The sequence below is a fragment of the Prochlorococcus marinus str. MIT 1013 genome, assembly GCF_027359395.1.
Lineage (GTDB): Bacteria > Cyanobacteriota > Cyanobacteriia > PCC-6307 > Cyanobiaceae > Prochlorococcus_B > Prochlorococcus_B marinus_E.
The window spans coordinates 546,461-596,564 of sequence record NZ_CP114778.1; the positions used below are offsets into that span (position 1 = coordinate 546,461).

Annotated in this window: 83 protein-coding genes (1 of these 83 only partly in view); 51 read left to right on the forward strand and 32 right to left on the reverse strand. The window is 33.7% G+C overall.

Annotation, left to right across the window (positions count from 1 at the left end):
• Positions 1-2: 2 nt before the first annotated feature.
• Positions 3-359, forward strand: a complete 357-nt coding sequence (locus O5633_RS03570) for a DUF2834 domain-containing protein (RefSeq protein WP_269610712.1) — start codon at positions 3-5, stop codon at positions 357-359.
• Positions 360-395: 36 nt separating this feature from the next.
• Here the strand turns inward: O5633_RS03570 and psb28 are convergent, their stop codons facing one another.
• Entirely contained in the window at positions 396-752 is a 357-nt protein-coding gene (gene psb28 / locus O5633_RS03575) for a photosystem II reaction center protein Psb28 (protein ID WP_269610714.1), read from the reverse strand.
• 220 nt (positions 753-972) lie between these two features.
• Between psb28 and O5633_RS03580 the strand changes: the two genes are divergently transcribed.
• The 3 genes from O5633_RS03580 (at position 973) to O5633_RS03590 (ending at position 2,327) form a co-directional block, all read left to right on the forward strand.
• On the forward strand, positions 973-1,674 hold the full coding sequence (locus O5633_RS03580) for an esterase/lipase family protein (RefSeq protein ID WP_269610715.1): 702 nt from the start codon (positions 973-975) through the stop codon (positions 1,672-1,674).
• A 152-nt stretch (positions 1,675-1,826) separates the two neighbouring features.
• Positions 1,827-2,015 carry a hypothetical protein gene (locus tag O5633_RS03585; protein ID WP_269610716.1) on the forward strand — a complete coding sequence of 63 codons (189 nt, stop codon included), beginning with the start codon at positions 1,827-1,829 and terminating at the stop codon, positions 2,013-2,015.
• A 135-nt stretch (positions 2,016-2,150) separates the two neighbouring features.
• Entirely contained in the window at positions 2,151-2,327 is a 177-nt protein-coding gene (locus O5633_RS03590) for a hypothetical protein (protein ID WP_269610717.1), read from the forward strand.
• Positions 2,328-2,579: 252 nt separating this feature from the next.
• Here O5633_RS03590 and O5633_RS03595 read toward each other — a convergent pair whose 3' ends face one another.
• From O5633_RS03595 to O5633_RS03625, 7 genes are all read right to left on the reverse strand, one after another.
• Positions 2,580-4,157 carry a GMC oxidoreductase gene (locus O5633_RS03595; protein ID WP_269610719.1) on the reverse strand — a complete coding sequence of 526 codons (1,578 nt, stop codon included), beginning with the start codon at positions 4,155-4,157 and terminating at the stop codon, positions 2,580-2,582.
• A 42-nt stretch (positions 4,158-4,199) separates the two neighbouring features.
• Positions 4,200-4,793 carry a cytochrome c oxidase subunit 3 gene (locus O5633_RS03600; protein WP_269610720.1) on the reverse strand — a complete coding sequence of 198 codons (594 nt, stop codon included), beginning with the start codon at positions 4,791-4,793 and terminating at the stop codon, positions 4,200-4,202.
• Entirely contained in the window at positions 4,794-6,485 is a 1,692-nt protein-coding gene (locus O5633_RS03605) for a cytochrome c oxidase subunit I (RefSeq protein ID WP_269610721.1), read from the reverse strand. It abuts the gene before it with no gap.
• A 9-nt stretch (positions 6,486-6,494) separates the two neighbouring features.
• Positions 6,495-7,427 carry a cytochrome c oxidase subunit II gene (locus tag O5633_RS03610; protein ID WP_269610722.1) on the reverse strand — a complete coding sequence of 311 codons (933 nt, stop codon included), beginning with the start codon at positions 7,425-7,427 and terminating at the stop codon, positions 6,495-6,497.
• Between the two features lie 2 nt (positions 7,428-7,429).
• Positions 7,430-8,080 (reverse strand): DUF2231 domain-containing protein, encoded by a 651-nt coding sequence (locus tag O5633_RS03615; RefSeq protein WP_269610723.1) that lies wholly within the window; start codon positions 8,078-8,080, stop codon positions 7,430-7,432.
• Positions 8,080-8,574 (reverse strand): DUF2231 domain-containing protein, encoded by a 495-nt coding sequence (locus O5633_RS03620; protein ID WP_269610724.1) that lies wholly within the window; start codon positions 8,572-8,574, stop codon positions 8,080-8,082. Before O5633_RS03620 ends, O5633_RS03615 begins: the two co-directional genes overlap by 1 nt.
• A 136-nt stretch (positions 8,575-8,710) precedes the next feature.
• Positions 8,711-8,944: a hypothetical protein gene (locus O5633_RS03625; protein ID WP_269610725.1), complete on the reverse strand. Its 234-nt coding sequence runs from the start codon at positions 8,942-8,944 to the stop codon at positions 8,711-8,713.
• Positions 8,945-9,106: 162 nt separating this feature from the next.
• On the opposite strand from O5633_RS03625, the gene O5633_RS03630 reads away from it, so the two are divergent.
• Positions 9,107-9,304, forward strand: coding sequence for a hypothetical protein (locus tag O5633_RS03630; protein ID WP_269610726.1), 198 nt, complete (start codon positions 9,107-9,109; stop codon positions 9,302-9,304).
• Positions 9,305-9,792: 488 nt separating this feature from the next.
• Positions 9,793-9,921 carry a hypothetical protein gene (locus O5633_RS03635; RefSeq protein ID WP_269610727.1) on the forward strand — a complete coding sequence of 43 codons (129 nt, stop codon included), beginning with the start codon at positions 9,793-9,795 and terminating at the stop codon, positions 9,919-9,921.
• A 21-nt stretch (positions 9,922-9,942) separates the two neighbouring features.
• Here O5633_RS03635 and O5633_RS03640 read toward each other — a convergent pair whose 3' ends face one another.
• The gene (locus tag O5633_RS03640; protein WP_269610728.1) at positions 9,943-10,173 is read right to left on the reverse strand and encodes a hypothetical protein; all 231 of its coding nucleotides are present in this window, start codon (positions 10,171-10,173) and stop codon (positions 9,943-9,945) included.
• Between the two features lie 207 nt (positions 10,174-10,380).
• On the opposite strand from O5633_RS03640, the gene O5633_RS03645 reads away from it, so the two are divergent.
• The 6 genes from O5633_RS03645 (at position 10,381) to O5633_RS03670 (ending at position 16,199) form a co-directional block, all read left to right on the forward strand.
• Positions 10,381-10,524: a hypothetical protein gene (locus O5633_RS03645; RefSeq protein WP_269610729.1), complete on the forward strand. Its 144-nt coding sequence runs from the start codon at positions 10,381-10,383 to the stop codon at positions 10,522-10,524.
• Between the two features lie 17 nt (positions 10,525-10,541).
• A complete protein-coding gene (locus O5633_RS03650) occupies positions 10,542-10,835 on the forward strand; it encodes a hypothetical protein (RefSeq protein WP_269610730.1) in 294 nt (97 codons plus the stop codon).
• A 183-nt stretch (positions 10,836-11,018) separates the two neighbouring features.
• Complete coding sequence (locus O5633_RS03655; RefSeq protein ID WP_269610731.1) at positions 11,019-12,038, forward strand: FecCD family ABC transporter permease; 1,020 nt, start codon at positions 11,019-11,021, stop codon at positions 12,036-12,038.
• A 5-nt stretch (positions 12,039-12,043) separates the two neighbouring features.
• Entirely contained in the window at positions 12,044-12,820 is a 777-nt protein-coding gene (locus O5633_RS03660; protein WP_269610733.1) for an ABC transporter ATP-binding protein, read from the forward strand.
• Positions 12,821-13,020: 200 nt separating this feature from the next.
• Positions 13,021-15,261 carry a TonB-dependent hemoglobin/transferrin/lactoferrin family receptor gene (locus O5633_RS03665; protein ID WP_269610734.1) on the forward strand — a complete coding sequence of 747 codons (2,241 nt, stop codon included), beginning with the start codon at positions 13,021-13,023 and terminating at the stop codon, positions 15,259-15,261.
• A 50-nt stretch (positions 15,262-15,311) separates the two neighbouring features.
• Complete coding sequence (locus O5633_RS03670) at positions 15,312-16,199, forward strand: ABC transporter substrate-binding protein (RefSeq protein WP_269610736.1); 888 nt, start codon at positions 15,312-15,314, stop codon at positions 16,197-16,199.
• 4 nt (positions 16,200-16,203) lie between these two features.
• On the opposite strand, the gene O5633_RS03675 is transcribed toward O5633_RS03670, so the two are convergent.
• Positions 16,204-16,827, reverse strand: a complete 624-nt coding sequence (locus O5633_RS03675; RefSeq protein WP_269610737.1) for an energy transducer TonB — start codon at positions 16,825-16,827, stop codon at positions 16,204-16,206.
• A gap of 176 nt (positions 16,828-17,003) precedes the next feature.
• Here O5633_RS03675 and O5633_RS03680 point away from each other — a divergent pair, with 176 nt between their 5' ends.
• Together O5633_RS03680 and O5633_RS11690 are read left to right on the forward strand one after the other, a co-directional pair.
• Positions 17,004-17,582, forward strand: a complete 579-nt coding sequence (locus O5633_RS03680) for a MotA/TolQ/ExbB proton channel family protein (RefSeq protein ID WP_269610738.1) — start codon at positions 17,004-17,006, stop codon at positions 17,580-17,582.
• Positions 17,583-17,584: 2 nt separating this feature from the next.
• Positions 17,585-17,758: an ExbD/TolR family protein gene (locus tag O5633_RS11690; protein ID WP_420063623.1), complete on the forward strand. Its 174-nt coding sequence runs from the start codon at positions 17,585-17,587 to the stop codon at positions 17,756-17,758.
• Between the two features lie 1,267 nt (positions 17,759-19,025).
• Here O5633_RS11690 and O5633_RS03685 read toward each other — a convergent pair.
• Positions 19,026-19,640, reverse strand: a complete 615-nt coding sequence (locus tag O5633_RS03685) for an NAD-dependent DNA ligase (protein ID WP_269610739.1) — start codon at positions 19,638-19,640, stop codon at positions 19,026-19,028.
• 391 nt (positions 19,641-20,031) lie between these two features.
• Here O5633_RS03685 and O5633_RS03690 point away from each other — a divergent pair, with 391 nt between their 5' ends.
• Entirely contained in the window at positions 20,032-20,328 is a 297-nt protein-coding gene (locus tag O5633_RS03690; RefSeq protein ID WP_269610740.1) for a hypothetical protein, read from the forward strand.
• 219 nt (positions 20,329-20,547) lie between these two features.
• Here O5633_RS03690 and O5633_RS03695 read toward each other — a convergent pair whose 3' ends face one another.
• Complete coding sequence (locus O5633_RS03695; protein ID WP_269610741.1) at positions 20,548-20,724, reverse strand: hypothetical protein; 177 nt, start codon at positions 20,722-20,724, stop codon at positions 20,548-20,550.
• Between the two features lie 466 nt (positions 20,725-21,190).
• Here O5633_RS03695 and O5633_RS03700 point away from each other — a divergent pair, with 466 nt between their 5' ends.
• The 4 genes from O5633_RS03700 (at position 21,191) to thiD (ending at position 23,066) form a co-directional block, all read left to right on the forward strand.
• Complete coding sequence (locus tag O5633_RS03700) at positions 21,191-21,379, forward strand: hypothetical protein (protein ID WP_269610742.1); 189 nt, start codon at positions 21,191-21,193, stop codon at positions 21,377-21,379.
• Positions 21,380-21,547, forward strand: a complete 168-nt coding sequence (locus O5633_RS03705; RefSeq protein ID WP_269610743.1) for a hypothetical protein — start codon at positions 21,380-21,382, stop codon at positions 21,545-21,547.
• Between the two features lie 77 nt (positions 21,548-21,624).
• Positions 21,625-22,251, forward strand: coding sequence for a TenA family protein (locus tag O5633_RS03710; RefSeq protein WP_269610745.1), 627 nt, complete (start codon positions 21,625-21,627; stop codon positions 22,249-22,251).
• 32 nt (positions 22,252-22,283) lie between these two features.
• Positions 22,284-23,066, forward strand: coding sequence for a bifunctional hydroxymethylpyrimidine kinase/phosphomethylpyrimidine kinase (thiD, locus tag O5633_RS03715; RefSeq protein ID WP_269610746.1), 783 nt, complete (start codon positions 22,284-22,286; stop codon positions 23,064-23,066).
• A 116-nt stretch (positions 23,067-23,182) separates the two neighbouring features.
• Here thiD and O5633_RS03720 read toward each other — a convergent pair whose 3' ends face one another.
• Positions 23,183-24,199 carry an SDR family oxidoreductase gene (locus tag O5633_RS03720; RefSeq protein ID WP_269610747.1) on the reverse strand — a complete coding sequence of 339 codons (1,017 nt, stop codon included), beginning with the start codon at positions 24,197-24,199 and terminating at the stop codon, positions 23,183-23,185.
• A gap of 791 nt (positions 24,200-24,990) precedes the next feature.
• On the opposite strand from O5633_RS03720, the gene O5633_RS03725 reads away from it, so the two are divergent.
• The 4 genes from O5633_RS03725 to O5633_RS03740 all read left to right on the forward strand — a co-directional run bounded on the left by O5633_RS03725 (position 24,991) and on the right by O5633_RS03740 (position 26,371).
• Positions 24,991-25,155 (forward strand): hypothetical protein, encoded by a 165-nt coding sequence (locus tag O5633_RS03725; RefSeq protein WP_269610748.1) that lies wholly within the window; start codon positions 24,991-24,993, stop codon positions 25,153-25,155.
• A 121-nt stretch (positions 25,156-25,276) separates the two neighbouring features.
• Positions 25,277-25,471 carry a hypothetical protein gene (locus O5633_RS03730; RefSeq protein WP_269610749.1) on the forward strand — a complete coding sequence of 65 codons (195 nt, stop codon included), beginning with the start codon at positions 25,277-25,279 and terminating at the stop codon, positions 25,469-25,471.
• A 63-nt stretch (positions 25,472-25,534) separates the two neighbouring features.
• Positions 25,535-25,807 (forward strand): cytochrome oxidase, encoded by a 273-nt coding sequence (locus O5633_RS03735; protein ID WP_269610751.1) that lies wholly within the window; start codon positions 25,535-25,537, stop codon positions 25,805-25,807.
• 105 nt (positions 25,808-25,912) lie between these two features.
• A complete protein-coding gene (locus O5633_RS03740) occupies positions 25,913-26,371 on the forward strand; it encodes a hypothetical protein (protein WP_269610752.1) in 459 nt (152 codons plus the stop codon).
• A gap of 59 nt (positions 26,372-26,430) precedes the next feature.
• Here the strand turns inward: O5633_RS03740 and O5633_RS03745 are convergent, their stop codons facing one another.
• Complete coding sequence (locus O5633_RS03745; RefSeq protein WP_269610753.1) at positions 26,431-26,622, reverse strand: hypothetical protein; 192 nt, start codon at positions 26,620-26,622, stop codon at positions 26,431-26,433.
• A 59-nt stretch (positions 26,623-26,681) separates the two neighbouring features.
• Between O5633_RS03745 and O5633_RS03750 the strand changes: the two genes are divergently transcribed.
• Complete coding sequence (locus O5633_RS03750; protein WP_269610754.1) at positions 26,682-26,867, forward strand: hypothetical protein; 186 nt, start codon at positions 26,682-26,684, stop codon at positions 26,865-26,867.
• Positions 26,868-26,876: 9 nt separating this feature from the next.
• Here O5633_RS03750 and O5633_RS11695 read toward each other — a convergent pair whose 3' ends face one another.
• Positions 26,877-27,008, reverse strand: coding sequence for a helix-turn-helix domain-containing protein (locus tag O5633_RS11695; protein ID WP_420063632.1), 132 nt, complete (start codon positions 27,006-27,008; stop codon positions 26,877-26,879).
• A gap of 91 nt (positions 27,009-27,099) precedes the next feature.
• Between O5633_RS11695 and O5633_RS03755 the strand changes: the two genes are divergently transcribed.
• From O5633_RS03755 to O5633_RS03790, 8 genes are all read left to right on the forward strand, one after another.
• Positions 27,100-27,927 (forward strand): prepilin-type N-terminal cleavage/methylation domain-containing protein, encoded by an 828-nt coding sequence (locus O5633_RS03755; RefSeq protein ID WP_269610755.1) that lies wholly within the window; start codon positions 27,100-27,102, stop codon positions 27,925-27,927.
• Between the two features lie 125 nt (positions 27,928-28,052).
• Positions 28,053-28,715, forward strand: coding sequence for a GIY-YIG nuclease family protein (locus O5633_RS03760; protein WP_269610756.1), 663 nt, complete (start codon positions 28,053-28,055; stop codon positions 28,713-28,715).
• A gap of 3 nt (positions 28,716-28,718) precedes the next feature.
• Positions 28,719-28,901 carry a hypothetical protein gene (locus O5633_RS03765; protein WP_269610757.1) on the forward strand — a complete coding sequence of 61 codons (183 nt, stop codon included), beginning with the start codon at positions 28,719-28,721 and terminating at the stop codon, positions 28,899-28,901.
• A 259-nt stretch (positions 28,902-29,160) separates the two neighbouring features.
• Entirely contained in the window at positions 29,161-29,433 is a 273-nt protein-coding gene (locus O5633_RS03770; protein WP_269610759.1) for a hypothetical protein, read from the forward strand.
• Between the two features lie 205 nt (positions 29,434-29,638).
• The gene (locus O5633_RS03775) at positions 29,639-29,944 is read left to right on the forward strand and encodes a hypothetical protein (protein WP_269610761.1); all 306 of its coding nucleotides are present in this window, start codon (positions 29,639-29,641) and stop codon (positions 29,942-29,944) included.
• A 9-nt stretch (positions 29,945-29,953) separates the two neighbouring features.
• Positions 29,954-30,196, forward strand: a complete 243-nt coding sequence (locus O5633_RS03780) for a hypothetical protein (RefSeq protein ID WP_269610763.1) — start codon at positions 29,954-29,956, stop codon at positions 30,194-30,196.
• A 467-nt stretch (positions 30,197-30,663) separates the two neighbouring features.
• Positions 30,664-30,966, forward strand: a complete 303-nt coding sequence (locus O5633_RS03785; RefSeq protein ID WP_269610764.1) for a prepilin-type N-terminal cleavage/methylation domain-containing protein — start codon at positions 30,664-30,666, stop codon at positions 30,964-30,966.
• A gap of 15 nt (positions 30,967-30,981) precedes the next feature.
• The gene (locus O5633_RS03790; RefSeq protein ID WP_269610765.1) at positions 30,982-31,641 is read left to right on the forward strand and encodes a hypothetical protein; all 660 of its coding nucleotides are present in this window, start codon (positions 30,982-30,984) and stop codon (positions 31,639-31,641) included.
• 132 nt (positions 31,642-31,773) lie between these two features.
• On the opposite strand, the gene O5633_RS03795 is transcribed toward O5633_RS03790, so the two are convergent.
• A complete protein-coding gene (locus O5633_RS03795) occupies positions 31,774-31,995 on the reverse strand; it encodes a hypothetical protein (protein ID WP_269610766.1) in 222 nt (73 codons plus the stop codon).
• Positions 31,996-32,124: 129 nt separating this feature from the next.
• Between O5633_RS03795 and O5633_RS03800 the strand changes: the two genes are divergently transcribed.
• Entirely contained in the window at positions 32,125-32,433 is a 309-nt protein-coding gene (locus O5633_RS03800; protein WP_269610767.1) for a hypothetical protein, read from the forward strand.
• Positions 32,434-32,524: 91 nt separating this feature from the next.
• On the opposite strand, the gene O5633_RS03805 is transcribed toward O5633_RS03800, so the two are convergent.
• Positions 32,525-32,752 carry a M28 family peptidase gene (locus O5633_RS03805; protein WP_269610768.1) on the reverse strand — a complete coding sequence of 76 codons (228 nt, stop codon included), beginning with the start codon at positions 32,750-32,752 and terminating at the stop codon, positions 32,525-32,527.
• 55 nt (positions 32,753-32,807) lie between these two features.
• On the opposite strand from O5633_RS03805, the gene O5633_RS03810 reads away from it, so the two are divergent.
• Positions 32,808-33,239, forward strand: coding sequence for a cupin domain-containing protein (locus tag O5633_RS03810; RefSeq protein WP_269610769.1), 432 nt, complete (start codon positions 32,808-32,810; stop codon positions 33,237-33,239).
• A gap of 427 nt (positions 33,240-33,666) precedes the next feature.
• Here O5633_RS03810 and O5633_RS03815 read toward each other — a convergent pair whose 3' ends face one another.
• From O5633_RS03815 to O5633_RS03825, 3 genes are all read right to left on the reverse strand, one after another.
• Positions 33,667-33,876, reverse strand: a complete 210-nt coding sequence (locus O5633_RS03815; protein WP_269610770.1) for a hypothetical protein — start codon at positions 33,874-33,876, stop codon at positions 33,667-33,669.
• A gap of 26 nt (positions 33,877-33,902) precedes the next feature.
• Positions 33,903-34,073 (reverse strand): hypothetical protein, encoded by a 171-nt coding sequence (locus tag O5633_RS03820; protein ID WP_269610771.1) that lies wholly within the window; start codon positions 34,071-34,073, stop codon positions 33,903-33,905.
• 791 nt (positions 34,074-34,864) lie between these two features.
• Positions 34,865-35,101: a hypothetical protein gene (locus O5633_RS03825; protein ID WP_269610772.1), complete on the reverse strand. Its 237-nt coding sequence runs from the start codon at positions 35,099-35,101 to the stop codon at positions 34,865-34,867.
• A 262-nt stretch (positions 35,102-35,363) separates the two neighbouring features.
• Here O5633_RS03825 and O5633_RS03830 point away from each other — a divergent pair, with 262 nt between their 5' ends.
• From O5633_RS03830 to O5633_RS03845, 4 genes are all read left to right on the forward strand, one after another.
• Positions 35,364-35,489, forward strand: coding sequence for a hypothetical protein (locus O5633_RS03830; RefSeq protein WP_269610773.1), 126 nt, complete (start codon positions 35,364-35,366; stop codon positions 35,487-35,489).
• A 262-nt stretch (positions 35,490-35,751) separates the two neighbouring features.
• On the forward strand, positions 35,752-36,090 hold the full coding sequence (locus O5633_RS03835) for a hypothetical protein (protein WP_269610774.1): 339 nt from the start codon (positions 35,752-35,754) through the stop codon (positions 36,088-36,090).
• Positions 36,091-36,293: 203 nt separating this feature from the next.
• Positions 36,294-36,542: a DUF2997 domain-containing protein gene (locus tag O5633_RS03840; RefSeq protein WP_269610775.1), complete on the forward strand. Its 249-nt coding sequence runs from the start codon at positions 36,294-36,296 to the stop codon at positions 36,540-36,542.
• 45 nt (positions 36,543-36,587) lie between these two features.
• Positions 36,588-36,734 carry a hypothetical protein gene (locus O5633_RS03845; RefSeq protein WP_269610776.1) on the forward strand — a complete coding sequence of 49 codons (147 nt, stop codon included), beginning with the start codon at positions 36,588-36,590 and terminating at the stop codon, positions 36,732-36,734.
• Between the two features lie 120 nt (positions 36,735-36,854).
• Here O5633_RS03845 and O5633_RS03850 read toward each other — a convergent pair whose 3' ends face one another.
• Positions 36,855-37,145, reverse strand: coding sequence for a hypothetical protein (locus tag O5633_RS03850; RefSeq protein ID WP_269610777.1), 291 nt, complete (start codon positions 37,143-37,145; stop codon positions 36,855-36,857).
• Between the two features lie 37 nt (positions 37,146-37,182).
• Here O5633_RS03850 and O5633_RS03855 point away from each other — a divergent pair, with 37 nt between their 5' ends.
• A complete protein-coding gene (locus O5633_RS03855; protein WP_269610779.1) occupies positions 37,183-37,368 on the forward strand; it encodes a hypothetical protein in 186 nt (61 codons plus the stop codon).
• 255 nt (positions 37,369-37,623) lie between these two features.
• A complete protein-coding gene (locus O5633_RS03860; protein ID WP_269610780.1) occupies positions 37,624-38,997 on the forward strand; it encodes a hypothetical protein in 1,374 nt (457 codons plus the stop codon).
• A 417-nt stretch (positions 38,998-39,414) separates the two neighbouring features.
• On the opposite strand, the gene O5633_RS03865 is transcribed toward O5633_RS03860, so the two are convergent.
• Positions 39,415-39,696, reverse strand: a complete 282-nt coding sequence (locus O5633_RS03865; RefSeq protein WP_420063624.1) for a hypothetical protein — start codon at positions 39,694-39,696, stop codon at positions 39,415-39,417.
• Between the two features lie 254 nt (positions 39,697-39,950).
• Between O5633_RS03865 and O5633_RS03870 the strand changes: the two genes are divergently transcribed.
• Complete coding sequence (locus O5633_RS03870) at positions 39,951-40,361, forward strand: thiol-disulfide oxidoreductase DCC family protein (protein WP_420063633.1); 411 nt, start codon at positions 39,951-39,953, stop codon at positions 40,359-40,361.
• 100 nt (positions 40,362-40,461) lie between these two features.
• On the opposite strand, the gene O5633_RS03875 is transcribed toward O5633_RS03870, so the two are convergent.
• The 4 genes from O5633_RS03875 to O5633_RS03890 are packed head-to-tail and all read right to left on the reverse strand — an operon-like array spanning position 40,462 to position 40,977.
• On the reverse strand, positions 40,462-40,587 hold the full coding sequence (locus tag O5633_RS03875) for a high light inducible protein (protein WP_269610783.1): 126 nt from the start codon (positions 40,585-40,587) through the stop codon (positions 40,462-40,464).
• Positions 40,587-40,730 carry a high light inducible protein gene (locus O5633_RS03880; RefSeq protein WP_269610784.1) on the reverse strand — a complete coding sequence of 48 codons (144 nt, stop codon included), beginning with the start codon at positions 40,728-40,730 and terminating at the stop codon, positions 40,587-40,589. Before O5633_RS03880 ends, O5633_RS03875 begins: the two co-directional genes overlap by 1 nt.
• Complete coding sequence (locus O5633_RS03885) at positions 40,730-40,849, reverse strand: high light inducible protein (RefSeq protein WP_011294968.1); 120 nt, start codon at positions 40,847-40,849, stop codon at positions 40,730-40,732. Before O5633_RS03885 ends, O5633_RS03880 begins: the two co-directional genes overlap by 1 nt.
• Positions 40,850-40,869: 20 nt before the next feature.
• On the reverse strand, positions 40,870-40,977 hold the full coding sequence (locus O5633_RS03890) for a high light inducible protein (protein ID WP_011125327.1): 108 nt from the start codon (positions 40,975-40,977) through the stop codon (positions 40,870-40,872).
• A gap of 262 nt (positions 40,978-41,239) precedes the next feature.
• Here O5633_RS03890 and O5633_RS03895 point away from each other — a divergent pair, with 262 nt between their 5' ends.
• The 4 genes from O5633_RS03895 (at position 41,240) to O5633_RS03910 (ending at position 43,174) form a co-directional block, all read left to right on the forward strand.
• The gene (locus tag O5633_RS03895) at positions 41,240-41,530 is read left to right on the forward strand and encodes a hypothetical protein (protein WP_269610785.1); all 291 of its coding nucleotides are present in this window, start codon (positions 41,240-41,242) and stop codon (positions 41,528-41,530) included.
• A gap of 660 nt (positions 41,531-42,190) precedes the next feature.
• Complete coding sequence (locus tag O5633_RS03900) at positions 42,191-42,388, forward strand: hypothetical protein (protein WP_269610786.1); 198 nt, start codon at positions 42,191-42,193, stop codon at positions 42,386-42,388.
• Between the two features lie 20 nt (positions 42,389-42,408).
• Complete coding sequence (locus O5633_RS03905; protein WP_269610788.1) at positions 42,409-42,939, forward strand: PAP/fibrillin family protein; 531 nt, start codon at positions 42,409-42,411, stop codon at positions 42,937-42,939.
• Positions 42,940-43,033: 94 nt separating this feature from the next.
• The gene (locus O5633_RS03910; RefSeq protein ID WP_269610789.1) at positions 43,034-43,174 is read left to right on the forward strand and encodes a hypothetical protein; all 141 of its coding nucleotides are present in this window, start codon (positions 43,034-43,036) and stop codon (positions 43,172-43,174) included.
• A gap of 959 nt (positions 43,175-44,133) precedes the next feature.
• Here O5633_RS03910 and O5633_RS03915 read toward each other — a convergent pair.
• Both O5633_RS03915 and O5633_RS03920 read right to left on the reverse strand, forming a co-directional pair.
• Entirely contained in the window at positions 44,134-44,340 is a 207-nt protein-coding gene (locus O5633_RS03915) for a hypothetical protein (RefSeq protein WP_269610790.1), read from the reverse strand.
• 246 nt (positions 44,341-44,586) lie between these two features.
• Complete coding sequence (locus tag O5633_RS03920) at positions 44,587-44,745, reverse strand: hypothetical protein (protein WP_269610791.1); 159 nt, start codon at positions 44,743-44,745, stop codon at positions 44,587-44,589.
• Between the two features lie 661 nt (positions 44,746-45,406).
• Between O5633_RS03920 and O5633_RS03925 the strand changes: the two genes are divergently transcribed.
• Positions 45,407-45,556, forward strand: coding sequence for a hypothetical protein (locus O5633_RS03925; protein WP_269610792.1), 150 nt, complete (start codon positions 45,407-45,409; stop codon positions 45,554-45,556).
• Between the two features lie 198 nt (positions 45,557-45,754).
• Here the strand turns inward: O5633_RS03925 and O5633_RS03930 are convergent, their stop codons facing one another.
• Positions 45,755-45,916 carry a hypothetical protein gene (locus O5633_RS03930; protein ID WP_269610793.1) on the reverse strand — a complete coding sequence of 54 codons (162 nt, stop codon included), beginning with the start codon at positions 45,914-45,916 and terminating at the stop codon, positions 45,755-45,757.
• 266 nt (positions 45,917-46,182) lie between these two features.
• Here O5633_RS03930 and O5633_RS03935 point away from each other — a divergent pair, with 266 nt between their 5' ends.
• Both O5633_RS03935 and O5633_RS03940 read left to right on the forward strand, forming a co-directional pair.
• The gene (locus tag O5633_RS03935) at positions 46,183-46,380 is read left to right on the forward strand and encodes a hypothetical protein (RefSeq protein ID WP_269610794.1); all 198 of its coding nucleotides are present in this window, start codon (positions 46,183-46,185) and stop codon (positions 46,378-46,380) included.
• Positions 46,381-46,946: 566 nt separating this feature from the next.
• The gene (locus O5633_RS03940; RefSeq protein WP_269610796.1) at positions 46,947-47,174 is read left to right on the forward strand and encodes a hypothetical protein; all 228 of its coding nucleotides are present in this window, start codon (positions 46,947-46,949) and stop codon (positions 47,172-47,174) included.
• Positions 47,175-47,393: 219 nt separating this feature from the next.
• Here the strand turns inward: O5633_RS03940 and O5633_RS03945 are convergent, their stop codons facing one another.
• Together O5633_RS03945 and O5633_RS03950 are read right to left on the reverse strand one after the other, a co-directional pair.
• Positions 47,394-47,528: a hypothetical protein gene (locus O5633_RS03945; protein ID WP_269610797.1), complete on the reverse strand. Its 135-nt coding sequence runs from the start codon at positions 47,526-47,528 to the stop codon at positions 47,394-47,396.
• A gap of 20 nt (positions 47,529-47,548) precedes the next feature.
• Positions 47,549-47,701, reverse strand: a complete 153-nt coding sequence (locus O5633_RS03950; protein ID WP_269610798.1) for a hypothetical protein — start codon at positions 47,699-47,701, stop codon at positions 47,549-47,551.
• A gap of 257 nt (positions 47,702-47,958) precedes the next feature.
• On the opposite strand from O5633_RS03950, the gene O5633_RS03955 reads away from it, so the two are divergent.
• Positions 47,959-48,126 carry a hypothetical protein gene (locus O5633_RS03955; protein ID WP_269610799.1) on the forward strand — a complete coding sequence of 56 codons (168 nt, stop codon included), beginning with the start codon at positions 47,959-47,961 and terminating at the stop codon, positions 48,124-48,126.
• A 404-nt stretch (positions 48,127-48,530) separates the two neighbouring features.
• Here O5633_RS03955 and psbZ read toward each other — a convergent pair whose 3' ends face one another.
• Positions 48,531-48,743 (reverse strand): photosystem II reaction center protein PsbZ, encoded by a 213-nt coding sequence (gene psbZ, locus O5633_RS03960; protein WP_269610800.1) that lies wholly within the window; start codon positions 48,741-48,743, stop codon positions 48,531-48,533.
• A 775-nt stretch (positions 48,744-49,518) separates the two neighbouring features.
• Between psbZ and O5633_RS03965 the strand changes: the two genes are divergently transcribed.
• Both O5633_RS03965 and O5633_RS03970 read left to right on the forward strand, forming a co-directional pair.
• Positions 49,519-49,683 carry a hypothetical protein gene (locus O5633_RS03965; protein ID WP_269610801.1) on the forward strand — a complete coding sequence of 55 codons (165 nt, stop codon included), beginning with the start codon at positions 49,519-49,521 and terminating at the stop codon, positions 49,681-49,683.
• Between the two features lie 344 nt (positions 49,684-50,027).
• Positions 50,028-50,104: the beginning of a metal ABC transporter substrate-binding protein gene (locus O5633_RS03970; RefSeq protein WP_269610802.1), read on the forward strand. Its footprint extends 838 nt past the window's final position; the window shows 77 of its 915 coding nt (coding positions 1-77); its start codon is at positions 50,028-50,030; the stop codon falls past the right edge of the window.

Sequence of the window (50,104 nt, forward strand, 5' to 3'; positions counted from 1 at the left end):
CAATGTGGTCTAACATTCGCCTTTCTATTTATGGCGTAACTGCACTAGCTGGATTGATTTGGCCTTTTTATTTCATAGCGAAATTTGTCAGTCAGGTTCAAAGTGGTTCTGTCGGAAGCTCAATCATCGAAATAGCTAATACTTTTATTGATGGAGCTTGGGCAACACCAACATCTGGTTTTGTTTCTGCTGATACAGCAGTTTTATTAATTGGAATATTTTCTTTCTATGCTGCCGAGGGTAAAAGACTGCAAATGAAATTGTGGGGTATTTACTTCCCTCTTACTTTTTTCATTTCATTAGCTTTCTCATTTGGTGCTTTCATGTTTATGAGAGAAAGAACAATCAATGGCGATTAGAAAACTAAAGATAAAGATTATTGTCTTTGGCTTTAATTACTTTTCATTATTCGCTTCATAAGCAAGACCATTTTGTTTGGCATATCGATTTGCGAAACGCATGAATCTATTAAAATCTCTTTGTGATCTCCAACAGTAAATAGCTTCTATAGCAGTATATTTCCCGTTTTTTTTTGAAACAGCGATATTTATTTCTCTAGTAGTTATTCTCCCTTCTTCGTCAATTAAATACATTCCTTCTATTTCCTTGAAATCATCTGACATTAATGCGTCAGGACTATTAAATCTGAAAAAAGCTTGTCCTGTTTCTCCATCATTGCTTTTTGTAAGCCTTATTTCTGGAATAACTTTTTCGTCGACACCGTTAAAAAATTGTATCGCAACATCCTTCATCCACTTTTCTTGATTTATTTTTTACTTTAAATGCTTTTTTAGAGAGAACTTTAGAGAATGTCATTGAATACATCGATATGTAGTCGCTATTACTATCAGAGAATCTTCTAAAATAATTAAATTAGTAAGTTTATTAAAATTAAGCATTTCAAAAATTTCAATAAGTTAATGATTACAATGGTTTCTCAGAGTAAATTCGTTTGACCTTTTGTACTAAATCATGAATAAATATTTTGATCAGCCAATTGTTATACTTGGTGGTTTCTTGATTGACGGTAGTGCCTATAAGGAAATGACAGAATATATTAAAAGTAGAATAAATAACAAAGTAGTAATAGTTCCAGTAAATAAAATTGAGTGGCTTAGTACTAATTGGTCATTTGGTTGGAAGAATATTCTTGATAAAGTTGAAAAAATAGTGACAGAATTATCGAAAGAATCGTCTACGAATAAAGTCACTTTGATAGGTCATAGCTCTGGCGGGATGATCCTCAGATTGTATTTATCAGATCTTTTATTTAGTCGGAAGATCTACAATGGGAAGGATTATGCCAATTGCTTAATTACACTAGGAAGTCCTAATCAAGCAAAAAGGGCCACCTATCTACGTAATTTTGTAAGTTCTAAATTGCCAGGTAGTTTCTATAGCGCAGACGTTAGTTATATATCTGTTGCTGGTGAATTAGACTTGAACGGACCTATTGCGACAAAGACATCAGTGAACTTAAGCAAGTCATCTTATAGGGCCTTGAATGGAAATGGAGATGTTATTGGAGATGGACTAGTCCCTAGAGATTCAGCATTACTAATTGGCTCAAAACAGGTAGTGATGAAAGAAACAGCACATGGAAAAGCTTTTGGTAAGGATTGGTATGGCTCTAAAAATAAAGTTGAAGAATGGTTGAATAAATCATCGGAATGAAATGGTAATAATTCTAAGTAATATAAATGGTTTTCTCTTTGTAAAAATTGACTTAAGATAAATACTAGAAGATCATATATACACTAGATGTGTAGCAATTAAGCAAACAAAGAGATAAAAGAAAAACTATATTTGTAATTTGTATTTTTGAGATGGAATTAGATCCAATTACTAAATGGTTGGTAAGGATTTCTTCATCAATCCTTATTTTTTTAGGATTAATACTTGTTATTGCGATACCACTTCTTGCCTTGAAGGCTAGCTCTGCAATTTCGTTAATACAAGAGACAATTCAGAGTGATTTAAAAGATATTCTTACTGGATTAATAGAGAAGCTTTAAAATTTTAGATAAACAAAAGAAACAATAGATACATATCTATCTTTAATATTACACTGTCAATACTTAAGAGAATAAGCTTATTCTTTGAACTTTGATATTGTTTTTTGTAGTTTGTTAATAGGTATTATTAATTTAATGAGAAATAGAAAGAATATAGAAGATTTAATTACCTCTTCTCTGACAGAGCTTTTAACAAGATCATTAACCCTTGAAAGGAAAGACCAAATCGCAATTTCTCAAGAATTTAAAGAATGGATTCATGGAGTAACCAAAGAGGAAGATATTTGGGTTATAAATCATCCAATCAAATAATATGTAAAATTTAAATTTAATAATTTTATTTGCTGTTTATTTGTTTGTTCTCGTTTAATTTTGTATTTGTTTTCTCATTATTTCCAATAAGTAAATACATCATTGATTCCCACATGATTTATAAAAAAATTTCAAGGACTATATCTTATATTTCGATTTTAAATAAATTATTAGCTACAATTAAGTCAGTAAAATTTTACTATCAGAGCATAAATATAAACTTTTAATTCTTTTTTTTAGACTCGTAAAGAACTACGATCCACCCCAGCAAGTAATCTGAGGATTAATTCCTGTAGTTAATTTATCTGCCATACGCAGTGCTAAAGCAATAATAGTTAGGCCATGACCAACACTGGGACAGCTTGGGAAAATACTTGAATCAACAATATATAAATTTTCCAGATCATGACATTTTCCATTCAAGTCTACAACTGAGGAATGTGGTGATGTACCCATTCGACATGTTCCACATGCATACCCCACAACACTTAGAGGAGCTGAACCTCTTGGATGAGTAGGAGTTCTGGTCACTACGGTTGTTCTCGAATCGCGTTCCATTTTATTTAAAGTATCTAACCATCTATAAACAAGTCGATCATGTGCCTCAAGATTATTATGTATATAGTTAATTCGGATTTTATTGTCGTCAACCCAAACTCTATTTTCTGGGTCAGGTAATACTTCCGTCATTGCCCACCAAGTAATTGACCTAGAAGCTAGTCGTTTAAGTCCAAAATCTGGTATTAATTTTGTTATTAATGATAGGACAGGTGGGGATTCAGCAAATAACGTATCTTTCAGAACTCCACCCCCAGACTGGATATGGCCTAGAGGATAACTTACATTCATATCTCCCCAATAATAGTCATTCACACCAAATGATCTATTAAACAGTCCATTATTTTGTATATTAGCTCTTTGCAAAATACAAGTGAGCTGAAGATTCATCAGATTCCGGCCTACTTGACCTGAGCTATTACTTAACCCATTGGGATGCTTTGCTGTTTTAGAATTCAACATTATCACCGGAGTATTAATGGCACCAGCTGCTAATACAACAATATCGGATGAGAATAACCAAATATCGTCATCTAATTTGACCTCTACACCTTTTATTGCTTTACCACTTGGATTGACATGTAGTTTTAGGACATTGGCATTGGTTTTTACATCTAGTCGGTTCTTATCAGAAGAATATAAACCAAATAATTGAGCATCTCCTCTAGGGAAAAAAGAACAATTTTCAAAATTATCATTGTCTTCATTTATTGAGTCAGGCCAGCTTATTGGCAAGTCATAAGGTTGGCATCCATTTCTTATAAGTGACTCTCTAATTAACTCTAAAAATTTTTCTAATTTTCTTGGAGCATTGTTATATTTACTTTTTCGCGGAGGGTCTGTAGGGTCTATACCTCCTTGCCCATGAACATTAAACAGATTCTCGGCATGTTCGTAATATGGTTCAAGCTCCTCATAACTAAACGGCCAAGAGGGAGATATTCCCTCCTGCAGAGGCAATGAAAGAAAATCTTTTTCTCTCATTCGTTGCAAAACTGCACCCCAGATTTTTGTATTACCACCAAGTGCATAGGCTGTTTGAGGAGCGAAAGGATCTCCATCTGGACCAAACCACTTTTCTCCTAAAGGGTGATATTTTGTTTTCCTGAATAAATCAGTACCTTTTATATTTTGATCTTCAAGAGGTAATTGACCTCCACGTTCAAGTAGTAGTACCCATTTACCTTGTCTACTCAACTCACTTGCAAGAGTAGAACCGCCTGCTCCACTTCCAACTATTATGCAGTCATAATGATGATCATCTATAAACATTATTTTCTATCTTTATTTAGAATTTCCATAATTAATTAAATACTATTGCCACACATAAATTAAGACGAATAAGATAATCCATATCACATCTACAAAGTGCCAAAAAAGACTTACTGATTCAACACCCATTTCACCACTGTCATAATTACCTGGTATAAATGAACGTATTAACATTAAACCCATTAGTAGTATTCCAGTTATTACATGTAATCCATGGAAACCAGTAAGTAAATAAAATAAGCTCCCAAACACTCCACTGCTTAAGCTGAAGCTTAATTCAGACCATTCAAAATATTGACCATATACAAAATAAGATCCCATCAGCATAGTAACTAGCCAAACAATTCGGAATCCCCAATAATTCTTTTTATGTAAATACCTCTCAGCAAAATAAATAACGAAACTAGAACTTACTAAAATAATTGTATTTATTAAAGGCTCCCTTACAGCTATCCCACTAACACCATCAGGATACCAAGTAGGTGCAGTGAGTTTTAAAACTGCATATCCTACAAAAAAAGCAAAGAAAATAATACTTTCAGAACATAGGAAAATAATAAAACCCGTTAAATTATGTCCATCATGTTTAACATGACCGGGAGTATGAAGTAATACTTCTGATTTAGTGGTAGTCATTTAACTATCATTCAAAGCTTTCGAAATATAAAACTCCTCATCAACAACAAATGGTTTATTCAATCCATAATTATATGGCTCATTGAGTACTGTTGGGATGTCATCCTCAAAGTTTTCATGTGGAGGTGGTGATGGTAATAACCATTCAAGGCCAATTGCATTCCAGGGATTTGGAGGTGCCTTTTTGCCTCTAGACCATGAACTAACCATATTTAAAATAAAAGGTATAGACGCGACTCCTAGCATAAATGCTCCAATACTCGCTATTACATTCCAAATAGCAAACTCTGGATCATAAGAAGCGACTCTTCTTGGCATACCTAATAAGCCAGCCCAGTGCAAAGGCAACCAATTAAGAGTTGCCCCAATAAATGTCAATGTAAAATGGACCTTTCCTAATCCTTCATAAAACATGCGACCGGTGAATTTTGGAAACCAGTGATAAATTCCTGCAAAAATACCAAAAGCAATTGTGTTAAAAATGATGTAATGAAAATGGGCAACCACAAAGTATGTATTGCCCACATGAATATCAATAGGTACTGTGGCAAGCATCACACCAGTAATACCTCCAAAAATAAAATTAAAAAGTCCTCCTAAGCAAAACAACATAGGTGTATTTAATCTTAAATTGCCTCCCCAAAGAGTTGCTATCCATGCAAAAACCTTAACTCCAGTGGGCACAGCAATTAACATTGTTGTAAACATAAAAAGGTTTCTCATCCACATTGGCGTACCTGTATAAAACATATGATGAACCCAAACGACTAGAGATAAAATAGTGATACCAAAGGAAGCCACGGCTACAAATTTATAGCCAAATAATGGTTTACGAGAATAAGTAGGAAATAATTCAGAAAAGATGCCAAATACTGGCAAAACCATCACATAGACGGCGGGATGTGAATAGAACCAAAAAAAGTGTTGAAATAAAACGGGATCGCCTCCAGTTTCTGGATTAAAAAAGCTTGTTCCGAAATTCAGATCAAAGAAGAGCATTATTGCTCCACCTGTAAGTGCTGGGAGCCCAAGAAGCTGAAGAATTTGCGCAGCTAAAACAGTCCAAATAAAAATAGGCATTTTAAAAAAGCCCATACCTGGAGCACGCATTGTAATTATCGTAGTTACGAAATTAATCGCACCCATGATTGATGAAACACCTGATAGACCAATAGCTACTATCCACAACATTTGGCCATTTAGAAAATGGCCAAGTGGGTTTTGAATACTTACAGGTGGATATGACCACCAACCGGAGGATGCAGGACCTCCTGGTACAAAAAAACTGGTTAATAAGACAATTGAAAAAACAGGAACCAACCAAAAAGCTAAAGCATTTAATTTCGGGAATGCCATGTCTGGAGCCCCAATCATGGGAGGTACCAGTAGATTCGTAAGGCCACTAAGTATGGGAAATAAGAACAGGAACAGCATCACAGTCCCGTGCATTGTATAAAGACCGTTATAAACAGTCGGATCAAACAAATCGGATGGAGGCGTAATTAATTCTCCTCGAATCAACATGCCTAGTAATCCACCAAGCAATAAGAAAATTAAAGCTGTGACAATATATTGAATACCTATAACCTTTGCATCAGTATTGAATCCAAAGAATCTTCTCCAGTTATTTGGAGCTCCTGGGACCGGTTGATTAACTTTTATAATCCTTTCGTCGTAATTTGTTATTGTCATAAATAATATCTAACCTTCATGGGGTGAATCAGGGTTGCCAGGATCATTAACTTGTGGCGAAGGAGATGGTGAAATAGTTGCCCAACCTTTATCTCCTTTTTCTAGCCGCTTCTTGTAAAGAAATCCAGCCTGATTAAGACCATCAACTTGTACCTTTTTTACAGTTTTATTTATCCATTCCTGATAAGCATCTTTTGATTCAACAATGACATTAGTCTGATTTTGAGAAAAATAAGCTCCACTAAACATAGAATCTCTTAATCTGTAGATTCCTTTTCTAGTAGGAGTAAGACTATAAGAAATAATGCTTCCAGGGATAATATCTTGTTTCAAACGAAAAGCTGGTATGTAGAATCCATGAATGACGTCCTTTGAAATCAACCGGAAATAAACTTTTTCATTTATGGGAATATGAAGTTCAGAAGAGGAGAAACCCTCAGGGTACTTAAATTCCCAACTCCATTGTCTAGAAATAACATCAATGAATGTACCTGCAGAAGCTTCGTTATTATCTAAGTATGTTGGTAATTCTTTTTGAGAATCATATTTTGTTTTTTCACCTAAGTTTTGCAAAGTAGTGTTGACCTTTGTTGAATAAATAGCTATTGCAATCACAAGGAAAAGAGGGACTAATGTCCACACAATCTCTAATTTGACATTACCTTCAATAGGATCTCCGTAACTTTCGTCATATTTAGGGGCTCGATTAAACAATAAGACCCATCCAATTACTCCAGAACATCCTAGAAATATAAATGTTCCAATGCCTGTTTCGAATGCAAATAGATTATCAACGTAAGGAGCCGCTTTTGATGCTTGTACAGGCAACCAGGAATATGACCAATTAGCCATTAATTTGCTTAATATTAAGTCTATAAAAACAGCAAAAGTTATTCCTATTATGAGAGATATTTTTGGATTAATATAATCTTTTAAATTCATTATTATTGTAAGTAATTATCTAGTTCAAGACCATTAACTAATAACTGATCAGCTGTAATATGAACACCAAAATCACTTGCTAACCATGCTCCTAGACTTCCATGTAATCCCATAACTAATAGAATAATAGTGCCTGAAAACAAATAGGCCCATGACACTTGTCTTCCAAAATCTTTTCTAAAAACAAATCTTTGATAACCTCTCCAGATTGTCATTGTAATTAAAATAAATAAGATTAATACTCCACCTACTCCGTGCCAAAGCATGGTCGTAATAGCTCCTTGACCAATAATACTTTTTACATTCTCTATTGGAACAGCTAGCAGCATTTCAAAGAAGCCGGTCGCTACTGTAAAAAATGTTATAAAAGAGGCTGCAAGAATGTTATACCATCCAACATCATGAAAACCAACTCTGGTTACTGGAAAAGCTAAAAATCTAAGTATTCTCTTTTCAAAAGGATAAAGTGCTCCTGCGAAATCAAAAGCAATCCCTATAGCAAATAGCCCAATAGTAAGATGAACTAAATTTGGGTGAATAGGTATCTGATATGGAAGATCATTCGGACCCAATGAATTTTTTATCTCTGTAATCGGAGATGAGATATTGTTTAAAAAATAAAAATATTTTGTGAATATATTATAGATTATCATTATATTACCCCATCTCTAATTGCATTAACTACTGGAACTGTATGCAGTCCATAAATCCAAACAAGTTTATCACCTAAATAAACTTGAACACATACAAGAAAAGCAAGTATTATATCAACAAATAAAAAACCAATAGATAGATTATTGGGGTTATTTTGTCGTGAGACATAACGCCATCCAGTGATAATTGAAAGGATCGCAGCTAATGACCAACCAATCGTACTGTGATAGTTCAAAATATCCTTTGAAGATCCATAAGGGTTTGCTAAACCTGCTTCAATTTGGCCAAAAATAATAGCAACAAAAATCGCAATAGTAGCGACTATTAAATTTAGAAAACTAACCTCAAAAAGATTAGATCTTTTTTTTAAAATACCAATAATATCAAATACAACTGCTATCAAAGTCATGGCAATTACAAAGTGAACAATTATAGGATGTATTACATCGATCCAAGGAAGATTCTTTTCGTTCAGTTCTGGTAGCAGACTCATCACTACTAGATAAAGTTGCATATACATATCATGTCAACTCAATTAAAAACGTCAATTTTTATTTGGATCAATACTTTTCTTTATAGTAATTAAGATTAAATGGAATTAGTTGAATAAAATCTTAAATAACTAAATCTCAGGATTGAGGGTAAAGTCTAGCAATCTTTTTCTTTTGCTCTTTCAAAATCTGAATTTTCCTTGAATTCTGAGATTCATTTGAATACATCTCACGAATTGAGATGTATCCGACATAGAGCATCATTAGTGAGAAAATGAAACCTGTGACTAAAATGAGAAGTCCTACTACACCTTGTGGAGCTAGAATTTCTAATCCTAAACTTTCAGCAAAATACATCAAATAAATAGTCATCTAAAAAAATAGTATAAAAATAATCAGAAAAGAACAAAATAAATGATTCACTTACGCATTAAAATTAATACATAAAGCTTTCTCCTCTTATAAATTAGGTGATTACACTCTTTTAATAATTCTTTTAATGATGGCAGCATAAATGTTTGACTTTGTTAATTGATGAAAAAAATAAAAAAGACTTTATCAAAGGTGAAAAGAGAAATTGATTTCCAGGATATTGATAGGCAGCTTCTAGTAGGTTTCGAATGCAACCAATATGATAATGATAATAAAAAATTCCTTTCAATGATAAGAGAGCAAACCAATTCAGCCTTGGATAATAAAAAGTATTGGAATGCAAATATTAAAGTTGAATAGGCTAAGTTTTTTAATTAATAATATCTATTTAGTCAGCAAACTGCCGAATATCAACTTATTACACACTTGACTCGAATTAAACGAGAATTATTCTTGAGCAAGGATTTTTAAAATGTATCAATTGTTAGTTTATTTTATATAAAAATATATAGACAAAAAAATTATGACGGCAATGATAATGGAAATTCATATTTAGATAAACAAGTGTATTTTGAAGCTGAGGATCATGATCTCTTACCAAGTAATGGAAAAGACTCTCATAAGAATCTAGAATATAGAAACTTTTTTATTAATCATTTAAATCAATCTTTTGCTATTTCTTCTCCTTTCGGCAGATTGGTTTCATATATAAACGCATTTTTAGATAAATATGTAGAGATGAAGAATTAGAGATTTATTTATAGTTTGTATAAATATAACTCTTAAACGTATTAATTGTTTATGCAAACTTTTTCAACACAGCATATAGTTTGATTAAAAATACTAACATGAATGAATTAATAACACCATTGCCAATTGATAAAGCTATGAATAAGCTTGACTTTCGAACTTTTTTTAAAGGTATTTGGACAGGAGTATTAATTTCTTTGATTGTTCATTCTTTAGCAAATCACTGATAAATTATTTATAAACCCAATTTAGAAAGGCTTTAAGACTCCCTTGCCTTCCTCATCTTTTTCATCTTCTAATTTGGAATCCATAGGCTCATATTCGAATTTCCCAAAGAAACCTGACATAAGCCAAATAATTGAAGTTCCTATAGATATTATTAAACTCCCAAAACCGAGTATAAATAGTCCTTTAAATAATAAAATTAACCCTGTTGTTAAAAGTGCTAGAGAAAAATTAAATAAAATCTGAGGATTCATTTAAATATTTTTTTTATATTTTAGTTTATAATCTTATTAATCATCAAATATCAATTGTTAGATTTATAGTATTTTATGCTGAATTGTTTTATTTAATTGGAATATATATATCAAATTTTACCCTTAGATTAATTAATTTAAATCTATATTTAATTAACTTATGATTATCCCCCTTATGGATTAATTTATCTGAAATTTATTACTATAATGAAGTCAAATCAAGATAGGTATTTTAATTGTCTAGAACATTGTCACAACCATGAACAATTTGAGACTCCAAAAAGAATTTGTCTAGCAACCTTAACTGATGATCCATTTGATAATCCAAAAGTAAGCATTGATCAAACCTGATTTTTAAAATCAATTATATGATTTTTAATTTCAAAACAGTAATTGAAGATTATTGTGGAACAGGAAAACTCTCTGAGGAAGAAGTTGATTTCTTAGAGAGAGAACATATTAAAACCATGAGTTCAATTTGTGAGACATCATCTCCATCAATTGCTCATTGGAATATCTGCGAAGCTTGTAATCTTAAACAGAGAAGTTTCTGGATTTCTTGTAATGCGTCAATACTTGATAAGATTAGGCCTGTTAAGACTGGGAAGCCAAGAGCTCATAAATTATTTGATGCTCTTTGTCTGTATAAGCTTTTAAACTAAAAAACTAATACTATTTTTCAAATGCTTTATTTTCAATCATCCTCACAATAATTTAATTAGATTTGACTCTTTTAATAGGTTTTATTCTGTAAGAACCATCAAGCTTAAAAGTCAAGCATGTAATATTTGTACATTGCATAAATATTAGAAGAACTATCGTAAAGTTGAAATAATTTTTTTCAGGTGTCCTATCAAAAGTTTTTAAACTTATTTAGAGAAAAGAATAAATTTAACGCCTTTCTTCTTTTAGCATTTATTTCTTTAGTCATAGTTCTGTCTTTAAGTAGAGGTTCGGTTGAATTAAGTAGTCATGAATTAATCAAAGCATTCTTGAGAGAAGGTGATTTAACTAATCAAATTATTTTTTGGGAACTCAGGCTCCCTAGATTAATTGCTTCTTTACTTGTTGGCTCGGCTTTAGGTATGTCTGGAGCTCTCCTACAAGGAATGCTAAGAAATGGGTTGGCAAGTCCTTACTTGCTCGGTATCTCTGCAGGCTCGGGGTTAGTAATTGTTCTGTTAATAAGCATGGGTTTATGGCTCTCTTGGATACCTATTGCTGCATGGATAGGAGCTATTATTACGACCTTAATCGTCTACTGTTTAGCAAAATCAGGGACTTCCATATCAGTAGAAAGATTGATTCTTGCAGGGGTTGCCTTAAGTAGCCTTTTTGGGTCTATTCAGTCAATGCTTCTTCTACAAACAGAAGATGGACGAGTTCAAGCTGCTTTGACTTGGTTAATAGGTAGTCTTAATTCCAGAGGGTGGACTGAAATCAAGTTAGCTGGACCACCAATCGTCTTTGCTTTAGTTGTGGGATTATTACTCTCAAGACAATTGAATTTATTAGGCTTGGGAGATGAATTATCTGTAGGTTTAGGAAATTCTTTATTTCGTTCAAGATGCTTGATTGGTGCATCTGCAACTCTATTAGCTGCAAGTTCAGTTAGCGTTGGTGGCTTGATTGGATTTGTAGGTTTGATTGTTCCCCATGCGACACGATTTTTATTTGGCACAGATTACAGAGTTGTTTTGCCCTTCTCAGCTTTGTTAGGTGCCTTTACACTTAGTTCGGCCGATTTGATTGCAAGATCAGGAACTATTGAATTGCCTGTTGGAATCATCACATCATTATTAGGTGCCCCAATTTTTATAGTCTTATTGTATAAAAGACAAAAATCCTTAACTAGTCTGAGATAGACGTAATGACACTAATAACAAAAGATTTCTCTACCGGTTATGAAGAAAATAAAATCATTAAATCGATAAGTCTCTCATTGGAGAAATCTGAGTGGTTAGGGATTATTGGAGCCAATGGATCAGGTAAATCCACTTTTTTAAAAGGTATTAGCCGCATACTTGATGCACATACAGGTATTGCTTATTTAGATGGGTATGATATTCATCATAGTTCTACAAAAGAAATCGCAAAAAAGATCTCTGTATTACCTCAACAAAATAGCTCAAATTTATCTTTAACGGTCTATGAATTGGTCTGCCTTGGGCGTTCCCCTCATAAAGAATGGTGGGAATTAGATCTTGATGAAAACGACTATTTTGAAGTTGAAAGATCTATTGCCTTAACTGATATGACCTGTTTAAAAGAAACGCCTATATATGCGTTGTCTGGTGGTCAACGTCAACGAGCTTTTCTTTCTCTTGCGCTTGCACAAGATGCAAAAACCCTTTTATTGGACGAACCAACAACTTTTTTAGATCTTCGTTATCAACTTCAATTTTTTGATTTACTAAAAAGACTTAATAATGAGCAAGCACTTTCAATTATTACTGTTATTCATGACTTAAACTTGGCTGCGAGATATTGTGATCGGATTGCAATTCTTAAAGACGGCGAATTATTAGCTATCGACAAACCTAGAGAAGTTCTTACTGAAGAGCTAATGAAACAAGCTTTTCAAGTTGAGACTTGCCAAATAGAGACTCCTATTGGTCTTCAAATATGTACAATTAAATCTTCCTGAAAGTGCAGAATTAATTGATCCACAGACATAGACGTATAGCTTTATACCTGAAAGAGAATCTAATAGCACCTTATATTTTATTTATTGGTATTACGAATCTTTTGTCTGGTTTATTTGTATAGATCGATACTCTTTTAAAAAGTCTTTGATTACGTTTACGTCTATAAAAATAGGTATATATCTTGTTGTGTGAGGCAAGGGTGAAACTTTTTTCTAAGCTGCTGGTTATTCCTGCGGCAATTTCTTTTTTAGGTTCTTCTGCGGCAATTGCATTAGAAGTTGAAACAAATTCTTCTAAAGGATTTGAAGTTAACTCAAAAAGAAATTCAACTTTAATTGCTCAAGTAGAGCAGGAAGATATAGCGGGAAAACTTAAAATTACAGTTACTGGTACTAAGACACCAAGAGCAACCTCTGAATATCCAGGAAGTGTAACTGTAATAGAAGGAGAGGAAATATACTCAAATCAGTCTCCTACTTTAAGAAATTTATTAAAGGATGTACCTGGTGTTAGTACAAAGAAATTCACTCAAAGTGGAGTAAGGGGAATAACAAGTCAAGAAGACGTAAATATTAGGGGAATGAATGGCGATAGAGTCTTAATGCAAGTTGATGGAATAAGACTACCTACTTATTCCTATGGAAGTTATTACACATTTGGCAGAGGTAGTTATGTAGATTTCAATACACTCAAATCAGTTGAAGTTCTGAAAGGTCCCGCCTCAACACTTTATGGAAGTGATGCTCTTGGGGGGGCGATTTCATTTAGACAGCTAGCCCCATCAGATTTATTAAAAGAAGATGGCACATATACTATTGAATTACCCACCTATTATGATGGAGCAAATGAAGGGTTAGGAGGAGCAATAAAAATTGCGGCTCCTTTGTCTGATAACCTTTCAGGACTATTTGTTTTTAGTGGAGAGAAAGGTAGTGACCCTGCAACAAATGCAGATGATAAATACATAAACGGAGGAGAGAGTTCAGGTAAAACATTATTTTCTAATCTAGAGTTAAATATTGATGATTATTCAAAAGCAAACTTTATAGCTGAAAGTATAAATAAATCAACAGATGAAGATCCAGTTAAGCCAGACAACTTGCCAAGTGGGTATAGCTCTTTAGACTCTGAAAGTGAGACACAAACAAATAGATATTCAATAGCATATGTTTATGAAAATCCATCTAACGGTAAATCGATACAGTACTCAAAAGTCAAAGCTTATTTACAAGATATAGAAGCAGATCACAAATATAGTAGGAATGCGATTGTCTATGGTAGGCCATCAAATCAAAATAGGGACCAACCTTTTGAGCATTCTTCTTATGGAGCAGAATTACTGTTAAGGAGTGATAGAAATGTAGGTAATGTTCTTCACCAGATTTCATATGGCTTTGATTTCTCGGAAAGTGAAAATGAGAGGGAAAGAAAGGAAACTAACAAATTAACTGGAGTAACAGTAAGCAAAAAAGAGACACCTGATTCAACTATCAGAAGAACTGGTGTTTACATACAAGATGAAATTGCTGTAAATGATAAGTTAGATATTATTGCTGGTATTAGATATGATAATTTTGATTTAGAGGTCGAATCTGATGCAGCATATTTCGGTAATGGTGTAGGCGTTCTAGAGCCAGTTGGCTACAGTGAAAGTGCTATTAGCCCAAAATTGTCGGCAATATATAAGGTTAATCCTGATCTATCTTTGTATGGTCTATATGCAAGAGGTTTTAGAGCACCTAATTATGTTGATATGAATAGTAGTTATACTAATGTCCAAAGAAGATATACAACTTATTCTAATCCTGATTTAGAACCTGAGACAAGTGATACATTTGAAGTTGGATTAAGGAAATTTACTGATAAATTTGATTGGAATATTTCAGGATTTTTTAGTAAATATGATGATTACATTGAACAACATAGTTATATAGGTAAATCAGCAAGTGGATTCACCGAATATAAGTCAATGAATAAAGATGAAATAGATATTTACGGAACAGAAATCGAGGCTGAATATAGGTTTAATCCAGATTCAACTGGCATAAGCTTGATAGCATCCTTGGGCTACCAGCATGGAGAAAACACAAAAACAGATACGGCTTTAGAGTCAATAGAACCACTTAAAGCTATAGCTATTCTTAGATATAAAACCTCAGATAATAAAATTACAGTTGATTTGAAAAACACTCATGTAGGAGGACCGAGAGTAGAAAGTGGAACGACTACATACGTTCCTGATTCTTATAATAAGGTTGATTTAATTGGTAGTCTAAAACAATCAGAAAGATTAGAAGTAGATTTAGGAGTTTATAATTTGTTTGATAAAAGATATTACTATTACTCCGATGTTAAAGGATTGTCTAAGACAGCTGCAAATTTAGAGGGATATTCTCAACCCTCTAGGCATATTAAGGCTGGGTTTAATTTCAGATTTTAAATCTGATATAGTAAGTAAATTTAAGTCAAGTTATTAATTAAGAAAAGTTAATGAAGATTCTAAATTATTTAAACTTGATAATATTTTTGTTATTAGGTTCTTGTTCATCATTTAAATCTAATAATGGAGAAATAAATGATAAGAATTTAAAGCTAATAAAAAATAAGAGTATTAATAAAGTAATTACTTTAACATCATTAAGCACTGATATTGTTAGTACTTTATCAAGAGATAAACTTATAGCTATTCCTGGAAGTTCACTTTTTAAGGATAAAATTAACTATCAGGAATTGCCAAGAATAAGTCAGGGCAGAACTCCACCTAATTTAGAGAAAATTGTTTCTTTGAAACCAGACTTAGTTATTGGCACAAAAGGGTTTCATGACAAAATACTAGGCAAACTTAAAGATATTAATATCCAAACAATTTCCTATGAATTGAGTGATTGGAATAGCTTGGAAAATACTATTAATTTAATTTCTACTAAATTAGATATAAATGGTTCGGGGAAGTCTAATGAAATAGTTAACACTAATTTGAAAGAATGTGTTGTTGCCAATGAGCAAAATAAAAAGCCTAGTGTAGTTGTTCTTGCTAGTACAAAACCTATTCTCTCTCCTAACTCAAAAAGTTGGGCTGGAAATCTTCTACAAAGATTCGGTATAAATAGTCTAACAAAAGATCTTGATTCAAAGAGTGAGTTTCGTGGTTACGTAAATTTATCACCAGAGTGGTTAGTCAAAGAAGATCCTGATAACTTAATTATTATCCAAACAAGGCCTGGACAATACGTTGACTTTGAAAAATCTATGCCATTTTCTAATTTGAAAGCAGTTAAATCTGATCAAGTGTATCGTTTTAATTACTATGGGCTAATAAATGCAGGTAGTTTAGAGAGTATTAATAGTGCATGTTTAAAACTTAGAAAAATCTTTTAACTCCTTATCTTATTTTTAAATCGTATTCAATATTTATTGAGGTTTCCTCCTCTAAGGGGTAAAAAGTAGAATTAATTGCTGCTTTTTTAGCAGCTCTATCAATTGATTCATGCCCACTGAAAGTTATTAGCTCTGCCTTAAAGACATTCCCCTTTTTGTTAATCCATACTTTTACTGTTGGAGTCCCCTCAGCTCCTCTTCTTAGAGCAATTGGAGGGTATATAGGTCGGACACATTTTAAGCAAGTAATTTTTATTGTTCCCTTGCCCTTTAAAGATCCCTTTTCTGGCTCATTATTTTTTATACCTTTTATAAATCCGCTCCCTTTTTCCTCTTTTGACATAGGTTTATTTACTAAATTACTTTTATCTTTCTTTAGTTGAAATTTTTTCTCATATATCTTGTTATCGTCAAATGATTCTTGCCCATCTAAAGGATTTTTCCTCTCAATCTCATTTTTTAATTCTTCTTTTATTGAAGGTTTTTTAATAAATTTTTTGCTTCTTTGTGTGGCTTCACCAAATCCTGGCTCTGATAAATCATCAATCAGCTCTATTGGAATAATTTTCTCACCTAAAGTAACGACTCTCTCTTTTTCAATAAATAAAAAAAAGAAGGAGTGAATCATTACTGACATAAGGATGTAATAATTGATTCTATTAATTTTGATTCTATTCATTTTTCTAGGAAACTATTAATTCAATTAGCTTTCTTTTATTAGGATTATGATTGTTATATTCATTATAAGTCTTCTTGTTTGATCTTTTCAAATCAGGTGGCATAGTTATGTGGCCATTATTGTTCATGTCAATTACTTCTTTAGCGTGCATATTTGAAAGAATTGCATACTGGAAAGATGTAATAAAAAAAAACGATAGTAAACTAATGATTACAGTTGAAAAATATTCAACTATTTCTTCTATTGATTTTATAAAACAAAATGAGATTTCTTCAATACCATTAGAAAAAGTATTGTTAGATTCCTTGAAAATTATAGATAGAAGTCTTCTAACTGATAAAAATACTATTGATCTAAAATTAGCATTAGAAATATCAATTCAATCAATTCAATCTGAATTTGGAAAGTTTAGTAACTTATTCTCTACCATTATTACTATCTCTCCTTTACTTGGTCTCTTAGGCACAGTACTGGGGCTTATAAATTCTTTTTCATTTATAAAACTAGGTGAATCTGGTGTTAATGCTCAAGAAGTTACTGGTGGAATAAGTGAGGCATTGATTTCCACAGCAACTGGTTTAATTATTGCTATTATTACACTTATCTTTTCTAACTATTTTAATAGTTTATGGAGGAAACAAAATTCTATTCTAAATCAGTATACCGGCAGATTTGAAATACTATATAGAAAAAACAAATTATAATAATGATCTATTTAAAATTAAAAGAAGATATTAATAACAAGAATCAAATTGATATTTTGCCCATGATAGATATTATATTTTCTATTTTAGCTTTTCTTATTATCTCAAGTCTTTCTTTAAAGAGTTTTGATAGCATCTCTTTTGATTTACCTAAGGCAAGTAATTCGATCAAGTAGAATAATAAATTTGTGAATATATCTATTGATAAATCTGGTAATTTATTACTAAATAAGAAAAGTTTAAACTATCAGGATTCGAAAGATAAGGTAGTTGATTTGGTTGATGAAAGTAAGAATTTAGTTGTTCTAAATGCTGATAAAATAATTCTCATGATTATGTAATTAGTGTTTTAGATGTGCTTAGGAGTATTGATGGCTTGAAATTAGCAGTTTTGACTAAGTTAATAGATTAAGGATTTCTTAGAAGATAAATTTATATACCTAAACTTATAATAGTTTGGCCCAGAAGTAATTAATGAATTTGTCTTGGCTACAATATCTTCTTGAATAATTCTTTTATTTCTCTTTCTTCTTCATTTGTGATAATGCACTTAGCTCTTATTTGATTAATTAAGGTTTGGTGCATAACCTTTGAGTACATCTCTTTACTCTGCAAACCTATATATTTAAAGTATGAATATTTAAGAGTTTTCTCATTGTCTAATCACTCAAAATAATGATCGGCTTTAGCACTGCAAAAGCTCTCTGCGTATTTGTTTGCGATTAGTATTTGAGACTTATCTAGGATAGATTCCTTTCCAAAAGCATGAACTTGTGATGAAAGTGAGATAAAGATAAAAAGAAATGCTATGGCATAACTAAAAAAACTTTTCATACGTCTTTCATGTCAACTTTGATGAGATGTAAACATTAAACCTTTATCTATTCTTTACGAAGTAATTCTTCATTTACTTCAGGGATTACTTCAGGACCTGTAAACACAGTCCATAAAAACAGAATAGTTACAGGGCATAGGACTATCTGAACTAGAGGAGCAAAGTATTTGAGCGAGTTGATTCTCTTTCTCATATTTATTCGACCCTAGTATTTTGTTTGGCATACAGATCAGCCGTACCGTCTGGAATGAATCTTGCATAACTTTGATGATGCACTTATGTGGTGTGACCCATGGCAGCGGCGATAATAGTTAGTGGAATCCCAGCAGCATGAGAAACCTTCGCATAGCGATACCTAAATGTATAAGAAACTAACACCTCACTTATCATTTCTGCCTACTTGCATAGAACATTCCATACATTCTTCCTTCGAAGGTGAGTTCTGAGAGATTCGCTTCCTTTTTCTATTATTTTCCTAAAGTCTTTTAATTCCCATTTGCAATGAATAAATCTTGCATGATGAAAATGCGTTTTTGAATAATTCTTAGATCTAAATTTCTCATGATGATTCCTTGGTTAAAACGGCAAAGGAAATATCTTTGATGCATTTACCCTTTTAAAGCAATCGCCCAATTCGGACATTTGGAAGTAACGCCAAGTTTTTGTTTGGTTACTCCAGAAGCAACTTTGACCACAATTCCGTCACAAGGAAGATTTTCAAATAATTCACCAGCCAACCATTCTTTATGCCATTTCTTTACTTGGCAAGGATCAGCAGTTCTATTTATTGGCGGTATTTCAAAGAACCAACTTTCTAGGCGTTTAATATCTTCAATTTCATCATTGGTTGAGCCAAGAATTTCATAGGCAACAAAAGATAAGCCAGCACCAGTTGGATTTTTCTTTCTTAGATGTCCAGCGGCTAGGGCTTGAGATTTAGTTCTACTTAAGTTTGGGCCATAAAGTTCTCCTCTTATTTCTACTGGATCTTCAGAAACAGCTTGCCCATCTTCTGGAAGTTCTAAGGGAAGATTGCAAATAGTTCTGGCGGCTTCAAGAACATCTTTTCCAGACCGAGTAAAAGCAGCAACCAAGGTTCCAGATTGGTATCGCAACCCCAAAGTACAACCATCAAATTTTGGTTGCACAATCATGGTTTCATTTCTGGCTTTATCCGCCCACCATTCACTAAAACAAGAATTATCTAAATTGAGCAACTTCATTTTTGCTGGGAATATAAGTTCTGAGGATCTATTTCACTAAGCCTATTTTCTAATTGATCAAATTGCTTGTCGCTTACTTGAGGATTGCTCAATCTGTAGGCCCTATCTAGCTTTCCGACCTGGCCAGAAAGTTCTTTTGCCCACGTTTTGCATACATTTTGCCCACGCTATTATTCCCATTAAAAAAGACAGGGCTGGGATCCCTGTCTCTAACGGATCGGGGCGTCAGGATTCGAACCTGCGACCTAGTGATCCCAAAACAACCGTGCAAAATTAAAGGATATCTAAATGACCTCGAAGACGGGAGGGACGTTGATAATTGATAGATAAAATTGTGATAATTACTTGAGAAAGATCAGCTAGAAATGGGAGATGAAACCTTGGTTTAAGAATGAATCCAATAAACGTTTTCAAAAAATGGTTACTGAATCTTCTAATACCCATCATAGAAGGAACTAATAAAATTAAGGATTCATCTCAAGAGAAAAGATTTCAAGACTTATTTAAGAAAAGAAAAAGTGCCTTAATTGTTGGAGCCTTGGTTTTCTGTTTAATAGTATTTGGAATTGGTAAAAGTTTGAGTTTCTTTACTGGGGTCATAGCATGTAGCCCATTTGTTGTCATATTGTGGAGTTCTTTTGGTGAGCAACTAATGGGTATGTTTAAATTTAAAAAGAATAAAAAATGATTCGTTGCTGTAACTTGCAATAAACATATATATTTAACACATAAATCATGTGAATAGAGATCACTTATGCTTTAGCAAATCTTGCAATACTTGGATTATTCTTTTATGTTAATTATCGAATGACTAAAAAATAAAATGAAAAGGTTTACCCTAGATCGAACAAGCTAGGTTTAAATCAAAAAAATTTAATTATTAATCTTTACTTTCTATTAATTCTACTCAACTTCTTGAAATAACTTTCGAAGTCAATGGTGTATCTATAAATGCATAACTAAAAGCAAGGACGAAAAAAGCCAATAAAGAACTTAAAAATAAAAAAAGAATAAATATTCCAGTACTGGAATTAACGTTAAAAAATTCTGCAGCCTTTAGAAGTTCATTTCCAGCAAAACCCATAGAAATTTTAAATAATTACTTTTAATATAGTTCTAAACATAAATTCAGAATGTAATCAATAAATGTTTTCAAAGATAAGGAAAATATATTTAAACCCTTCATTTATTACAATCATATGAAAACTATTAAAAAAAAAAGCCACGTGCCTTAAACGTAGCTCTAAATAAACTTTGGCGAGTGTCCTACTAAAGACCAAAGCATTAATATTAAAGCAAAAAAAAATATTAAGATCTACATTAAATCATATTTTTTAAGATAAATTTTAATGGCTAATTTAGTAAAAAAAGGTATATCTTAAGAAGACATTAGAGACAATCTATGGTTAATAATATTTCCTATAAGGAAATTGGAATAAGTTTGTATATCAGTAATCGAGATGAATATCCATTTGATACATAGAATTGTTTAAAAAATTATTTCGCAAAAACTAATTTTTAATCATAAATAAAAAAGAGGTTTCTTTTTTATGGAATCACAACGAAGAAAAAGTATTTTATTTGATGTGCTTGATGGAATTCCTCCTCAAGGGAAAGAAAGTAAAGCGGTGATGAATTATAGAAAAGATATCGAACGAAGTCATTTAGCATTGGAAGAAGAGGCGATGAGACTAGGATTAAGTAGAGATGTTATTGAATTCACTGAAGATTTCAGATAGATGTCCAGACAATCTCCTAGAGAAGTTGAACTTCTTGAAATATGTGACTACTTAGAGAAGGTTTTAAGAGATGGATCTAGAAGCTCAATAGCCTCAACGCTTAAATTGCTAAGTAGAGATAATTGCCCCTTCACTCCGATTCTTAAAGCAAAGGGAATTATTGAGTAGCAAAAAGTAAAACCACCTCAATGTTGAAGGTATAACAAAAAGAGGCATGATATGTTTACGAAACAATTACTTAATCAATGCTGATAACTCAAAAATTATGGGAACGCAATTATAATCTTGCATCATTAAGCCTTAATACTAAATTCGTCCAGGGGATAAAAAATGGAGATCTTCCTAAAACCAAATTTCAAGAATATTTAGCTCAAGATTATTTTTTTTTAGAAAGTTTCGCTCGGGCATACGGTTTAGCAGTTTCCAAGTCAAGAAATAAAAAAATCATCAAAACTTTAAGCGTACTGTTATCAGGAGTATCAGAGGAGTTGATTCTGCATGAAACTTATGCAAAAGAATGGGATATTGATTTAACTACAAATTTAATAGGACCAGCTACAAAAAAATATACTGATTTTTTAGAAGAAGTCTCCTTAAATTTAAGTTTAATTGAAATAATGAGCGCAATGACACCATGTATGCGTTTATATTCTTGGCTTGGAAAAAAATTATTAAATATGATTTCCGATAATCCTTATAAAGAATGGATCTTAACTTACTCTGATAAAAGTTTTGATAATCTTGCAAAATCACTAGAAAATCTAATAGATGAATATGATGAATCATATGATATTGAACAAGTTAATTTTCTATATAAAAGATCTATGGAGTTGGAACTAGATTTTTTCAATGCCTATTCTTCTTTCTCTTAGATTAGAAGAGATTTACCTTATCAGAGGAAATTATGTATTCTAAAATTGTTCTCTCAATCGGTGGTAGTGATTCGGGTGGAGGTGCAGGGATTCAAGCAGATCTAAGAACTTTCATGTCTATTAAAGTCCATGGTTGCACTGCAATTACATGTATTACGGCGCAAAATAGTATAGGGGTAACTGGGGTAGAAGCTGTTGAAAGTCATATATTAATCAATCAAATTGATGCTTTATTCTCGGATTTTGAGATACAGTGTTTAAAGACTGGAATGCTCTTAAACGAAAGAATAATTCTAAATACTGGTACAAAGTTGAAGGAATTCGCTATCCCTAAAATCATTGATCCAGTTATGGTTTCAAGGACTGGCGCAAAATTAATTGAAGACAGTGCAATTAATGCTTATAAAAAATTACTTTTACCTCAGGCAGAAATAGTAACTCCAAATATTTATGAAGCTAATTTACTTTCAAATGTTGAAATAAAAAATGAAGAAGATATAGAATTTTCTGCTCAAGAAATTTTAAAACTTGGCCCTAAAGCTGTATTAATAAAAGGAGGAGGATTAAATTCCTTGAAAGGTAAAGATTTTTATATTGATAGAGAAGGTAAAAGAGATTGGTTAATTAATAAATTTATAAATACCTCAAATACACATGGTAGTGGATGTACATTAAGTGCTGCTATTTGTAGTTATATTGCTTTAGGGTTCAACTTAATTGAGTCAATCAAAAAGGCAAAGTCCTTTATTGAAAAATCATTAAGAAAATCCTATAAGATTGGATCTGGTCCTGGACCTCTTGGACATCACCAATAACAGATAGACTGAGGATTAAAACGATTTTCTTAAGTAAATAAAGAATATAACTTTTAGAACTAAAAAAATTTTACAACCAATTAATTCATTAAAAGAAACATTTAATATTAAAAGTTTTAATTTAAAATTGTCTTTAAAGAACTAGTCATATCTTCTAATGTTTTTTTAAAAGGGGTTGGCTCCCAATCGAAGATCGAAATAGTTTCGGCTATATCTGCTCCATATCGACCTCTTTTAATCATAGAGGAAGTGCTTTTCATATCTCTATTGAACATTGCTAAAGAATTTATTACTTGAGTAGGGACCAAACTCTTTGGAGATTTATTAAATCCTAGTTCTCTTAAAATTTCTGAAATTTCTAAGAATGGAATACCTTTTTGAGACGTCGCAATTATTCTTTTATGATCACTATGGTGATTCGTTAATGACTGAACATGTAACTTCGCGACATCTCTTACATCTACCACAGTGAAATAAATATCTGGCAAAGCTGGGAATTTACCCGTAATCATTTTTGTAATTAAACTCGCTGATATACCTTCTATATCATTGCTAAGTAATGGTCCAAAAACCATTCCAGGATGAATAGTAGTCATTGAAAATGACTCGTCGGTTTGGTTGTCAACAAAATCCCAAGCAGCTTTTTCAGCTATTGTCTTGCTTTTTATATATGCCCCTACATCCTTTGAGGTATCAGTCCAATCATTAGCATTGCAGTAACTCTTGTTATGTCCGTAAGCTATTGCACCCATTGATGAAGTTAGGACTACCTTTTTAATTTTTGATTTGTGCGCAGCTTTTAATGCCCTTAATGTTCCTTCTAATGCAGGGGTAATTAGTTCATTTTCATGCTTTGGTTCTTCGACAAAGCATGGAGAAGCTATATGAAAAAGATAATCACAATCAGAGGCCGCATCGTCCCAGCCTTCATCATTAAGTAAATCCAATTTACAAAATTCAAGATTGTTATTGTTAAATTCTATCCCTAATGATTTTCTTACTTCATTCTCACGCTTTAGATCTCTTAAAGATCCTTTTACTTCATATCCATTATTTAATAATTCTAAAATGCAATGCAGAGCAATATACCCTGAAGCACCAGTTACTAGAACTTTTCTTTGATTAACAGTCATTGGATAATATTATCAGTAAAATAAACAGCCTGTTCTTTTTTTGTGATTGAAGCTATTCATTTACAAGTCAAGTAGAAACTTTGTACCAGTTTTATTTATAAAGAAGTTATCACACTAGCTCCACTGGCGAGGAGACAATGGCTGTATACCTTCAAAGGTATTATTCAATACGCTGATTCTCATGGAAGTGAGCTTACTCAAGAACAGATTATTGGAGGAGATATTTATAGAGACCTTATCCAGCAAGTAGAAAACTTAATTGAAGGAGAAGATTATGAAGGGCAAACCTACAACGCCTATAAAAGCCGTGATCCTAATTACGAAACTATTTACAAAAAACGTTTGCAACAAATACGAGAAGATTTTCCTATACCTGATCAATTCAAAGAGTCCTTCATATGAATACATAATGCCAAACCTTATTCCCTCTTTGTTGTAGGACTTAAAAAGAAAGTCATTATGGAAGAGTTAATACATTATTTGGTAGATAACAGAAGAATGCCAAGCGAGGTAGGAAGCAACTGAAGAACAAATTGAGAGCATAATTATTCCTGTAATGAAAAACATTGCTCAGTAATTCGCTGGTTATATTAATGAACTTCAATGTCCTCCTGAATTTATTGCATTCATGCTTAAGGATGTTGCAGATGCATTTGAGAACCCAGCGCCCGAAGGCAAAAGTAGTTGTGATTGTTGTTAATTAATTAACTTCTCTTCAACACAAAACTCTTACTTGCAAATGTTTTAGAAGTAATTTCCATACAAATCTATTAAGGACAGCTAATTATCTAATGACTAATTCAGTTGAATCAATTGTTATCTCTTTAGGGAATGAACCTGCAGAGGTCCTTGGTTTCAAAACAGAAGAACAAATAGAAACAGCCTTAATCCCCTTAATGGCAGAAGTTTTAACAATGAAACCCTTACTGTTAAATAAACCAATTCACGAAGAATAAGACGAAACTAAACACTTTATAAATTATCCAAGGTCCTGATATAGACACAAAGAGTATTAACTCCAATTTCAAGATCAAGATTACCAGCTATTGAATAAGTAATAGATAAGTTCTTACACGAATGAATGCTGATAATGAGCTAAAAGACATATTGCACATGGCAGTAAAGAATGCAGTTTCAAGAATGAAAATCTTAAGAAGTCCTGCTGATCGTCGCTGTTTATTCCATGAATACAAGGAATGGCTAGGAGAAAGTATTGATGATGAAGTTTTAGCAATTCCCACAGAGATAATTCAAAACGAACTAGATAAATAAAGTCAACTCAAAAGGAGGCAACAATACTGTAGGGTCAAGTCGTAAGAAGATAAGGCTTTTAATTTGACAATAAAAAATAAAAGCAAGGGAATAGTTCCATGGGATTATCAAATTGGAGATGAGAATTATCAAATAGAGCCTTGGATACTCAAGAAAGGGAAAGAATATGTAACTATTGAGAAAGACAAAAACAATAAAGGGTTTTTCCAGCTTCAAAAGGATGAAGAGAAACGTCTATCTCTTAACGCTTCGCAAGCTAAATTGACATATCATCAACTGATTGAGTTTGGATATAAGCTACGAAAACCTAAGATTGAAATTACAAGTAAAGATTAATATTACTAATTCAACGTAAAGGTATCTTTTGAGATATTAATTTCAAGATTACTTGGTAGGGTCGATTTCAAAATCATGTTCATCTATTTCGAATAGCTTATAAAAATGACAGAAGACTGGAATACGACTGATGAGCTAAAGAAAGACATTATTACAGCCGTTTATAAGGACATAAATGATCAAATAGAAGAAATGGTTCAGGATCTTGGTTGTCCTCGAAGTTTTGCTGCTGGATTATTGAAATCTATTGCAGACAACTTTAAAGACGGAACGACAGTCGGCAAGCCTGAATCCTCATATTCTTCTCGTCATGCTTCAACACCAGAGCATGAGAGAGGTGCACAAGAAATAGTAATCAAGAATGAGAGAGAAGTTAGGAAAGCCTCCTCTGATTTAGTGAAAGATTTCAATAAAAAGATTGAGGTTATTGAAAACAACGATACACAAAGTTCTTTATATTCCTCTCGACATCTCTCAACTCAAAACGAAGAAAAAGGAGCTGAAGCAATCGTTATTAAGAACGAAGAAAAAATTAGGGAAGAGATGAAAAAGGAGAAATCGTAAAAAAGAAATAGCAATAGTGAAATAGCTCTATTTTCTAATGATGTTTTTACTTTGTAATGCTATGCAGCTTCAGTAACTCTTGATTCGTTGCGCTTTTGGTCTAAATAAATTACAGAGTTAGCGACAGGAAATAATTTCTTTTCTAAGTGAGCTATTGCAATTCTTTTTGTTTCTGTCATTTCTTCTGTATAGAACTTCAAAGGCTGAGAAACATACTGAATGTCTCCACTCATTAAAAAATCACGAAACATCTCTGTTTTATATAAGCGTATTAATAATCAAAGGATAAGATCTTGTTATGAGAACAAAGATGTCCCCTAGAAGAGCTTGTCTTACGGCAGCAATTATGTCTGTACCTCCGACTCTTCTATTCGTTATTACTTCAGGACGATTTTCTGCTTATGTAGTTCTGATTGTATCCATACTCATTAATTGGCCTCTAATAAGATGGCTTGATGATCGCCAGTGGTATAGAGAGTGGAAAAGGGAAGAATAATGAGATCTTTTAACCCATAGACCAACGTCTGACAGTAGTAGGACTAACGCCGTAAACATCTGCGATCTTCTTCCAGCTCCACCCATAAGAACGAAATCGATTGATCCTTGTCCGTTTGATTTCTAAATTTAAAATAAATATTTATATTTTTTCTATACATTATAGTTTTAGTTCTTCAGTTCTTAGTCAGACTTGAAAAAGGCAATACATTTGAGAGCTTTTTAAGCATTCCATGGATTTGAAGGATCTTTCGCAAGAAGAAGGTTTTTCTTTAATAGAACTAGTAGTTGTAGTGTCAGTGCTTGCGGTCTTAGCATCCATTGGTATTCCCACCTTTAATTGTTTTCAGCGTCAAGCAAAGGCTACTGCTGCTTTGGCAGCCATGAAACAAATTCAAACTGAATGTTTAATCACTAAATTAAGCGAGAAAAACTCATATGAATTTATTCAAAGCAATTTAAATTCTTACCAGATTCAATCAGATGGATCAAATAGCTGTGATGGAGAATCAGGCACTGGATTGATTAGTGCAATACCTACTGATACGAATCTATTGCCTACTTTTGTATTGGCATTAAGCAGTAATGAATTAAGTTATAGCTTTAAAGGTCAGACAGGGACTGACTTGACAGATTGCTTCGCGTTGATATGTAGTAATGCAGCTCCAAACCCAGATCCAGATCCAGATCCAGACCCAGATCCCGACCCAGATCCAGACCCAGATCCCGACCCAGATCCAGACCCAGACCCAGACCCAGACCCAGACCCAGATCCAGACCCAGACCCAGATCCAGATCCCGATCCCGATCCCGATCCAGATCCAGATCCCGATCCAGATCCAGACCCAGGGGGCGGCCTACCACCAGGGACTCAGGTGAGATATAGGAATATCTACGGAAATAACGGATTAGCTGATGATGGTGGTGAGATGTGGAATGGGGGCTATGATAATTTGCCAACCGGATGCAGGATGCTTTTGCCAGACTCAACCACCTGGGAGGCTTGTCCGGATGGGTGTGAGCGCACGCCTGGTGGAAATGGGGAGGGTACTTGTCCCTAAGGGAATCTCTAGAGTTAAGACTAAATAGGCGTTTAATAGGACCCTTTTTATGGACTGTGTTTACAGGTCCTGAAGCAATCCCTGTAGTTAGTGAAGAATTAGTTAATTAGAGGCATGATGGGTATATGAATGAAGGGATTGTCTACGTACTAACCAACCCAGCTATGCCTGGCGTGGTGAAGATTGGCAGAACAGGTAGAGAGATAGGTGCTCGTTTATCGGACTTATATACAACAGGAGTTCCTCTTCCTTTTGAGTGTGAATATGCAGCAAGAGTTAAAGATCAGAACGAAGTTGAATCAGCTTTTCATTTAGCTTTTGGACCATATCGAGTTAATCCAAGAAGAGAGTTTTTCAACATAGAACCAGAACAAGCAATCACTTTGCTTAGATTGATGGCATTAGAAGATGTCACCCCAGAAGTTCAACAAGAAGCTGAAAGTGTTGATATAAATGCCAAAACATCCACAGAGAAATTTAAAAGAACTAGACGAAAGCAGATGAATCTCTGGACGATGGGGTTAATGGGAGAAGAGATCGTTTTTAGAGATGGAGTCACGAAAGCAAAGATTGCTTATGACGGTTGGATAGAACCAGAGGGGTATAAAGCTGAAGATGGAGAAATTTCTTTAACTAGATACACAAAGGAATTACTTGGAGTTCCTAGAGACGTAAGACCAGCACCCTATTGGACATATAAGGGTGAACGTCTAAGTGATATCTATGAGCAATGGGCTAATGCTGGTTTCCCCGATAGGTCTGGACAAAAACCTCAGAAAATCAATTAAAAAATGGCAATTATTAAAACAATTGGATTTGATACTCTTCAGCAAGGTGGACCGGATTCTTTCTACGACGCTGAAGATACACTTTTAGGTGTTTGCGACAGTATTTGTCTTTCAGATTCAGGTCCAATAAATGAATTAATAACACCAGTAAAAAAAAACACAGGACAACCAAAACAAGGAACTTGAACGGCAAAAACAGACAACCTTTCACTTGATTAATTAATCTTCCTTCTTTCTAATCATGACATTCCTCAAAGTCCTCAAGGTACTTTCTAGCCAAATCTTTTGAGGGTATGTTCGCACCTCGAAAATTTTCTAGCGTCACCCTTTTAAAACTATGGACAACTTAACTAATTTGATTTCGTATAAGGCAATTTAAGCAGTGATAGAGAGCCTTTAAGCAATCTCACTTTGGACACCCTAGTCAACTAAATGGTTTTTGATTATGTCTATTTTATCTTTTACAGAAGCGAGCAAAAAGTTAGGTTTTAAATCTAGAAGTTCCCTTTATTCGTTAAAAAAACGCGGATTATTAGATCAATATCTTTGTGAAATTAGAGGTATCGATCATCTTTGCTGGAAGCCTGTTGGCGAGCCTCGACTACCTGAATATCTATCATCAATTGTTCAATGGAAAGTAAATGGAGCTTTGATTGCTAATTGTTATTCCGAATCAGATCGCATGGGTAAACGCCGTTGGACTATCGATCTCAAGTGATTTCCTGAAACGATAGACGTTTATTTTCTGAATTAAATCTAATACTTATAATGGTTTCATGGCTTAAATTAATCCGTGTAGTAATTACTTGAGATGCCTTGATGTAAATAAGAAACAAGATTGTGTTTCATTTCTTCTAGACTGTCTTTAGGTATAGGAGCGAAAATGAAATACATATTTTTCAAGTCTGAGACAGTATATGTTCATGTCATCTGCTGATTCTATTTTCTTTAAGAGTCGAGCGGAATGTTTTAGTAATAGTAAGCTACATGCCTTAGACCAATATTGGAGTATAAACAACTCACACCCTATGCATAAGCAAATGCATGAAATAATTGAAACCATTTTAAATGCTAGAGGTGAGAAGACTATCAAGCAGTCAAGATTAGATCTAGTTAGGAATTTTGAAAGATCTTTATCAATCTCGACTCCTATGGGGCGCTTGAGTGCAAATATAATTTCTTTTATTTCAAGTTTAGTTATGTCTAAGGTTCATCTAACTAATTTATGAATATCGAAAATGAGTAGACTATATAAATCTTTAATTGAAGCCAGAAATCAATGGGAGAGGGATATAAAAATGTACAAGGATTTTCTTAAAGGAGAGTCTAAAACCTTTGAAGGTAGATACGGTGCGGAAGAATATATTTCAATGGCTGAGAATAGATTGAATGATATCAACCTAAAATTAAAGGAAATAGAGAAAGAAAATCTACCTGACCAGATCAAAGATGAGAAGCCCAGCAGTCAGGGCAACAAATAAAAGGCGGCGCATAAAATAAACGAGCCCTGCGACTTCGACTTGGTTATTTTATGCCACAACTGAAAAATAAGTTCTTAAGGAAAATTGTTTGGTTTATCTATGGGCTTTGTGGCTCTATAACCTTAATAACACTAGCCAGTTCTCAGTACTATCAAGTTTGCAAAAACAACATTAATATCTTTCTTTCTTTTGCTCTATTTTTAAGTGTTTTTTGTGTTGTTCATTGGTTGGCCTTGAAAATATCTCAATCTATTGGTTTAAGAGATAAAAAAATAACATTCCTTAGAGATAGATCACTTTATTGGCTATCTTTTTTTCTTATACTTCAATTTAGAGCTAATAGCATATGTTCGACATTCAGATAAAAAACATTAGTTAATAACTATGAAACGCTTTACTACTCGCCATGACTGCTGTGTTTCTCAATATTTGATGACACATATACAAATCAAATCTAGATTGACTAGATGGATAAAAGTTTAAAGCTAAAACTCTTAAGGAATATCTTTGCTAAGGAAAGTCAGGAAGGTTTTTCTTTGATAGAACTAGTAGTTGTAGTGTCAGTGCTTGCGGTCTTAGCATCCATTGGTATTCCCACTTTTAACTGTTTCCAGCGAAAAGCTCAAGCAACTACTGCTTTAGCAGCTATGAAACAAATTCAAACTGAATGTCAAATTAATAAATCTAATACGGGTAACACAGATACATTTACTTCAAGTAATTTAAATTCTTATCAAATTCAATCAGATGGATCTAACAGTTGCAGTTGAGCCTCAGAGACTGGATTGATTAGCGCAATACCTATCGACACAAATATATTACCTACTTTTATATTGGCGTCTAATAGAAATGAATTAACTTATAGCTTTAAAGGTCAGGAGGGAAATGATCTGTCTAATGGTTTGCAATTGGTTTGTTCTGTTGCGAATGGATATAGAGGAGGCAATGCATTCAAAGAAAGTATAGAAAAAAATTCTTTTGTCCGGAAAGATACTTATATTGAAAGAGGTTGTTCTGCTTATGTATTGGTAGATGGACCTGACTGGAGTGATGCTAATGCCAATGCGAAAGCTTTGGGCGGAAATTTAGTAACTGTCAATGATGAAAGAGAAAGCAGTTGGTTGGGTGATGAGTTTTCTAAAGCAAAATATCAATATTCTGATGATAATCATTCATGGGCCCCACAAGAACACACAATTAGCCATTTCTGGACAGGAGCTAAACGAAGTTCAAATGGTAGTTGGGAGTGGACAAGTGGAGATTCCTTTGACAATTCTCTCTCTAATCTTGAACTAAACAACAATGCTCAGACTCATGACAGATTATTAGCAATATTTAATAACCCAAATCATTCTAATCCCAATATTTATCTAGATGACATGTTTGGAACTCCTTTAGAAGGCAGTTATCAAGGGATGGCCGAGATTTCTTTATGTAATAACTAGGTTCTTTCTGGGGCTGCCTGAATGGGGCATCTGAAAGTCGCAAGTTGTAGCTAGCGTTAGCCCAAATAGTTATGGAATAGGGTTAATTAGCAGTCATACCAATGGATTACACGTCAACAGCTGGTTAATTTGTCAATAGTGGTTATTTATAACCCCGTTAACTTTCCATTGAAGAATTGAACCTAGATAATCCTTTAATTTTGGCTTTCCTGCGGGCTTCATTACTAAATGCCAGCGTCCTTGAATCTCTACTAAATAATCTTCTAGCTGACCTTCTTTTCTCAATTTATATAGTGTGCTCGGCGATGAATAACCCAGCATTTGTGATGCTTCGGCAAAAGTTGCAATAGTCATAAGTGAAAACCATTTAGTTGACTAGTTAACTCCACAATCAAGGAGATTCCACTGCCTCCTCACGTACAAAGAGCACTCGTTATTAGGAGCAATGGATCCACATGGAAAGTTGCTGCCGAATCCGTTGGAATGGATTATCGAACACTTAGAAAATATGTACGAGATCATCCTGACGCGAATGAGTTCCTAGAACGACAAACGCAAGACGCATTAGATCAAAGCCATAGCAAACTTATTGCTGCAGCGCCTAGAGCCGCACAAAGACTAATCGATGTCATTAATGACGAAAACAATAGAGGTTATGTAGTCGTTCAAGCTGTTGAAAGCCTATTTAGGATTATTGATCGAGGTATTACTGATAGAGAGAACACTGAGCAATTAAAAGAAATAAAGGAATCTCTTAACGCCCTCGAAGGGGGGAAAGTTGTTGATGTTTGATCGTTAAGACTGTATGGATTAATGCTCTAAAAATTAATCCTTAACGTAATCCACCTGAACATATCTAACAGGTTGTTCAACATTCCTAACGTTATATTTTGAAAAGACTTTCAACGAGTCCTTCAACTACCTTGCAGAAGAAATCCAAATCAAGAGTATCAACAGTATCTGTTGGCTCGTGATAATGAGGATTTCTCAAGAATGACGTATCAGTAATCATCATTGCGTTATATCCTTCGTCCCAAAAAGGACTGTGATCACTCAAGCGCACATCAGGTAAAACATCCCCTTTTAAAGGGACAGGTAGTACTTTATTCATTTAATGCCTGATTGAACTAGTTCAGCTATAACGAGCAGGTATTTACATATCTTTAATGCGCCGTTTTTTTCTTCTTGCACTAACAGCTGGAATTTCTATCCCAATAGTTGCTTGTAGTCCAAAGAAGCAAACATCCCTTGAACCTGTGGTAATAGAAACCCTTATTAGGGCATCTGAATCGTGGAATGGAGATTCTTTTGGCTATCCAAAAGGGCAAGCAGAAATGAAACTTGAAAAAATAACCGCACAACCAGGTTTTAAAACACCTCTTCATTTACATCCACAGCCTGGGATTATTTATGTACAGAAAGGAACTCTTTATTGTGAAACTAGTGATGGACAATCCTTGACGATAGGTGCTGGTGAAAGCTTCGCTTCATCCCAGGACACTGCTCATTATTGTCAAAACATTGGTGATGAAGAGATGGTGGTTTTTAGTGCCTCAGCAGGAGCTAAAGGCAAGAAAACAACTGTCCCTACTGAATAAATAAACGATTTCTGATTAAATAAAGAAGGTTGACAGCCGATTGCTATAGGAATCAGTGGGGCTGACTTAGGTCAGTCCTTTTTTATGTATCAACGTATTTTTTAATACTGCAGAATTTTTTTGAGCTATTAGATTTATTTGAATTATTTAAATCATATGAATTCAGCTCTTACCAAAGCCTCAAATATCAAGTTAAACAGATTCTCCAAGATTGCTCTTACATTGACCTCCTCAACTTTCTTCCTTTATGGATTGGGGCAAGCACCGATCTTCAAGAATTTCCTTGCTAGTGCTTTCTCTTGCTCGGGTGCAGGTTAATCAAACTTGCGATCTCAAATCAAATAATGAATTGGGCTGACTAAGGTCAGTCCTTTTTTATGTGATGCCGATTGAAGTAGCAACAAAGGACCCAATAGACTCAAATATTTTAACTATTTCCTCTTGTTGATGATTGTCGCTGGGATGCCTTCGAAGAATATAAAAAAGCAATAATCAATAGTAACCATATACCTCCTGCTAAAAAGAAAATAGGAGCATCATTAAATAACTCAATTGAAAAAATACTTCTTGCTATTGGTATTAAACCAATAGAGACAAAAGTAATTCCTGAAAGGTATGCGATTTGAGATTTATTCATTATCTTAGCCTTAGATTATATATAGATTATTGTTCTGGCAAAGGATCTGATGTTGATATTTCCTTTTCTTTTTCAGGAGTATTTTCTGGATCTGCCTTTAACCTTGTAATTCCAAAATCATCTTTACCAAAAGCAAAAAATGCTATACCTAATATGAAAAATGCTGCAATAGCTATTAATGGGAGCATGTGATTCATGAGAATATGAATTATTTATATATTGATTTTCTGTATTATTAGTCCTTAGGATTTATAACTTTATATTGATGTGATTTATAATTATATATTATGCACTTTATTTACAATTCTTGGTTTTATAAATAGGAAACTAACTTAGGGTTTATTACAATTCTAAGATCTTATTGATTCTCCTCTTGTGATTAATTTGTCATAAGAGGTGATCAAAAAAGATTTTTGATTCCTATAGATCACCAGCAGACTATAAGAAAATTTAGATATTTTAATTTTTAAATAATTTCTTTCTAATTAAGTTGACTCTTTACTAGAAAGGACCAAGACTGATTTTTATTTATATTTTTAATATTAAGAGTTCTTATTTTGTAGCATTTTTATTTAAAAAAGGTTCCCATTTTACAATGGGCTTCATTCTTCCAGCCTTTTCAAATTAAATAACTATAATAAATTCTTATAAAGAATTGAAGGCGAAATCTATTCTTATGTCTTTAGCTTTTTTTTACTGCTTATCAATTTTGCTTTTATTTGTAATATTTTTTACTTATACATCAACTTATTTCGCAAGAAGGCAGACAAAGTTTGTACATAAGGTAAAGGTAGAAATGATCAAGACTCATTTAGAACAAACATACAATCTGAGTACCTTTAAAGACTCAGTGCATCAATAATTAAATCTTCTAAGGTGTTATCAATACTGATGAGCAAGATCTCTTTTACATATTAAAATCATTTTAATTAAACTTTCATTACAAGGATTTATTAATTCCCAAGTTGTAAATCGGAATTAATAGAATTTATTGAGACTTATCTTCTTTCTTTTCAACAGGTTGAAATTCTTCGACAGGCTGAGTCTCTTCAACAGGCTGAGTCTCTTCGACAGGTTGAACTTCTTCGACAGGCTGGGTCTCTTCAACAGATTGATTTCCTTTAAAAAGTTCAGAAATTTTGTCGCTAATTCTCTTTGAAAGTTCAGCGATTTTCTGACTTATCTCTTTTAAATATTCAGAAAGTTTTTGGAGAAAGTTTTTCATTGGTTAAAAACACCTATAAAAATCAGATAACCTTATAAAGATTGCAGACTCATATAAACATTTTTAATAAAGAGTGTCACTGGACGCTAATACTCAAAAAAATGCAGTTGTGCTTTTTTGTCGCTCAAATAATTAATTCGGATACATATGGCGTTCAGAATAATATCCTTGCTCTCTTCTTTACTTACTCTTATATGTCTAATTCGTACTTTTCATTAAATGAATTAACTCACAATATATCTATAGATCGTAGTTAAAAAAAATGACTCTTGAGATTTCAGAAATTGTTCTCGCCAAATCATTTTTGGTCTTAGGCTTACTAGCGTTTGCTTGTATCGGATTCGCATCGTTAGTTAATCAAAAACAAAAAGTAGCTGCTGTTAAATAAGCCTATACTCTACTTTTTAATACAGCAATCCCTGCTGAAAAGAACCAAGTAGTTAGTCTCCTTTTTTATGTCTCCTCATAAAGGTCCTCAAATAATTAGATACTGCGTCGTTACATCAACAGCCGCATTGATCGGGCTTGCAATTGGGTTAATTAATTAGGAATAGAGAAAGACGCAACGTCTACCTATAAAAGTTTAAAACTATTCATCTTTAAGTAAAAAATAATCATTCTTGTCTTGTTGATTTTGCTAGGTTTAAAAAATGGAATTTTCTTTTAATTTTGCTTCAACGTCCACATCAATTGCAATGATAGGAGCTCTCTTGTCATTCGCAGGTGTTGGTTTATTGATTTTAGTTTTAAGTGAAAGAATGTTTCATGGGCTTAGTAAATTAATTTTATTTTTTGGCCAGCAAGTCCTTACAGCTCGAAGATTGTTTTCCAATAAATATATTGAAGAAAATAAAGCTTCAAATAATCAACTTTATATAAAGCAAACAGAAATCACCCAAAAAGAAGCCTCCCTAACAGAACAAAAAGAGCGGCTAGAAAAAATCCTCAAAATGAATGTTCAAGTTAAAAGATATGACTTAGAAATCTAGAACCGTCTCAAGAATCCAAAAAGAGGAACGCTTATAGCGATTGACAGCCTTGGAGTATTTATACCCATGTAGCAAATTCCATATATAGCTAGAACATAATTGTTAAGAAAATATTAAAGGCTGCTTCTTCGGTGTTCTTGGGCCTGACCTATCCGATCGACTCGAGAAGAGCATGAAATCCCCACCAGTAGATCACATTAGTCATGTCACTTACAACAATTAAATACACAATCAAACCCGATGGGAATTTAGAAGAAGAAGTGCAAGGGGTAGATGGTCACGCATGTCAACGAATTACTAATCCAATTGAGAATGAGGTAGGAGATGTTGTTAGCCGTGATTATTTACCATCATTTTTTGTAACTGATGCAAACCCCATCGAAGCAAATATACAAAGGCTCGAAGATGAAGACTGGAGTGGGTGCTGCAACACCTGGGAATGTGCATTATAGAAATTTAGTAGTTTTAAAGTTATTCCAACCAGGCAAGTATTAGAAATGGTTTTAATGAGATTAATTAAGGCGGATAAACGATTAGCCGAGCGTATTCAACAAAAATTAAATTTCAGCAACTATCAAATGCTTTGCCTTAGTTGGGTAATTGGCCTAGCAATGGGTGTAGCCATTGCTATTCTCTTTTTTTAAATCAGCGTGGCAAAAGACAATACTTTCAAGTGGTTCGTAATCACCTACCTAGCAATCCCAATTCTTCTCATAATTACTGTTTACGGATATCTAATTCTTAAGTAAAAGGATTTTTGATTCTCATACCTGGCCGCTTAAATCCTCTGGATCGTAACCTCTTTTTCTCATCTGATCTTTAATCCTTGTAATACGACCCTCACAATATCTTTGAGTCTCTTCATCTTCTCGCTGATCAAGCTCTCTTATCCACTGATGGAGTTCGTTTTCCAAACTTGTCCAACTATCTCCATGCTCAGGATCAGGAATATTGATAATGCTTCCATCTTTATTCCTTCTTTGATGTTTTTTTAGCGTTGGAAGGGCTAGAAGAACATTGTCATATCTCAGCGTTATTAGATCTAGTTGAGTCAATTTTTCAATACTTCCTTAAAACCATCATAATAAATAGATGTACTTCGCAGATAACTGGGCAAGAATTTTTGTTGTGATTACGTTTCTGACTTTTGGAGAAGCTCAGATCATTGGTGGCATCGTTCCCAATCTGATTGCTTTTGTTTTGTTCCTTGGAGCAATTGGATATTTTGCTTTAACTGGAAAAATGGCTGAGATGTTCGGCTGGGAAAACAAGAAATAAAGCTATTACTAGCGAGCCAACACTCAAGAGGGACCAGTGAGGGACCTTTAGCGTCTTCCCATTAAAAAAGACAGGCTGGGAAACCTGTCTCTGACTGATCGGGGCGACAGGATTCGAACCTGCGACCTAGTGCTCCCAAAGCGCTGGTCTATATTTAGTGACACCAGTCAATTACGGCTATAACTGCAATTATAGCTTAGTCTGTCTTGACTTGTCATGACCAAGATGACATGATTTGGGTGCATTTTGGGTGCAATGCCTCTAGTTCGCAATACTGATGATTGGGCCGCGGTCTTTAGGAAGCAAGTCAGAAAACTTGGTAAAGGTTGGACTGTGCGTGAGAGTCCAAGAGGCCAAAAAGTCACTCTTAAAGTCAGAGAAAATAAAGAGACCACTCATCAGCCTTTAAGTAATTTTGTTCCATCCGTTGAAAATTACGAGAAAATCATATCTAGTCAAAAAGAAGAATCAGTCACACTTGAATTTGCATGGAGAGAAGATCAAGCAGGTGATTGTTATACCCGTATCCGAAATATTTTTGCTTTAGTTGCAAAAGATAATTACAGCCTTAAACAAGCTGCTGAAATTGCAGAGGGGAAAACCCCCAAGTTAATAGAACAACTTGATTGGTCAGGAGCTATCAATCGGTTCAAATCTTATAAAACTGAATTTGGCACAAGTATCACGCTGAGAACGTGGAACAAGAATTACTTCCTTAGCCAAGAAGAGATTACAAAGAAAGCCGCCAACCTAAAAGGCAAGATGAAAGAAAAGACTATTTATCCAGTCTTAAATAATGCTCTTGAACTCTTAAAGAAAGGATATGTAAGCACGCCAGAAGATCTCATTGATCAATGCGTTAAACAATGGGCAAGCGGAAGTCGATCAAGACAAATTGCTGTCAGGAACCTTGCTCAATTTTTAAAGTATTGCGTTAGCCGTGAAAAATTTCCTGTCCAATGGATGCCTCCCACTGATTTAAAACACCACATTGGAGAAATCTCAAAAGAAAGTAAGAGAATTAATCAAAAAGGTGATGCTGTAGAAGATCAAGCATTGATTGACCTAATCGAATCCATTCCAGATGAGCGATGGGCTTTTGCTGTGAAAATTTTGGTAGAGCTCGGGTTACGTCCCGTTGAGCTAATGCATTTAGAAGTCAAAAAAGACCCCAAAACAAGAGAACGCTATTGGCATTGTTGTTATGAAAAGAAAAGTGGTGGCGGTTCTACAGAAGAAAGAAAGCTCTATGCCCTCAAGCTCAAAGACTCAAATGGAGTAACTAAAGAATGGGACCTAATGAATCAGTTTGAAAAGAGAAAAATAAAGCTACCTGAATTTGAGAAATACACTTATGGAGTTGCTGATGCTCTAAAAAATTATCTAACTAGAAAATATTCCATTCAATCGAAAAAATGGTTTGAGTTAAAAAGACAAGAACAAGAGCAAGGTAGAAATTTTGTTATTTATTCATTCAGACATTCCTACAGTCTTAGAGGACACAGACTAAATATTGATGGTGGAAGCATGGCAACAGCAATGGGACATAACTACAAAACACATTGTCAGGCTTATCCATTTGCATCAAAGTCTGGAGTCGACGCTGCCTTTAAATTGGCAAAAGAATAACCCCTCCCCCCGTTGTTCAAGGGAAGATACTCAATATGAACTGAAGGCATTAAAGAATGCCCTAGTGATTTTGATTGGAAAGTAAGAAAACTAAGCTTGCGTCTACTTATTTAGAGATTTTAAATATCTCTTTCTTTGACCACTTCCTTCTACTTCAAAATGCCATGTTGGCCTTTTTCTGTCGGATGTTTTCAAATAGTCTTTAGACTTGGACGAGCTTGACTCCTTCTTAAACGAAGTAACCATAAGACTATTCAACCATGTTTTCTGATAATTTGCAGTTCGGATAACATCTAGACTTGTTTTAGTTGATACTCGAAGTAACTAAATTAGGGGAAAGCCCCTCCCCCGTTATCCGAGGGAAGAGGCCCATCGAGAAATCAATGCTCTAAATAACTAACGTCCTCAAGTTATTTATCAAGCAGTGACTTTTTCTTTCTTAGCTGGAGCAAGTGCTTTGAGCTCCTCTTTCAACTCAATCTCACGATCTGACAATACTTTGACTCGTGCTTGATAGTTCGACTCAAGTCTCTTACGAGAGGCTTCAATATTATCTAGCTCTTCTTGATGTTGCTTACGCTTGATTTCTTCTAGCTGACTATCAGAGACCACATAAACTGTTCTCATGGGAGAGAAGAAGGAGTCAGCGAATACTGCATCAAATAAAGTGGAATACATTACATTCATTAAAAAGGACATATCTACTTTGACTCGACTATATAGAATTTAAAATGTTGCAATCCGAAGAATTATATTCGGTCTCTACGACCAAGATCGGTTGCTACTACTTATATTTCGTAGGAACCGATAAGTGCTAGAGAAAAAAATCATCTTCTTATTGCATTTAATCAAGTAGATAAAATAGATATGACTAAAGTGTTTTACACCAGATTCTCGAACCCCATTTACCTCACTAATTAGATAAATTGTATTGAAGAATTTCTTCTGATTTTATTTTGACTCAAGCGAAGCTCATATTACTTTTTGATGGTGGTTGCCCTCTTTGCTTAAGAGAGGTCAAATTCCTACGGTCTAGAGATACACTTGATAATATTAGTTTTATAGATATTGATTCCCCCAAGTATCAACCAGACCTTTATTCAGGAATCAGTTATAAAGACGCGATGGGGAGAATTCATGCGATTAATGAATCAGGTGAAATTCTTAAAGATGTCGCTGTTTTCAGAGAAGCATATCGATTAATTGGACTGGGGTGGATCTATGCTCCTACAAACTGGCCAATACTAGGTTCATTAATAGATCAAGTTTACAAGTTATGGGCACAATGGCGTCTACCTCTAACTAGACGTCCTTCACTTGAGCAACTGTGCAAAGAAAAAGAGCTTTGTAAATACAATAATTGAGTGTCTCCAGCTTTAATCTGCTCATCGACTTTGAAAGTAATAAAAAAGTCCCTTCCTCTGTATCAAGGAAGAGACTTAATTAAAAGATTAAAAATTCGAACTATACAATTCCTGGAATGATCCAGCCAGTGAATCCGTAATTAACTACAGCTGCAAAGAGGCCCATCATCGCGAGACGACCATTCATTTGCTCGGCTATTTTCCAGTAGCTAGTTTCTTTGTTCATTACACGAAACCTGGGATGATTTGACCGGTTGTTGCATATGCACCGACTAGAGCAATGCAACCAAATAATGCTGCATAACCATTAAGTCTTTCAGCTGTCACCTTTTCAGGATCAATGTTTCTATTGTTATTTTGAGAAGTCATTAAACAACACCTGGGATAAGTTGACCGGTTGTTAGGTAGATACCTGTTAGTAGAACGAATGCCATCATGGCTGGTCTGCCGATGCTTCTTTCTAGGATTGTTTTGTTAGATGGTTGCATTGTTTTTAGTAGTTATTGGTTTAGAAAATTCCAGGAATGATTTGTCCTGTTGTTGCATATGCACCAAAGGCTGCAACGAAGCCAAGCATTGCTGCCCAGCCGTTAAACTTTTCCGCTTCTGGAGTCATGATGATTAGCGAGATGTGTATGTGTAGAAATGTAAAGTATTGGCCTTTTAGGGGGAAGATACGGTCATGTACGGCTTCTTCTAATCATTAATAGTTTTACTCATCAAACATCAAATACAGCAACTAATTAGAGAGATATTTATTTAATCATTAGATCTATTTATAATCCTTATAAGTAGATATAGCCCAAATAAGAGTGGGTTTACCCATCCTTGATATTTTATTTACAAGCTAGATTTTGAAAGTTAATAAATCACTTTTCATGCATCCCGAACCTGATGATTTAAAAATACTTATCAGCAAGTACAGGACTATGGGTATTGAAGAATTAAAGTCAAATATAGATGACTGGGAAGGAAAAGATGATAGCTTTATCCAACTCGAAAACCTTGATATTGCAAAAAACGAACTGGAACTTAAATACAAAGAGAGACAAGAACAAATAGAACTCCTAACTAAATCTCTTACCTCTTCATCACGATTTCGAAGGTGGATTAGTAGTGTCAAAGCCGTGATTAAACAATTTATAAAGCTTAAAAATCAAAAACAGTAGTTATGAAAGGAATGAATAGTAATTAATGGATATTTAAATTTGATTAGAAATATTGTTAGGTAGAGTTTATTTCTTAATTTGATTGTGATTAACTTGGACTTGCGATAGACATTTGAAAAGTTGAGGCATAACTAACAATCAGCAAAATCTCAAACAATAAAACGTGATATCGTTTGAGAATGATTAAAACAGATTTTTTCGAACATTAGTAACGACAAAAATAGTTAGTTGTAGTGCAAGTACTACTTTTTATTAGGGGGTTCTACACATCTAGAGAACCTCCAAATGCCCTAAAACATAAAGGTAAAAGGGAGATTTTTATGAAATTGTTTACCCCTTTCAGCATCCCTAAACCAGAGATGACTGAGCTTTGCCGTATACAAAAAGCAGCAAAGAAAAAAGCAAACAATCATTTTAAATTGTTTTAGCTATCCACATGAAATCAACTACTTTCTACCTCTCATTTTTTAGTCGCAGACCATTAGAAATGAGTTTGTTTTTTATTTATTGCGGAGCTTTAGCATGCTTCGTTAGCTCAATTGGTCACTACTAAAAAAATCCAATGAACTCTTCTAATGATTTATTTCAAAAGCCATTACTAATGACATTGGCTTTTGTTGTATGTACATTTTTAACTGATTCTCTGGCCGGGAGCTTCATATGAAATTACCAACTATCAGCTTAAAAAGGACTCTTGAAGTAACAATGAATGATGCTTTAAAGAGACTAATGGAACTTGATGGGCTAGATAAAAAAGCTCTTAAAGAAGAGTACAAAGAATGGATTCAAGCAAGCGAGGGGAGTAAAGACCAGCCACACGTTCTTTATGCCAACCAAATCAATATTGAACAACTTTAGACTCTAAATAAACACTAATCATGAATGCAGTATCAAAATTGATAGAAGTTCTTGAACATACCCCTAAATCAAATCAGATCGTAGAGCTCATAAAACTAGCTGAAATTGAATCCTCTGTAGACATAACAAAACAAATTGATCTGCTCACAGGTGTATGGGAACTTAAATGGAGTACCTCTAACTCTCCTTTTTTAAATTATTCGCCGCTATTAGATAACTTACAGATACTTGAGCCAGAGGAAAGTAGAGGACTAAATTTATTAAGACCTAAAGGTTTTGCAGGAAACCTATTTTCTACTAACATTCTTGCTAGTTTAGAAATTATTGATCAGAAACGCATAAACGTTAGCTTTAGAAAAGCAGGAATAATAGGTCCAAAGTTACTAGGTAAAAAGATTAGTTTCTTATCTGAGATAAAAAAGACTCAAAAAGGTTGGCTAGATACAACTGTATTATCTCCCGACTTACGTATATGCAAAGGTTACAAGGGTACAACTTTTGCTTTGTTAAAAAGAAATGATTTATCACTCACTGAGTTTTTTAATCCTTAGCCTTTGTCGTGTTAAGCGTAAAAATTTGTCGTACAAGCCTCAATCAAAAAGCATGCAGATGCTTTAGAACATGTTTGTCATCATTCATATCATTATGACTTCAATTCCTACTTATGATTTTCCATCATTCTCTCCAATCCTAGTTGTAGGTTTTTTAGGGATCGCTGTATCTCTTTACACACTTTATACAGTCAACAAGGCTTATTACAACTCACCTTTTCGAAGTGAAGCATGACTTATTTTAATAGAATCACTCTGGAAGAAGTATTAGAGGAAGACCTGTTTTTTGATTACAACGAGTATTCAAATCTTCTAGAAGACTCTGAGTGGAAACAAGCATAGTCTTCTAAAATAGATTACCAATTTTTTTGGGAGATCATCTAAAGGTAAAGGTCTCAGCATTGGAAAATGTAAATGTATTTTGCTTGTCTAATAGCCTCTACTTATAACGTATATTTTGTTACTTAAATAATCAATTCCGGTCTTAAGTTATCTATAACAAAAGACCCCGTCATGAACTCTGTTCTAACTAAAGCGACAAATTTCAAGTTGAATAAAGGCTCCAAGATCGCTATTACGTTGACATCATCAATATTCTTTCTGTTTGGATTAGGTCAAACACCAATAATTAAGAGTTATCTTGCAAATGTTTTTTCATGCTCTGGTTCATAGTAAAAAACTAAAAATTAGCAAGATATGAATCAGTCTCTCTGGATATATTAAAAATATTTTTTCCAAGAGACCTAAAAAATTCGATTATATACATTTTTTATCTACTATTTGAAGGTCAAAGAAGTATTTATTTTTACAAAATTATCATTATTTCCACGTATTGTCTTAAAAACATTTAAATTAAATTTTTGATTATTATTTCGTGAGCGGAGACAACTTACTTGTGAAACAGACAACAAAGTTCTACACAAAATATATTACTGATACTAAGATTGAATTAATTAAAAAGATTTTTGAAGCGAGCCCTAAAAATAATTTCCTAAATCTAGATCAACATCATAAGGAATGGGGAAATGAGCTAAACAAATATTATATTTCTGAGACTGACTTTTATTCCTACCCAGAAGAAAGATAGTCCATTATTAATATCAAATCATATAATCCGCAAGTTAAAAATAAAATAGATAAGATACATTAAATCTAAAGGCTAATAATTGATACTTAATTGAATTTTAGTTAAATTTATGCTCTAGGATGTAGATCAGGATATCTAGTCGTTTCATCTTTGACTCTATTTGGATTCTCTCGATCAGAATTCCTAGCTGCATTAAAAATTATAATGAATGGTATGGCTATAGCAAAAAAATAGAAGTGCAATAAAACAAGATCCCAAGGCACTCCTGAAGTCCCATAATCGGGAAAAAATAGAGCAGTAGAGAAGTGAATCACGTGAAATTTTTTTCTCTTATAAATTTAAATGACTTAGTATAAATTCGTGGAATATATTTGTTAAAAAGGGATAATTTACGACCCACTTTAAAGTTTTTTAAAGTGGTAAAAGCAACCTTTGTTTATCTGAGTTGATATATCAGCCTACTTTTTTCCAAATTGAATAAGAACATCTAGTGATATTTAATTGTTTCCTAATTTGGTAATACGTATGACATTAATTAATAACTATTTCTTAATGCGAAGTCAATCATCGCTTTTGCTATTGCCTATAGAAGGAGCATTCATTCCATCATAATCTGGTCCAACCATCAAACCAACAATTGCAAATAGCACTATTGAAGCTATTCCTACTATTGGAGCTGTAGGAGCGGATGTTGAAAGTAAACCAGCGAAAATTTGCATAATTATTTAGTTAGAGAAAAACAGTTATAGATGAATTAATTAAATGAACGTGGATAAAAGACCATTAATTTATTTTTTAATATCAAATCTTAGAAAAAGATAAGTATTTATTATGAATTCCGGCCTTAGGGTATTTACAACCACACACTAAAAGTTTGAATAAGCCATAATATAAATAATATTTATATTTAAATTTAAATGGATAATATATTTCATAACCAATTTTTAATGACTTGTCTCATCTCCTCAACTTGGATTGTTCCTGGCTTTGTATTCACGAAGATGACAAATGACAAATTCAAACGCAGAAAAATTGCAAGACAATCCAAAAGAATTTCAAAGCTTTATCCATCCAATTAGTTTTACTAATAAAAAATAATTTTTGACAAAGTCCTGATAATGTAACGCCTAGCTTTTCGACTAAATAGTTAAAAATTTTAAAACTCAATAACAAATCATACTTGTATATTACTTTTTACCTTAATTATCCAGACAACTTTTTAGTTTGACAATGATATGACTTATCAATGTGTAATCATAAATTAAAGTTATCAATCAGTAGGATTATATAAAGAGAATATTTAAGTATTTATATAAAGTTATTTTTAAAACAAAGGCCCAAGTTAAGTGCTGAATAGTGATAACTAATACATTCTTATATATGTCAAAGTCTTTTGAAAATGATCGAAAGTCAATTGAGACAGATTCTATCGATTTGTATTTTGAGTGTGTTACTGCTTGTTCATTGAATAATGAAGGAGTTGAATGTACAACCATGTGTATGGAAGTTCATTTAAAGCAAGAAAACTAATTAAAATTTTATAGCTGATAAGACTAGAGAATAAAATTGTCTTAAAAGAAGGAGTGAGACTAACTTCTACAGGAAAAAAAATAACTTATTAATTTAAATGGGTTTCATTTCTCATTCTTCAAGAATTGAATAAGAGTTTGTAGTTCTTTAATGCGAATTTCCGCGGCTTTAATTCTTTCTTTTGTTGTCATGTAATTATTAAATAGTAGTCATATAAGCAAGAAAGCCAACAGGAGCAAAAAGCAAGGCAGCAATCGTAAAGCGAACAAATTTGCCTGTACCTGAATCTCTTGAATAATCCGTGAAATGTTTTGTGTTATTCCACTCTGACCAATTCTTTGGGCTTTTAGATGATGTCATTGTTAGTTAAGGGAATACAGTTGTAACAACTTCATAAGTACCAGCTAATAAAAGAAGTGCAGGAAGATTCCAGAGAACGATTAGTTTTGCAGCAGTAGTTTTGTTGATTGCACACATGACTAAAAGTTTTGTTCTGGTTGGTTCGTATGAGGATGTTATGAATATAAAAAGGGTTCTCTTGTCTTGTAGGTCGGTCCATGTAGGGCTAACCAGTTCGGGTAATTAATACTTATTTTTCATTTGTACATAGACAAAAGGTCAATGAAGTGGCAAAGATACTTTTATCAATCCCTACTTCGACTATGGATTTTCAAAAGGAAACTCATAGGTATGCGTTCGAATTAGTAAAGGCCTCAAGGACAATGCCAGTGGATTGGGCCGAAAAGCAATCTCATATAAAAGAAATCAGAACCAGCTATCAAAAAGAAGCTTTAAGGCTTAGAACTAACAAAAAGTTCAACTAGGTAATTTCTATTTAATAAAATAAGATCTTGGATTACTCTTCAAGTCTCTCCACAAACAAGCCATCATGTAAAACAAAGCAGCAATGCCAACAAAAAGGAATGTAGAAGTCATATTAATCCCAAACTCCCAGCAGTAAAACCAACTGCGCAGAAAAAAACAAACTCAAATAAATCTCTACTTCCTGGTGGGATTAAACTTAGTGCAACGTTTATTCGTTGAGCCATTTGACCTTGTACTCGCAGGTAAGTTCTAAACTTAAAACCAAATAAGCGAGGCTGTGCCTCTATAGATGTAGGGGTTTCGAGTATTAGTTGAACTTATGAGTTAAGTTCCTTTTTTTTCTCCTCGGTATTTCCAATTTCTAAGAAGGAAAACCGTACTACTCAATCAACTCAACAGCAGAATTACTTAGCCAAAATATTAAACACGTTGCGTAGGTCGAGCAATGACCTACTAGTGAAAAAAAGGTTTGCAAAGCACCTTTTTGACACTCAACTAGAGCTAGGGAAATTGTTCTAAGTAGCAATTTCCCTTTCTCGCTAAGTAGTTAATCAGATTTATTTCAATGCCTCACCAAAATGCATCATTAAATTTTTCGCACGCGCCTAATAAAAACAATCTAGCACTCAGTGAAAAGTCACTGCATGAAATACAAATGCAGCTTATGGATAAACAAGAACTAAGACTTAGATATATAGAACTAATGAATGATGCACAAAAGATACTTGGCAAACAAGAAGCTATTGACTTGTTCAAAGAATCAGAGGTTATTTGGGAAAAGCTTAGTGCTTAGATTGGCTACTTTATGTCATTGTTGTTTTTCCAGTAACTCTTTGCATAGTCAACATCTACCCAATGCAGTTTCCAATAATCTACATTCGCTACTTATAAAAGAGTTGGGCTGGTAGTTATTTCGCTCCACCAATAAATCAGAAAACTTTAAATTTATCAATCGCCAATGAGAACAGTTTCTTTTGGTTTTAATTTAGAAACGCTGACTCAATGATTAATTCTACACGCTTTGAAACTCTGGAAAAGTCATCCCATCTCCATCATTATCGTCATCATCAAAGCCAGAAATTAAAACCCAAATTCCACCCAAGGCGAACAAAACAGAAGCAAAAATCACAATTACTTGGCTTGGCATTTCAGCTTTTTAGATTTTGTTTAGTAGGTGTTTAAGTCAAACTTTGATTCAGTAGCCTTAACTGGAACTGGATTATTTGCTAGGGACTCTTCCCCTGAAGAAGCTTTAAGAATGACGCCAGCCCCACCTATCAATAAAACCGCGAACATGATTGCGTGATATGCAGTAAACATTTTCTAGACCTAAACTTATAAAAATCTAATCAGTTGATATATGACAGTGTTGTAGTACAAAGCGAATGTTTCTGGGGTGTTTATCCTACTACTGCTAGGAGATTGCCCATGAATTAGTAACGAGCGTAAAGATCAAACAAAATCCCACCAATAAACTCACCAAGTCCGAGCTTAGACTTTTTCTTTGTTTTGGCTTGAGTAAAGGTAGTCATTACATGCACTGACGAAGTCTGTTGACGAGGATTGTTGAAAAGCCAATGAACAAACCTGCAGGGATAGCCAAGCTGGCAATGATTGTTGCTTCGTTAATTCCGTACATAGTAGTTAAACGTAGAAAATTCCTGGAGTGGTTGAAACTTGATAAATTGCTGGAATACCTAACAAGCAAACCAATGCGCAAAGTGAAGTTGCAAAGAATTTCATAATCAGGCTTAGGAAAGAAGTGAAAAGTTTTTCGGTGAAACAAAGGTTGAACATTCCGGACCACCGATTTACTGAAGATATAAAATATTTGTCTACTACTGAAGTTCGGTTGAAGTAGGGCTTTCCAATCTTTTCTTTTTTTTCAAGTTGATTTCACCCTTTCATTGAGATGATTTGTTCTGAATGAAGCCTTGAGAGGATAGAAGTAAAAACTTAAGCTGTATTTATTTAATTGATGCTAAGTAATGAAATTGATAGGGCAGAGTAGTAGCAACACTAATTACGATCAAAAACATACTTGTTTTATTCAACCGTTTCATGGCCTTATATTTACTATAAATTAATTTAATTGGCATAAAAAAAACCGTGATTTTTTGAACAATGATTCTATAAATTGATTTTTAATTTAACCAGAATAACCTTGTGCAATTCCACCCACTAATCCATTCAATAAAACCAATACGAACCAAACACCACCAAGGGCTTCTATTTTTCTTATGTTTGGATTTCTATTGTCCTCTGGACTATCTTGAGTCATATAAAAAACTGGAACACCTACTACTAACAGCAAAGATGAGAACAAAAGTGCATTAGCAAGTATGCCTGCAATAAAAGACATTTTTGGATAATCTAAAGGTCAATTTATGAAGTCGAAGTATCTTAACTTTTAGCACGAAGAGCTAACTATCCACAATAACCCTAAAGGCTTAGAGCTAATAAAATCTCACCAAGATCGAACCTGGGCTTTTTCTTTGTTTTGGGTTGCGTGTAGCAGTCAATTGATTTTTGATCTTTATCTAAAGTCGTTCCCTTCACCCAGTTGCCAGAGTGAAGCTCCACCAGAAATGAGCATTATTCCAAACACTTTTGCGTGATAGGGAGTGAACAAACCAGTGACCAAATTTTTGTAAACCTAACTAATTTTTCCAAGCTTCTGTTGTAGCAAAAGTACCCCATAGACACTAAAAAACCCTCTTTTTAGGGAGGGTTTAGTAGCTTTAATAGTTACTCAAAGCTCTTAATCGAAGATTGAAGAGGGTTATGCCTGATATGTAGGAAATGCAAGGCTTAACCTGAGTATTTGTTTACCAAAAAAAGTGCAGACCTAATGAACTTTTTATGATGTGCGAGAAAAGGGACAGGATTTCGGCGACTGTCCCCTTCTCAGACCAGAGCTATCGCATCCTTTCGATACTCGCTCTTGATTGATGTAAGAATAAAAGTAAGTTCTCTAAAATAAAAGTTCGGTTGGGGTAGGGCTTTCCAATCTTTTCTAAACCTCTTTAGTAATAACTAAGCAACTTTTATTACATCGTGAGATATTTGAGTAATTTTCTCGATTCACAAAGGATTACCGTTTCGACAATGTACTAACACCATTCCGTACTTCGACTATGGGTTCTTTTCCAAAAGCTAGGCATAAATATGCTTTCGCAATGGTTGAGGCGGCGAGGACAATGCCAGCAGATAAGGCAGAAAAACTAGATCACATAAAGCAATTAAGATTCGATGTTCAATTAAAAGCTGTTAGAAAAAGAATTAATAGAAGGATCACTTAGAAATTAACTTTTTATTCAACTTTTTGTAGTGTTCTCCTACTCCTAATAAGTAAACATAAGGATTAGACCAAAGGTGTAGCAAAAGGAGGTCTTATGAGACTATTCACTCCCTTCACTATCCCCAAAAAAGATAACTGCGATCTTTGCCGGATTAGAAAGAATAATTATAAGAGGTGCAAATAGCCTCAATTTCCTCTGAACAAAACAGTAAAGGAGGATTTGAAATGCGTTTAAATTTTGTTCCTTAGAATAATTTATTAAGGATACACATTCGATTAAAACTATTAGTGCTATCTGTTAGTTTGATAATTATCTATGTAGAAATTTCTTATCTTATGAAAAGGATGAAGTTGTTTTTTCTAGCTTTTTCAGTTGTTTTTGTAACGGGTTGTTCCTTACCCGTCAATGACTCAAAAAGGAT

What these genes read in the sequence shown, in the direction of transcription:
- O5633_RS03705 (WP_269610743.1), top strand. Translation starts at nt 21,380, where the DNA reads ATGTCCAGACAATCTCCTAGAGAAGTTGAACTTCTTGAAATATGTGAC.
- O5633_RS03610 (WP_269610722.1), bottom strand. Translation starts at nt 7,427, where the DNA reads ATGAATTTAAAAGATTATATTAATCCAAAAATATCTCTCATAATAGGA.
- O5633_RS03670 (WP_269610736.1), top strand. Translation starts at nt 15,312, where the DNA reads ATGAAGATTCTAAATTATTTAAACTTGATAATATTTTTGTTATTAGGT.
- O5633_RS03745 (WP_269610753.1), bottom strand. Translation starts at nt 26,622, where the DNA reads ATGTTTCGTGATTTTTTAATGAGTGGAGACATTCAGTATGTTTCTCAG.
- O5633_RS03900 (WP_269610786.1), top strand. Translation starts at nt 42,191, where the DNA reads ATGAAATTACCAACTATCAGCTTAAAAAGGACTCTTGAAGTAACAATG.
- O5633_RS03620 (WP_269610724.1), bottom strand. Translation starts at nt 8,574, where the DNA reads ATGAGTCTGCTACCAGAACTGAACGAAAAGAATCTTCCTTGGATCGAT.
- O5633_RS03660 (WP_269610733.1), top strand. Translation starts at nt 12,044, where the DNA reads ATGACACTAATAACAAAAGATTTCTCTACCGGTTATGAAGAAAATAAA.
- O5633_RS03775 (WP_269610761.1), top strand. Translation starts at nt 29,639, where the DNA reads ATGTCATCTGCTGATTCTATTTTCTTTAAGAGTCGAGCGGAATGTTTT.
- O5633_RS03765 (WP_269610757.1), top strand. Translation starts at nt 28,719, where the DNA reads ATGGCAATTATTAAAACAATTGGATTTGATACTCTTCAGCAAGGTGGA.
- O5633_RS03855 (WP_269610779.1), top strand. Translation starts at nt 37,183, where the DNA reads ATGTACTTCGCAGATAACTGGGCAAGAATTTTTGTTGTGATTACGTTT.
- O5633_RS03675 (WP_269610737.1), bottom strand. Translation starts at nt 16,827, where the DNA reads ATGATTCACTCCTTCTTTTTTTTATTTATTGAAAAAGAGAGAGTCGTT.
- O5633_RS03780 (WP_269610763.1), top strand. Translation starts at nt 29,954, where the DNA reads ATGAGTAGACTATATAAATCTTTAATTGAAGCCAGAAATCAATGGGAG.
- O5633_RS03690 (WP_269610740.1), top strand. Translation starts at nt 20,032, where the DNA reads ATGAATCCAATAAACGTTTTCAAAAAATGGTTACTGAATCTTCTAATA.
- O5633_RS03815 (WP_269610770.1), bottom strand. Translation starts at nt 33,876, where the DNA reads ATGAATAAATCTCAAATCGCATACCTTTCAGGAATTACTTTTGTCTCT.
- O5633_RS03750 (WP_269610754.1), top strand. Translation starts at nt 26,682, where the DNA reads ATGTCCCCTAGAAGAGCTTGTCTTACGGCAGCAATTATGTCTGTACCT.
- O5633_RS03910 (WP_269610789.1), top strand. Translation starts at nt 43,034, where the DNA reads ATGACTTCAATTCCTACTTATGATTTTCCATCATTCTCTCCAATCCTA.
- O5633_RS03890 (WP_011125327.1), bottom strand. Translation starts at nt 40,977, where the DNA reads ATGACTCCAGAAGCGGAAAAGTTTAACGGCTGGGCAGCAATGCTTGGC.
- O5633_RS03840 (WP_269610775.1), top strand. Translation starts at nt 36,294, where the DNA reads ATGTCACTTACAACAATTAAATACACAATCAAACCCGATGGGAATTTA.
- O5633_RS03905 (WP_269610788.1), top strand. Translation starts at nt 42,409, where the DNA reads ATGAATGCAGTATCAAAATTGATAGAAGTTCTTGAACATACCCCTAAA.
- O5633_RS03760 (WP_269610756.1), top strand. Translation starts at nt 28,053, where the DNA reads ATGAATGAAGGGATTGTCTACGTACTAACCAACCCAGCTATGCCTGGC.
- O5633_RS03640 (WP_269610728.1), bottom strand. Translation starts at nt 10,173, where the DNA reads ATGAATCCTCAGATTTTATTTAATTTTTCTCTAGCACTTTTAACAACA.
- O5633_RS03580 (WP_269610715.1), top strand. Translation starts at nt 973, where the DNA reads ATGAATAAATATTTTGATCAGCCAATTGTTATACTTGGTGGTTTCTTG.
- O5633_RS03940 (WP_269610796.1), top strand. Translation starts at nt 46,947, where the DNA reads ATGCCTCACCAAAATGCATCATTAAATTTTTCGCACGCGCCTAATAAA.
- O5633_RS03585 (WP_269610716.1), top strand. Translation starts at nt 1,827, where the DNA reads ATGGAATTAGATCCAATTACTAAATGGTTGGTAAGGATTTCTTCATCA.
- O5633_RS03945 (WP_269610797.1), bottom strand. Translation starts at nt 47,528, where the DNA reads ATGCCAAGCCAAGTAATTGTGATTTTTGCTTCTGTTTTGTTCGCCTTG.
- O5633_RS03695 (WP_269610741.1), bottom strand. Translation starts at nt 20,724, where the DNA reads ATGGGTTTTGCTGGAAATGAACTTCTAAAGGCTGCAGAATTTTTTAAC.
- O5633_RS03895 (WP_269610785.1), top strand. Translation starts at nt 41,240, where the DNA reads ATGCATCCCGAACCTGATGATTTAAAAATACTTATCAGCAAGTACAGG.
- O5633_RS03605 (WP_269610721.1), bottom strand. Translation starts at nt 6,485, where the DNA reads ATGACAATAACAAATTACGACGAAAGGATTATAAAAGTTAATCAACCG.
- O5633_RS03965 (WP_269610801.1), top strand. Translation starts at nt 49,519, where the DNA reads ATGGGTTCTTTTCCAAAAGCTAGGCATAAATATGCTTTCGCAATGGTT.
- O5633_RS03785 (WP_269610764.1), top strand. Translation starts at nt 30,664, where the DNA reads ATGGATAAAAGTTTAAAGCTAAAACTCTTAAGGAATATCTTTGCTAAG.
- O5633_RS03920 (WP_269610791.1), bottom strand. Translation starts at nt 44,745, where the DNA reads ATGCAAATTTTCGCTGGTTTACTTTCAACATCCGCTCCTACAGCTCCA.
- psbZ (WP_269610800.1), bottom strand. Translation starts at nt 48,743, where the DNA reads ATGTCTTTTATTGCAGGCATACTTGCTAATGCACTTTTGTTCTCATCT.
- O5633_RS11690 (WP_420063623.1), top strand. Translation starts at nt 17,585, where the DNA reads ATGATCTATTTAAAATTAAAAGAAGATATTAATAACAAGAATCAAATT.
- O5633_RS03685 (WP_269610739.1), bottom strand. Translation starts at nt 19,640, where the DNA reads ATGAAGTTGCTCAATTTAGATAATTCTTGTTTTAGTGAATGGTGGGCG.
- O5633_RS03595 (WP_269610719.1), bottom strand. Translation starts at nt 4,157, where the DNA reads ATGTTTATAGATGATCATCATTATGACTGCATAATAGTTGGAAGTGGA.
- O5633_RS03820 (WP_269610771.1), bottom strand. Translation starts at nt 34,073, where the DNA reads ATGAATCACATGCTCCCATTAATAGCTATTGCAGCATTTTTCATATTA.
- thiD (WP_269610746.1), top strand. Translation starts at nt 22,284, where the DNA reads ATGTATTCTAAAATTGTTCTCTCAATCGGTGGTAGTGATTCGGGTGGA.
- O5633_RS03880 (WP_269610784.1), bottom strand. Translation starts at nt 40,730, where the DNA reads ATGACTTCTCAAAATAACAATAGAAACATTGATCCTGAAAAGGTGACA.
- O5633_RS03950 (WP_269610798.1), bottom strand. Translation starts at nt 47,701, where the DNA reads ATGTTTACTGCATATCACGCAATCATGTTCGCGGTTTTATTGATAGGT.
- O5633_RS03810 (WP_269610769.1), top strand. Translation starts at nt 32,808, where the DNA reads ATGCGCCGTTTTTTTCTTCTTGCACTAACAGCTGGAATTTCTATCCCA.
- O5633_RS03825 (WP_269610772.1), bottom strand. Translation starts at nt 35,101, where the DNA reads ATGAAAAACTTTCTCCAAAAACTTTCTGAATATTTAAAAGAGATAAGT.
- O5633_RS03925 (WP_269610792.1), top strand. Translation starts at nt 45,407, where the DNA reads ATGTCAAAGTCTTTTGAAAATGATCGAAAGTCAATTGAGACAGATTCT.
- O5633_RS03725 (WP_269610748.1), top strand. Translation starts at nt 24,991, where the DNA reads ATGACTAATTCAGTTGAATCAATTGTTATCTCTTTAGGGAATGAACCT.
- O5633_RS03770 (WP_269610759.1), top strand. Translation starts at nt 29,161, where the DNA reads ATGTCTATTTTATCTTTTACAGAAGCGAGCAAAAAGTTAGGTTTTAAA.
- O5633_RS03865 (WP_420063624.1), bottom strand. Translation starts at nt 39,696, where the DNA reads ATGTCCTTTTTAATGAATGTAATGTATTCCACTTTATTTGATGCAGTA.
- psb28 (WP_269610714.1), bottom strand. Translation starts at nt 752, where the DNA reads ATGAAGGATGTTGCGATACAATTTTTTAACGGTGTCGACGAAAAAGTT.
- O5633_RS03635 (WP_269610727.1), top strand. Translation starts at nt 9,793, where the DNA reads ATGAATGAATTAATAACACCATTGCCAATTGATAAAGCTATGAATAAG.
- O5633_RS03645 (WP_269610729.1), top strand. Translation starts at nt 10,381, where the DNA reads ATGAAGTCAAATCAAGATAGGTATTTTAATTGTCTAGAACATTGTCAC.
- O5633_RS03795 (WP_269610766.1), bottom strand. Translation starts at nt 31,995, where the DNA reads ATGACTATTGCAACTTTTGCCGAAGCATCACAAATGCTGGGTTATTCA.
- O5633_RS03755 (WP_269610755.1), top strand. Translation starts at nt 27,100, where the DNA reads ATGGATTTGAAGGATCTTTCGCAAGAAGAAGGTTTTTCTTTAATAGAA.
- O5633_RS03680 (WP_269610738.1), top strand. Translation starts at nt 17,004, where the DNA reads ATGTCAATTACTTCTTTAGCGTGCATATTTGAAAGAATTGCATACTGG.
- O5633_RS03930 (WP_269610793.1), bottom strand. Translation starts at nt 45,916, where the DNA reads ATGACATCATCTAAAAGCCCAAAGAATTGGTCAGAGTGGAATAACACA.
- O5633_RS03875 (WP_269610783.1), bottom strand. Translation starts at nt 40,587, where the DNA reads ATGAACAAAGAAACTAGCTACTGGAAAATAGCCGAGCAAATGAATGGT.
- O5633_RS03860 (WP_269610780.1), top strand. Translation starts at nt 37,624, where the DNA reads ATGCCTCTAGTTCGCAATACTGATGATTGGGCCGCGGTCTTTAGGAAG.
- O5633_RS03845 (WP_269610776.1), top strand. Translation starts at nt 36,588, where the DNA reads ATGGTTTTAATGAGATTAATTAAGGCGGATAAACGATTAGCCGAGCGT.
- O5633_RS03625 (WP_269610725.1), bottom strand. Translation starts at nt 8,944, where the DNA reads ATGACTATTTATTTGATGTATTTTGCTGAAAGTTTAGGATTAGAAATT.
- O5633_RS03885 (WP_011294968.1), bottom strand. Translation starts at nt 40,849, where the DNA reads ATGCAACCATCTAACAAAACAATCCTAGAAAGAAGCATCGGCAGACCA.
- O5633_RS03650 (WP_269610730.1), top strand. Translation starts at nt 10,542, where the DNA reads ATGATTTTTAATTTCAAAACAGTAATTGAAGATTATTGTGGAACAGGA.
- O5633_RS03805 (WP_269610768.1), bottom strand. Translation starts at nt 32,752, where the DNA reads ATGAATAAAGTACTACCTGTCCCTTTAAAAGGGGATGTTTTACCTGAT.
- O5633_RS03615 (WP_269610723.1), bottom strand. Translation starts at nt 8,080, where the DNA reads ATGATAATCTATAATATATTCACAAAATATTTTTATTTTTTAAACAAT.
- O5633_RS03700 (WP_269610742.1), top strand. Translation starts at nt 21,191, where the DNA reads ATGGAATCACAACGAAGAAAAAGTATTTTATTTGATGTGCTTGATGGA.
- O5633_RS03800 (WP_269610767.1), top strand. Translation starts at nt 32,125, where the DNA reads ATGGATTATCGAACACTTAGAAAATATGTACGAGATCATCCTGACGCG.
- O5633_RS03720 (WP_269610747.1), bottom strand. Translation starts at nt 24,199, where the DNA reads ATGACTGTTAATCAAAGAAAAGTTCTAGTAACTGGTGCTTCAGGGTAT.
- O5633_RS03630 (WP_269610726.1), top strand. Translation starts at nt 9,107, where the DNA reads ATGAAAAAAATAAAAAAGACTTTATCAAAGGTGAAAAGAGAAATTGAT.
- O5633_RS03730 (WP_269610749.1), top strand. Translation starts at nt 25,277, where the DNA reads ATGAATGCTGATAATGAGCTAAAAGACATATTGCACATGGCAGTAAAG.
- O5633_RS03600 (WP_269610720.1), bottom strand. Translation starts at nt 4,793, where the DNA reads ATGACTACCACTAAATCAGAAGTATTACTTCATACTCCCGGTCATGTT.
- O5633_RS03955 (WP_269610799.1), top strand. Translation starts at nt 47,959, where the DNA reads ATGAACAAACCTGCAGGGATAGCCAAGCTGGCAATGATTGTTGCTTCG.
- O5633_RS03710 (WP_269610745.1), top strand. Translation starts at nt 21,625, where the DNA reads ATGCTGATAACTCAAAAATTATGGGAACGCAATTATAATCTTGCATCA.
- O5633_RS03570 (WP_269610712.1), top strand. Translation starts at nt 3, where the DNA reads ATGTGGTCTAACATTCGCCTTTCTATTTATGGCGTAACTGCACTAGCT.
- O5633_RS03590 (WP_269610717.1), top strand. Translation starts at nt 2,151, where the DNA reads ATGAGAAATAGAAAGAATATAGAAGATTTAATTACCTCTTCTCTGACA.
- O5633_RS03740 (WP_269610752.1), top strand. Translation starts at nt 25,913, where the DNA reads ATGACAGAAGACTGGAATACGACTGATGAGCTAAAGAAAGACATTATT.
- O5633_RS03830 (WP_269610773.1), top strand. Translation starts at nt 35,364, where the DNA reads ATGACTCTTGAGATTTCAGAAATTGTTCTCGCCAAATCATTTTTGGTC.
- O5633_RS03835 (WP_269610774.1), top strand. Translation starts at nt 35,752, where the DNA reads ATGGAATTTTCTTTTAATTTTGCTTCAACGTCCACATCAATTGCAATG.